This window comes from Verrucomicrobiota bacterium (assembly GCA_038744685.1).
GTDB lineage: Bacteria > Verrucomicrobiota > Verrucomicrobiia > Opitutales > Puniceicoccaceae > Puniceicoccus.
Genome location: JBCDMB010000011.1, coordinates 55,092 through 99,549 on the forward strand (window position 1 = coordinate 55,092; position 44,458 = coordinate 99,549).

The following is a 44,458-nucleotide window of genomic DNA, read 5'->3' on the forward strand; positions in this document are numbered from 1 at the left end:
GGATCGGAAATCCTCGTCAGAAAAACCTGACGCCTCCCCGAGACCGGTTTCAACCAAAACCTCCACTGGAACTTCGAACTCGCGGTATTTCTTTACCGTTTCAGGGGAGACGGCACACCGCCTCTCCCCTGCCCGAGACTCATTTGGAATAAAGACTACCATAGAGTAATACCCATTATAAAAACATATCCGATTGCCCCGCATCAACAGAAGCTTTGAGGGATCAGGGGCGTGAAGTGACCAAACCATCGAAGTCTGCCGGAAAAGCAAATTTTATTCGATATACGGAACACGAACCCCGGAATTGAAAGAACTCTCAAACAACTCTTATACCCATTATCCAGTTTGTGAAAGAAGTGGGATCTACTGAGCCAAAATTCCGAAAAGATCGAACGAATCTTCCTGCTCAATCAGACTAAACCAGCTTTGAAGACCTTCCCTCTCTCGCAGTCCTCAGAAATTTCGAACCACCTCAACAGCCCAGTCGAAAAAAACGCCAATCCATTCCGGGTAACCTAGGGCTTTGAAACTTCCACGACAGCTCCCTCGGTTATCGACATCTTTGCGAAGCGTGGCGAACTTCCATACTCGTCAGCAAAAGAATCCGCTACTCTCCGAGCGTCTTCCTCTGAAAAGTCATTGGACCCTAGAGCCATCACTGCGCCACCAAAGCCACCTCCAGTAAGACGTGCACCGAATACGAGATCTTCCTGACTCAACAAGGACACCAAAGTATCCAATTCCGGAATACTATTCTCGAAAAGTTTGGAAGAACTCCAATGCGATTCCTTCAATAGTCGACCCACACCCTCTAAATCAGAGATCTCTAAAAGCCGCACACACTGTTCGACTCGTCGGTTCTCGCCGATGACGTGACGCGCCCGTTTCACGATCACCTCCGGCATGCGATCTTCTACTTCATCAAGTTGCGCCGGTGTCACATGCGCAAGAAACTGAATTTCCGGAAATACTTCCCGAATCATTTCAAAAGCTTGCACGCACTCGCCGTGGCGCTCCGCATACAGGGAATCGACAAGGCTGTGTTTGATTCCTGACTCAAACACCCACAAACACGAGTCTACCGGACCAGCAACCGTCCGAATCGTCTCGTCCGCACAGTCGATATGAACCAGACGATTTTCTTCTCCGAACCCGGACACTCCCTGATCAAGAATTCCACAGGGGACACCGACTACTTCGTTCTCAGCTCGTCTGCAAAGACGGACCCTTTCAAGACGGTCGATGGTTTGACCAGAGAGCTCTTCAAAAGCCAGCGATGACGCCAATTCGAAAGCCGCACTACTGCTTAACCCTGCTCCTGAGGGGATTGCGCTGGACACCAGGAAAGAGAACCCACCATCAAAACTGACACCCTTCTCCCGCAGTAGCTGTAGGACCCCCAACGGATAGCGAAGCCAACCCTCTCCTCGGGAAAGAGCTGACTCGATGTCAGGAAACACTTCTACTTTCGGATTCCCTTCCGAAGCGAAATGGACCTCACCATCCTCTCTTGGAGCAACGCCAACCCTAAGGAACCGATTCACAGCAGCACCTAGAACCTGCCCTCCGTTGTGATCAGTATGGTTCCCTATAAACTCTACTCGGCCAGGGGCACGGGTTACAAAGACAGGCTTCCTTTGAAAGAGGGTTTCAAAAACTCTGTGAACGTCACTCAAGGCTTACGAGGATCAGTCGGTTAATCACGGTAGCAAGAAAAAAGCCCGCCGGATAAACCAGCGGGCTTTGCGAAAAACATCTAAAATTCTTAGAGGAGGTCCTTCAGTCCAGCCCCTGGCTTGAACTTCACGTTCTTGGCAGCCTTGATCTTGATCGCTTCACCAGTTGCAGGATTGTGACCGGAGCGTGCATCACGGCGGACTACAGAGAAGGTTCCGAAACCAACGAGTTGAACGGCCTCTGCCTTGCTGGCATCACCACTCAGCTTCACTTCTTTTCCAGCTGACGCGATGCTGGTTTTGATAGCGTCAAGGACGGCAGTCAAAGAGCGCTCTGCGGCTGCTTTCGAGGTGTCGTCCCCTAAGTTGGATTGGATTTGTTCGACGAGTTCTGCTTTATTCATAATTCGGTTTTAGTCTGTTGAGGTTATTAGATTCGTTCCTATGGAAGCAGGCTTCCAATTTGCTAGTCAACAGGTAAAACGCGCAATTCCCCCTCTATTAGCTGGTCTGAGAGGAATTTACCCTTCTAAAAATCGGGAAATATAAAACGCTGATCCTCTATTGCCTGTCGTGGTCGATCGGGATGCCGTTTTCTTCCATGATCTTTTCGGCTTGAGCGATCTTACTGAGCAGACGCCCCATAGCCTCAATCGGAGCAATTGACTCTTCGTCTGCCAACTGAGTCGCCTTTTTCATCAGCTGCCTCACTGCGATCTCGGCTTGCTGTCGCGTTCCTCCACGACGTTCCATCCAACCCATTAAACTCTCACGGTCCTCTTGGGAAAACTGCTCCTTTTCCATGAATCCGACCATACTTTGAAGGCGACCCTCCGTCAACGGGCCCAAGGTCGAAGCTATGGACTTTCTGAGGAGGTATCCCGTTCAGGCCATATCTCAGGGTCAAGGCCGGGAACACTTCCACCATCAAAGACTGGCGTTGCACCGGACTTGTCCTGCTTATTGTAGTCTCGGATCGTCGAGATTCCTTTCCTCGAAAGAATAATGAGCGCCGTGATGTTTGTCAGCGCCATCAAGCCCATCGTGACGTCAGCCAAGCCCCAAACGACTGGAAGGTCGAGAAGTGCACCAGTCATGACGACTACCAAAACCACCAACCTGAACGGAAAAAGCCCTTTCGGAGTATTTCCATTCAAGAACAGGAAATTGGTCTCCGCGTAACTGTAATTCGCGATAATCGAACTGAAACAGAAAAACAGTATCGAGAGACCGAGAAAATATTTGATCCAAGCACCTAATTCTTCTGACAAAGCAAACTGCATGAGACTGATGCCCGTCCTGCCATCTGCATGCTCAAGTCCCCCAGTCAACAAAATCATCGCCGCGCTCGCTGTGCAGATGACGAAAGTATCCACAAAGACTCCAAGCATTTGGACATATCCTTGGGAGGCAGGGTGATTCGGCACCGGTGTCGCACTTCCCGCGATATTGGCCGCAGACCCCATCCCCGCCTCGTTGGAAAAGAGGCCGCGCGAGATACCATGTCGCATAGCCTGAGCGATGGTGTAGCCGACTACCCCTGCACCTGCTTCCCGAACGCCAAACGCGTCCTGAAAGACGAGCAAAAAGGCACTCGGCACTTCGCTGATATTTAGCACAACGACGAGAAGGGCGATTAGAAGATAGCTGACTGCCATGATCGGAACCAGGATCCCAGCAGTTGTCGCGATCTTTTTCAGACCACCCATGATCACAAAGGCGGTGAGAACGACTACGACGATGCCGATCACGTAAGCCTTCACATCGAATATACCGCCCATTGAATCGACAATGGTGTTGGACTGCACTGCGTTAAAGGCGAAGCCGAAGGCCAAGATCAGCAGGACCGAAAAAAGCATTCCCATTTTTCGCGAGCCTATGCCTTTCTCCATGTAGTAAGCCGGACCACCCCGAAACTCTCCTTCGGAATCCCTGATCTTATACACCTGTGCGAGGGTCGACTCGACCAGAGAGGTCGCCATTCCAAGAAAGGCACTCAACCACATCCAGAATATGGCTCCGGGTCCTCCCATCGTCATTGCAATCACGACTCCGGCAATATTTCCGGTCCCAACACGGGCGGCAAGCGAAGTGCAAAAGGTCTTGAATGGACTGATACCCGAATCAACGTGGCGGCCCTTGTTCAAGACCTTTACCGAGTGAACCAAACGGCGAGCCTGAATGAAACCGAGGACGGTGGTAAAATACAAACCGGAACCGATGAGCGCGAAAACGAGGACCTTCCCCCAAAGGACATCGTTGATTGAATTGATTACGCCCATTAGCGCTTCGTTGATTCTATCCATTAGGTCACCTCGTAAATTCTCTACCCGAATTAGCCTTCCCTAATTGATTTATTCTTCAAACATGGAGATTCCCATGTTTTTCCGCGTCTCCTTAGGGTCAAAGACACGACCGTGCATGACGATATAAACTCCAGGATCAAGAAATTGTGCGGCAAGCACTGCCGAACCGATGTTGAAGACAGCCTCAGAGTCCCGAAACCGATACGGTATCATCGCACCCGTGAAAACAACCGTTTTGCCAGCGGTGTTTCCTACGCTACGTGCAGCTTCTACCATTCGATCTGTTCCGTAGGTGACAACGATTCTTCGGACAGAAGCATTGGTGATGCCAGTTCTGAGAGCTTCCAAATCGGCCTCATCCACCCGGTTACTGTCCTTTGCAAAAACGGACTCGATTTCGTAGGGAACAGAGAGACGGCTATTCGCTAGGATGACCTTGATCTGTGGATCCCCTACCTGGTCGTTGAGCTCGGTTGCGAAATTGACTTTGTCGATGGTTCCTCCGCAAGTAAGGAACAGGATCGGTTCAGGAGCTTTCGCCATCAATGCTCTAAAAGGAGATGACCGCGCTTATGTTCATCCAAACATTGGTCTCTCGGCCGCCAATGTTACGACTGGCTCCATCGTTGTTGGTCGCTATTTGAGGACCGATAAGCACTCGCAGTTGTTCGTCGTAAAACGTGTGCCCCAGATTCACTCTACCCATCGCCCAAGCCCAGCTATTCTTATCGCCAAAGCTCGTGTCCCCCTGATCCGCGTAACCGAAGTTACCGCCAAGAACTACGAACGCTCCGCTATAACCGAAGTAGGGTTCCAAGTCGATTTCGTGGTTTAGAATGAAATACAATTCATGTCTCTCCCTCTCAAACTTGTATTGATACAGAAACGTTGGACTCGCGAAAATCGAGTCCAGCTCAGCCGCGAAAGATAGACCCCAGACTGTGCGAGGATCCGCAAGCTGGTTAGGATAATACTCCAGAAGACCGCCCACTGTGATGTTCAAACCATCGGTAGCGGAAAAACCATAACTGAGGGTGAAATCGAATTCCTCTACGTCATCGTCATTGATCGATGAATCGAGAGGAAAGTTGCTCCACATCCCAGCAGTCAGTCCAAGATACGAAACAGCGATCGACGTCTGGTACACTTCATAGCCGATCTGCTTACCTCTGGACACATATTGCGACTCATAATTGAGACCGATACCCAGATTCACCGCATCTTCTGCGGCAATATCCGTATCGATACTGGTGGTTAAAGAAGTGTCGTCGACGGATACGACATCGTCTAAAAGGAGATCATCATCCTCCGATGGACCGCCCTGTAAACCATCGCTAGTGTGATCGTGAGGAGCGGGGTCTCCCGATACGCCCTGCCCATTTGCAACCAAGAAAACCAGCGGGGAGAGGACAAAGGATAAGAAACCAATTCTAGAAATATCCCGACAACTCATATTGAACACCTTTCTTCTGTTTAGTTTTGCGGCTCTCAACCGCCTCGCGCGATTCCTCATGCTGAACATAAGAAAGACTGATAGCCAACTGTTTTTTTACCGAACCTAAATTTAATGTCGGGTAGGCGGATTGAGTCGCTTGACTGCCACCAGCAACGGATTTTGTCTCCAAACATGATTGTAGCACCGCAAGCGATCAGAGAGATCACCTCGGATTGGCTGACAGTTGTTTTAAAAAGCGCCGACCTAATCCGCTCAAGCAAAGTGGTCGGCGCAGTGCCTACCGTTTTGAGTGAAAACCGGGGGTTTCTCAGTGTAGTTGCAAAATTCGCTCTTAGTTATGATGAGCCGGAACCAACAGCGCCAAACACTGTGGTCGTCAAAATGGAGACTCCTGATCCTGAACTGCATATGATCGGAGACGAGAAACATGCCTTCGAACGAGAGATCAAATTCTATCAAGAGGTTGGTCAAAGGACGGGTATCCGGCTCCCCTCCGTCTACTTCGCTGTGGATCAGCCGCCTCATTTCTGTCTCGTTATGGAGGACTTTTCTCACTGTGAACCAGGAGATCAAGTGGCGGGGATGCCTTTAGACTTGGTCGGAACCGCTGCTCAAATGATGGGAACTCTGCAGGCCCGCTTTTGGAACAATGAAGCTCTGGAATTATTGAATTGGATGCCAACTTCCAATCGGATTGAGGCCGACTACGAAGAGAACTGGACGTCGTTTAAAAAACACTACGGGCACTTTATCGAGAAAGGTGGAATTGAGTTGGGTGATCATTTGCTTTCTTATATCGACTGGGTGTTCGAGGAGATTGAGCATCGCCCGAAGACCATCACTCATAACGACCTGCGCGAAGATAATCTTCTTTTTGGCAAGGCCGGAACGAATGAAGAAGTGATCATTATCGATTGGCAGCTGGCAACCCGTAGTATGGGCGTTTTTGACATCACCCGATTGATTTCAGGAAGTACCCTTCCGGATCTTCGGCGAGGTCACGAAATTGAAATCCTTCGGATCTGGTACGATTCTCTCATCCGCGGAGGAGTGGAGGGCTACTCTTGGGAAGATGCCCGCTATGACCTTCACCTCGCCTTGCTCGAGTGCATTTGCTACCCGATAAAGTTTCACACGGCATTCATCGATAAACCCCATGAGGGCCGCGGGTACCAACTGACGGAGGCAATCATCCGCCGGCATTTTGCATCCGCTGTCGATCTGAATGCGGCTGAGATCCTTCCTGGCTAGGACTCCCTCGCGGTTCGTCTGATCCGTCCGGTTGGATAAACGAAGGCAGCAAACCTGTCTCGCCGTAGCTCTTCAGCGAAGGCGGAAGGCGGCCTCATCGGGCAGCGTTAGCAGATAGGTCCGAGAGCCTATGTGGCCCGCAAACTTCTCAGCGGCCTCACCCGGATTCCGGCGGTGTCGAAATCACGAGCCAAAGGAGATTAACCGAAGGGCCCTAAAACGAAAATCGATACTTCGCCAAACGGGTGCGAATCTCTTCCACCACCCGCTCTTCATTTTCCTCGCCGTGCGCCTCGAAGGTCACAGAGAACCGCACAAAGGCACCAACGTCGTCCCACGGGACGGTGCTGACGAGCTCTTCTCGAATCAACCACTGGCTGAAGTCTTCCCCTGTATCGAAATTCGTTTTCTCCCCAGAGGAGTCTTCGGCGGCAGACGGTGCCTTCACGTAGAGAAAAAAGCTTCCTTGTGGCTTCTTTGCATCGAAGCCGGCCTCTCGGAGAGCTCCAACAAGGCGGTCCATCCGACGCGAGTATTTAGCAGCGATTTCCTGAGTGATCCAAGGTTGACTGAGCGCCGTCTCCCCCGCCTTTTGGATCGCTAAAAACTGGCCGGAATCCGAGTTGTCTTTCACATGCCCATAGGCAGCGACAATCAGTGGATTACCAACCACGAATCCGATCCGCCAACCTGTCATGTTGAAACCCTTTGACAACGAATGCAGCTCGACAGCGACATCTTTGCCACCTTCGACCTGTAGGATCGAAAGCGGTTCCCCTTCGAAAATGAGAGCGGCATACGCTGCGTCCTGAATCACGACGATCTCGTTCTCCTTTGCAAAACGGACTACTTCTTCGAAAAACTCACGGGTTGCAGAAGCACCGGTTGGGTTATTCGGGTAATTGAGCACCATGACTTTGGCACGTTTGCAAATATCTGCCGGCACTGCCGCCAAATCGGGGAGAAAACCATTTTCTGCATGGAGAGGCATATTGAACACCTCCCCACCGTAATACTGCGCATGAGTGCCGAGAACCGGGTAGCCCGGAGTCGTCATCAAGACGACATCACCAGGGTTCACGAAACAAGCGGGAAGCATGGTCAGAGCCGTCTTCGATCCGATCGAGTGAAGCACCTCGGTTCCCGGATCGATCCCTTTCACTCCAAAGACCTTCTCCATGTAGTGCGCCGCTACTTCAAGAAACGATTCACAACCATTATCGGCGTATCCGCGATTCTCTGGACGAGCCGCCTCGTTTTGAAGGGTTTGAACGACCTCCGGGTATGCCATACGATCGGGCTCGCCTACCCCCATATCGATCAATGCCTTTCCAGGGTGTGTCTTTACCGCTGCCCGCTTTGCACGCTTGATCTTCTCAAATTTGTAGATGGCGGTGTCTTTGCCGAACCCGGCTCCCCCAATTCGCTCTGCAAATTGTGATTGAATGTATGACTCACCCATGGGCTCGTATAATTTTAACAGACTTGTGGTAAAGCAAGGAGCGAATCGCTTTTCCACTGCGGTTCGAAAATCCTGCTTCCCACCTCCACCTCAGTTTTAGTTGAATCAGAGCGGTCTTTGCGTTTTGGTCGCTCGAATGCAGATCATCGAGTCAATCAACGAGATGCAATCCGTCGCGATATCGAATCGCTCCAAAGGACGCCTAATCGCCCTGGTTCCAACCATGGGAGCCCTCCACACCGGACATGGTGGGTTGATCAAGGAGGCGAAAGAAAAAGGCGACCTCACTGTCGTCTCCCTCTTCCTCAACCCAACTCAGTTTGCTCCCAACGAAGACTTTCAGTCCTACCCAAGAGACTTCGCGAAGGATCGCGCCTTTTGCGAAGAGCACCAGGTCGACATCCTCTTTGTCCCAAAAGAAGAAGAAGTCTTCCCTCCAAACTATTCTGTTCATGTCGAAGAGTCTTTTGTAAGTGCGGGTCTTTGTGGGATCTCCCGTCCCCAGCACTTCCGCGGGGTTACGACTATCTGCGCGAAGCTCTTCAACATCGTCCGTCCGGACGCTGCCGTTTTTGGACAGAAAGACGCCCAACAATGCGCGGTGTTGCGGAAAATGATCCAAGACCTTCACCTCCCGATCGAACTGGTGGTTGCACCGACAGTTCGTGAAGACGATGGGCTCGCATTGAGCTCCCGTAACCAATATCTCACTACGGAGCAGCGGAACGATGCTAAATATCTCTTCAAGGCGCTGGAAGAAGGGAAAAGGCTGGTCGAAGAAGGGGTTCGCAGCGTTGACCGAGTCATCGCGGAAGTGACACACGTTCTTTCGGGCAGGCGCCGGATCCGAATCATTTATGCTTCTATTGTCGACTCGGAATACATGCAGCCCATGCGGGAGATCGTTCCCGGTAAGTGCCTGATCGCGGTGGCCTGCTGGCTCGACCAAGTCCGGCTCATCGACAACATCGAATTGTAGACTACACTGCTCCCCTTTCCGTGAGAGCTTTCACGATTTGAAAACCTTCGATTTTGACGCCGTTGTTGTCGGCAGTGGGATCGCCGGCCTCAGCTTCGCCCTTGGACTGGCCGCTCGAGGCCGTTCGGTCTGCCTTGTAACCAAAAAGAACAAGGCTGAATCCAACACGAATTACGCGCAGGGGGGAATTGCGTGTGTCACCTCGGCTACCGACGACTTTGAATCACACGTGCGGGATACTCTCGAAGCGGGAGACGGATTGTGTAATCCCGAAGTTGTCCTCGATGTGGTGAGAGATGGTCCGGCCAGAATCGAAGAAATCGCGAGGATTGGAGTGGAGTTTTCTCAACTCGACGACGGAAGGGTGTCACTCGGCAAGGAAGGCGGGCATTCGAAACGGCGCATTCTTCACGTAAAAGACATCACTGGAAGGGCGATTGAGGAGGCTTTACTTCATTCAGTAGCCGCAAACGAGCGGATCGAGGTACATGAGCACTGTATGGCGATCGATCTCATCACGACCCGCAAACTGAAGAAGTTTGGGTTTCAGGGGTCCGGGACCGACAACCGGGTCGTCGGTCTTTACTGTTACAACGAGCAAACTGGCGAGGTCTTCGCCCTCCGCACTCCGGCCGTCCTACTCGCTACCGGAGGCGTCGGCCAAGCCTACCAGTTCACAACCAATCCCGACATCGCTACTGGAGACGGAATCGCGATGGCCTATCGGGCAGGAGCCGAAATCCAGAACCTTGAATTCGTCCAGTTTCACCCCACCGCATTCTTTTCCAGAGACGGCAATCGGTTTCTCATAAGCGAAGCGGTTCGCGGGGAGGGAGCAATTTTGCGCAACTCGGAAGGGAAATCCTTCATGGAAAACTATCATCCACGCCGGGACCTTGCACCAAGGGATGTTGTCGCCCGAGCGATTGATTCCGAGATGAAACGCTCCGGCTCCGAGCATGTTTACCTCGATATCACCACTAAGTCGAAAGAAGAGCTCGAGGAGCGGTTTCCGACCATTTATGCTCACTGCCGCGAACAGGGGATTCGTATCGAATCAGACTGGATTCCGGTCGTTCCTGCTGCCCACTACCTTTGCGGCGGAGTAGCTACCTCACTCTCGGCGGAGACATCGATCAGAGGATTGTATGCTTGCGGAGAAGTCGCATGCACAGGTCTCCACGGTGCAAATCGACTGGCCAGCAACTCCCTTTTGGAAGCGCTTGTTCTCGCTCACCGAGCCGTCGATTCGGTAGATGGTTTCCTCGCAGCAGGCCCTGGAGTCTCTCCCGATCTCCCTCCATGGGTAGATGGCAATGTGAGTGATTCCGACGAGCGGGTGATCCTTTTCCACAACTGGAGCGAGCTCCGGAAAACCCTTTGGGACTATGTTGGAATCGTCCGCACGACCAAGCGCTTGGAGCGTGCTCGCGCGAGGATCCAACTTCTTTCCAGGGAAATCAACGACTACTACTGGAATTTTCGCGTCGAGCCCAAACTCCTTGAGCTCCGCAATCTCGTTCAAGTTGCCGATCTAATGGTCCGCTGCGCTCTCCAGCGAAAGGAAAGCCGCGGCCTCCACTACATCCTCGACTATCCTTCGTTATCTCCTGAGGCAAGGGACACGAAGATTATGGATTAGAAGAAAGTGGCGAACGTCGAACATCGAACTTCCAACGTTGAAGATCGAATATGAATCACCCTTTCGACGTTGGACGTTTAGCGTTCGACGTTGGATGTTCGCTATCCTTCTTCACCAACGAAGAACCCGCTGGAAGAATCGCTCTGCCTCCGGAGTCTGTGGCGAGTCGATCACTTTAGAAGGAGACCCCTGTTCGAGAATATTTCCGTCGTGCAAAAACAGCACTTCATCCGCTACCTCACGAGCAAACCCAATTTCGTGGGTGACGAGAACCAAATCTCTCTCCTGCTCCCTTACCTCTCTGATCGCCTCAAGCACTTCGAAGGTCATCTCCGGATCAAGAGCTGAAGTCGGTTCATCAAAGAACAGCAGAGACGGTTGAAAGGCCATTGCACGGGCGATGGCCACCCTTTGCCGCTGCCCACCGGACAAAATTCCGGGCTTTTTCCCAGCGTGTTCACCCAACTGAAATCTCCGGAGCTGGTCCATTGCCTTTTCAACAGCCTCCTCCGGAGGGCATCCGTGAACTTTCTCCAAAGGTAAGGAGATATTTTCAACCGCTGACAGATGAGGGAATAGGTTGAATGCCTGGAACACCGTTCCGACTCTTCGCCGATAGGCCAAAAGCTCCTTCTCTTCGAAAGACATCTCTTGACCGTCCCAAACGACCCTCCCCGAGTCCGGCTTCAATAGTCCGGCAAGGATGCGAAGAAGGGTTGATTTCCCACCTCCTGAAGGGCCAACGACGACGAGCACCCGCGCATTGACTACCTTCACACAAACCTCATGTAAGACCGATCTTTCCGAGAAAGAAACCGTCAGATTAGAGACTTCTAGATTCATGCGGGATGCTCTAAACGTTCCTCCATTCTCCTTGCGAAAAGGGAAATGGGAAGGGTAAGGATAAGGTATCCGACAGCCAACGGGAGAAAGCTTTCGAAAGTGCTAAACGTAAAAGAATTCACCTCCTGCGCATTCAAGGTCAGCTCATTGACCGCAATGATTGAAAGGAGGGAGCTGTCTTTAATCAGTGACGCGAACTGGCCGCTAAGCGGGGGAAGCGTTTGCCGAATCGCTTGAGGCAAGATCACGAAGCGCAGCGTTTGTGAGTCAGTAAAACCGACTGCCCGAGCACTTTCCCGCTGAGAAGCCGAAACACTTTCGAGGCCTGCTCGGAAAATCTCGGCAATATACGCTCCAGAAAATAGAGCCAAAACCAAAACGCCGACCACATACCGGTTGCTGATCCCGTACCCGTCAGCGACAATGTAGAAGAAGATCAAAATCTGAACGAGGAAAGGAGTTCCCCGAATCAGTTCGATATAAAGAGTCGCAAGACTTCGCAAAAAAGGGCGATTGGAAGAACGGGCGAGTGCACAACCGAAGCCAATCAAAGTGCTCAAAGAGAGAGCGGCAGCGGAAATCCATAGGGTATTCAACCAACCGTCCAAAAATTTGTCTCGATATTCCCATACACCCTTCCAATCCCAACCGTAATCCAGCTGGAAAAACGCGAAGGCGAAGAAGCCGCCGAGAACAACCAACGCAAACAGCCAGCCAGCGAACACCCGGGCCGGAGAAACTTGATCCTTAGTCAAAACAACTACTGGGGATCACTTGCATTGATAAAAATCGACCGGATTTCCACACTCAACTTATCCCCGGAGGTCGAGGGTTTCGCAAAGATGAATGGTGAATGAACCAATAAACCGCCAGACCCAGTAATCCAAACACGAGACCACAGAGTCCCCAAAAGGTCGGCCCGAAGAAAAACAATCCGCCACTTTGGCGTAGCTTAGCGTCCTGACTGATGCCGATGAACAGAGCCACGTGGAGCGCGATGACCACGCAAGTCCATAGAATACCAATCAAAGTGAAAAGACCGACAAGTCCGCCTTGAGACGAGGAAACTGGATTTGGGAATATCGAAAAGTCCATGACCGAAAGCTAGTGCCCACTCCGCGCCTGCTCAATTCGAAAGGAAGCGGATTCGGGAGTGCGCCAGTTTTGGCGGAATCCAAAAAAGGTTTCTCATTCAGTTTGCTTTTCAAAATTTCTCTCATCCATTCCGAGCTCTTATGAAAAGCACGCCAAAAAATATTGGGCGATAGCTCCCAGGAGAACGTTAATTTTTCATGAAGCCAACCGCCTTAGCCCATTTCTTCAGCCGGACGGTCCTGCCGTCGGAGATGCATTCACTTTCACTCCCTGAGTTGGTCGATTCAATTGCAGCCAACCCTGGAATCCTTCATCTCATTGAGACAGTAGGGTCACAAGACGTATACAGCCAATCGGTCATTGATGAATTCACAGGATCGAGTCACATCCCTTCTCTCCACTCCTACCGTCAAATTCGTTCCGGCCTCAGCCTGAGCCTCGGTAAACTCTTAACAGAGATCTCCTCTTTCGTCCGAATCGAGGACAAGGGGATTGCCGATGAATGGATGATGCTCGCGGATCGGGTGATCAACCACCCTGAGTTCGATATCCAGGTACGGAAGCTCGTAGCGGATGGACCCCTTGCGTCGTCCTACCGGAAATTGGCAGCCGACTTTCTGGAGGAGGACCCACACGTGGTTTTTCCAACCTCGCCTTACCGGATCAGTCAGGGGCATGTAGTGTCCGACGAAGAATACACCGCAATCGATGGGGTAATTACCTCTACGGTCACCACCAGCATTCGTGTGGTTGACGATGTGCTCAACCCTGCTGAACCCCTTTTGCGCAACATTTACGCGCCCCACCGGCGCTGTATCGCGCTCGTCGATAGCAACGTGGACCTTCATTTCGACGACACTATCAAGCGCTACTTCAAGCACCACGACATCGACCTGCTTTACAAGGTGCACCGTGCCATGGAGGTCGATAAAGACATTTCCAGCGTCGAGACCATCCTCGGGCAGCTCAAGGCTCTCGGCGCCTCGAGAAATGAGCCAATCCTCATCGTTGGGGGTGGAGTGTTAGCGGATATCGCTGGCTTTGCCTGCGCTTTATATCACCGCAACACCCCATACGTCATGCTGAACACGAGCGTCGTAAGCGGGATAGACGCAGGGCCGTCACCACGCACGTGCTCAGACGGATACGGATACAAAAACCTTTTTGGGGCTTACCACGCTCCCATTGTCTCGATCACGGACCGGACCTTCTTCCGGACCCTACGCAAAGGATGGATCCGTCATGGCGTTGCAGAGATAATCAAGATGGGCGGAGCAAAAGACGTCGGGCTGATCGATCTCCTCGAACAGGTCGGCCCTCGCCTAGTCGATACCGCTTTTGGAACCATTGACACCCCGAAAGGGTCGGAGGTCGATGTTCTCTCCAAGCGAATTCTTGGAGCCGCCCTCAAAAGCTACGTAGAGAGTGAGTATGACAACCTCTACGAAACCCATCAGTGCAGGCCACATGCTTTCGGCCACACTTGGTCGCCCGGCTTTGAAATTGCCTCGGGTATGCTCCACGGTCACGCAATCTCGGTGGGGATGGGTTTCAATGCCTACCTCAGCCTTCGGCATGGCTGGATTTCTGAAGACGATCTGAACCGCTTGCTGCGTGTAATCTCTCTGTTCGACCTCAGCCTTTGGCACGACATTCTTCTCGACACGGAAATTCTCTGGCAAGCACAGGTGAAAATGGTCGAGAAGCGAGGCGGGAACCTCTGTGCGCCCCTTCCTAAAGGTGGCCTTGGCAAATGTGGATATCTCAACGACCTCTCTCGTGAAGACATGGAAGACGCCGTTAGGTCGTACCAGCGGATCTGCGAAACTTTTCCGAGAAACGGTGTTGGGATAGAGCCTCTCTGCACGGACGTGGGTCTCGAAGATCCAGGAACGGTGGGGACGTCTTCCAGAGATCTAGACACCGCGGGTGCGTAGCCCCTTTCATTTCCGTGCGAGCGGAGTCTAAGCGCGTAAATGAGTCATCGCACGGACATCGCTTCCGATCAATCTTCTGACCAGGTCCCTCACGATGTCTTCATGCCACTCTTCAGCGAGGGTTGGCATACCCGAGCGGTGCTCGAGGGCCTCTGTTTTCATACGAAAGTGCGGTCCATTCACATCGCGGCTCCAGCCGAACCCATTGAGCGATTGAAACCTGTCGTTGAAAGCTGGAATTGCGCTCCGATTACCTTCCATTGGGAAGATACTTTTTTTGGAGTCGACCTTCTGAGTAAGGCAAAACTCTTCGAACGTCTCAATGCGATCCCAGAGCTTTACCAACCGGGCTGGTTCTACCAGCAGCTACTCAAATTTGGAGCACAGGAAATCATAACCAGCCTCAGCGATTGGACTCTTATTTGGGACAGCGATCTAATCATTCTCGGCGGTTGGCCTTTTTTCATCAACGACATTCCCGCATTTGCTCTTTTGCAGGACCGCTCCGCCGGTAACGCAGACATCGTCGCTTCCTGGAGAGGATGGATCAATGACACTCTAGGGGTGGAAGCGATTGAAGATGCACGCGGAACTTTCATTCCTCATCACATGTGGTTTTATCGTCCAGCGATACAAGAGTTGCTCAACCGTTTTCAGGGGGAGGATCGCCACTGGACCCAATCGGTGATCGACTCGGTTGCCACCCATAAGTCTTTCAGCGAGTATTGGGCCGTCGCCAGCTGGATGAAGGCGCATTTTTCTAAAGCGTTAGCCTATCATCCCTACGAGGTGGCTGGAGCTACTACGGAACGGTTTTTCGACGACGGCAGGGGTCTGTTTACCCAGGCATTTTCCCAATGGCATGAGAGGCAAATCGGGAAGAAACCACGCAGGTTTCCATCCTACGATTCAATCTTATCGTTTGTGAAACATGAATACGGCGAAGAAAGGATACCCTCCTCCCTCTCTCTCGAGGGTAGTGAACGCCACATCCGCAAGAACATCGCCAACCGCCACGTGGAAGAGCTTCGTTCCCGATGGCTCGTCACCGAAAAGGAAGCGGCAGAGTTGGGAATCTCTCTAGGGCAGTAATCTATCCCCACTCGGCGTGGGCCAGAGGGTATCAGAACACAAACGGGTAGCCCATCTTGGCAAACGCCTCTTTTTGCTCGGCGAGATAGCGATCCCCCAGCCTCTCGAAGCCCCCGGTTTCTTCATAGTAGGCTAGAAAACGATTTACCTCTTCCAACAAAGCCTTGTTGCCCTTGCGGACGCCAATCGCCCAATACTCTTTCCGAAACGGATCGAGGAGAGCGTTAGTGGTTTCCTGGTGGCGCTGCCAGTTCTTGAAGGTGGACATCTGGTCGTAAATAAACGCGTCGGCCTTCCCCTGAACGACCTCGAGCACAGCGACTGATTCTTTCTCCAATACCAAAAGGCGGACGCCCGGGAGATTTTGCGTCGCGTAGAGATGACCAGTCGTTCCCTGTTTCACGGCGACCACTTTCCCGTCAGAAAGGTCATTGATCGAATCGATCCCGCTATCGTTACCCACCAAAAGGGTCAGCCCCGTTGTTAGGTAAGGATTCGAAAAATCAATCGCCCGTGCTCTCTCCTCAGTCCGGGTCATTGAAGAAAGGACCAGGTCGATCTTGCCGGTCCGAAGCGCAGGGATCAGCCCTTGAAAAGGGATGTTCACGATCCGAACGGGACGGTCGAGGTATTCTCCGAGAGCCTCAGCAATCTCAACACTCACTCCGGCCGGATTTCCTTCCGCATCCGTCATCTCAAAAGGCGGGTAAGATAGTTCCATACCGACTCGAAGCGGCTGCGAAAAAGCAATGAGTGCGGAGAAGACTAGGCCAATAAAGAAAGTAGCGACTCTCATAAGAAAAACTTGATCCAACAGCACCGTGAAATCGAATCGAAAAGAGTAGTTTCAACTCGGGTTCCGAGTTGGAAGTAATACCGAATTCCCTACCGCAAGTCCAAGTCAGGCTGCGCCTTGACCAAACGATCTACAGCCACCACCTGCTCAATAAAGGGCTCGAACGCTGCCAATGGCAACGCGCTCGGGCCGTCGCAGAGTGCTTTATCCGGATCAGGATGCGCTTCGAGAAAGAGTCCTGCGATTTTCTGAGACACTCCCGCCTTAGCCAGCTGAAGTGTGGCTTCTCTTCTTCCACCGGAGGAAGATTCACGCCCTCCCGGAATTTGAAGCGAGTGGGTTACGTCGAAAACGACTGGTGCACCCAGTGATTTCATCACGCCGAACCCAAGCATATCCACCACAAGGTTGTGGTAACCGAAGGATACCCCCCGCTCGCACAGCAAAACGCGCTCGTTGCCTGCTTCGCTGAACTTCGTGAGGATGTGCCTCATGTCCTCAGGAGCGAGAAACTGGCCTTTTTTTACCTGGATGACAGCCTGTGTTTGGGCAAGTGCCGCGACTAGATCAGTCTGCCGGCACAAGAACGCGGGCAGTTGCAAAATATCGCACACCTCGGCGACAGGAGCTGCCTGATGAGGCTCGTGAACATCCGTTAGAACAGGAACTCCAAACCGATCCTTGATTGACTTGAAGATCTCCAACCCTTTCTCCAAGCCCGGACCCCGAAAGGAGCTGATTGAAGACCGATTCGCCTTATCAAACGATGCCTTGAAAACGTAAGGCACTCCCAGGCGTTTAGTAACCTCGACCATCGTCTCCGCCACCTCCATCGCCAAGTCCGAAGATTCCAAAACGTTCACCCCCGCGATCAAGACCAGGGGTTTGTCGTTCGCGAAACGAATCGATTCAGAAAGTTGAATGGTGTTTTCCATGACTCGTTTTTGCGACTAGTGGATGTTTCCAGACTGTGAGCTTTCCTCGGCGACTGAAGTCGCCGTTCCTTGCAATCGCTGATGGCAATCTACCCGACCTTAGAACAACGCACCCGTGACCACTCCGACCGCTGAAATCGGGCCGGCGTCGTTGATACTATCGAGGGTGCGGTTTGCCTTTTGGATCACCGTCTGAACCTCAAAGTAAATTTGGTCGTCGTTCAAAAGCCTCCCGATCGTTGAGTCCGGGTTGTTAAGAGTCGCCGTAAAGGAGCGGACATTCGCGATCGTGTCTTTTAGCTCCTCCGCGATCTGATCCCCGTAAAGAAGCTCACCCAATGAGCCCTGCCCACTTTTTACGTGATTCACGATGTCCTCGACACTGCCCAGCATTCCGTCGGCTTGGGCCGCTGCACCCTGAATCTCCCGCACAGTAGCCATAAGCTCATTGTATCCCTGATCGTCGAAGAGGAGCTTGCCAACCGTTCCCTTCCCTTCCCGGAGCTGGTCCGTGATCAATTCGATGTTTGTGAGAGAAGTGCTGATCTTGGTTCGATTTTCCGAGATGAGACTATTGATTTCCGAGAAAAGTCCGCCTCCGTCGCCCTTGAACATGCCTCCGATGTCGGTGAGCGCTGAATCGATCTTGTTCGCCACCTGGCCGACTTCGTCAAAAATCTTATTCAGATCAACCGAGTCTTTAGTAGTGATCTTGCCGCCTGCCGGTAGAGGATCGCTCAAATTCTTCCCTATCTCAATAGATACAAAATTGGTCCCTAGAAGACCCGCCATCGAAACCGAGGCGATGGAATCATCCGGGATTTTATACTGTCTCTCGATCGTCAGACCAGCCACTGCCTTTCCGTCCTGCAAAGTAGTTGAGATGACCGTTCCAATCTTAACGCCCGACATTCGCACATCGTCACCTACCCGTAGTTGAAGGAGATCGTTAAAAGGGGCCTCGATCGAATAACCACCCGAGTCGACCCCGGCGCGCTCGTTCAACGCCGAATAGACAAAGTAGATGATCACCAGACCAACAATGAAAAACAGTCCCACTCCGCTGTATTGCGCCTTATCGCTCATAGTTCTTTTCCTTTTAGGTTACACTCGGAACCGGGGACTCTCAATATCGATCTCCGGCTTAAAAAACTCCTGAATTTCCTCCGACTCAAGGTTCATTATTTCCTGGGCAGTTCCTTCCGCACGGATAGTGCCGTCCTTGAGAAGGATCATACGGTCTGAGATGTTTGCAGCAAGGTCGCGGTCATGCGATACGACAATACTGGTGACCTGCAGCTCCTCACGCAAAGTAGCGATAATCTCACTAATCGTCGCCGACATCGTCGGATCCAACTCCGAGGTCGGCTCGTCGTAGAGAAGGAGCTGTGGCTCCATCACCAACGATCGGGCGATCGCCACCCTCTTTCTCATCCCCCCGCTCAGCTCGGCAGGGATCTTCTCTGCTGCATCTTGAAGAGAGAGCATTTCCAACGCTTCTTCCACTTTCTTGCGAATTTCGCCCTCTTTGGCCAATCGGTGTTCGCGCGGGTAAAAGGCAAGGTTGTCATACACGGACATGCTATTGAACAAAGCCCCTGCCTGAAAGACCAGCGCGGTCTTTATGGCATGATGAGTTTCGGGGTCACTCGCATCAAGATCGCCGATCAAAACCCGTCCCGTTGTCGGCTTGAGCAAACCGATCACTGTGCGCAGCAGAACCGATTTACCCGATCCGCTCGGTCCCATAATCACAAAGATCTCACCCGAATTGACGGAAAAGCTGACATCCGAAAGCACCGTAGCTTTCCCAAAATCAACACCCACTTTTTCTGCAGTCACGCAAACCGATTCCTGTCCTGAACAAATTGCTGCCATAAGATTAGAGAAGTGCCTGAGTGATAAAGTAGTCCGTGAAGAGGATAAAAATCATGGATAGAACGACAGACCTAGTGACCGAAAAACCAATTTCCCGAGGTCCCCCGCTCGTTCGCAAACCCTGTGCGCAGGCGATCAGGATGACAAAGAAACCAAAAATCTGCCCCTTGATCAGGCCATCGTTCACGTCTTCCCGTGTCATAAAATCAAACATTCCCCGCCAATAGATGGTAGGGGAAAGGTTGATGAAGTCGACAAACTGAGAGGTCAGCATACCTCCAAACCAGCCAACAAAAATCGAGAACATGGTCAGCGGTGGCATGATCAAAAAGGCAGCGACCAATCGCGGCATGACCAGGATACGCTCCGGCGAAATGTTCATCGTCTGCAAGGCATCGATTTCCTGGTAAACCTTCATGGAAGCGAGTTCGGCCGTTGTCGCCGACCCCACTCTCCCCGCGAGAAGAAAGGCAGTCATCACCGGGGCCAGCTCCCGAGCCAGCGAAAGGCCGACAATTGACCCTATAAAAGACTCGGCTCCGACCTGCTGAAGAGCAAAACCCGTTTGAAGGGCGAGCACAGCCCCGATGAACAGGCTGAGGATCGCAACAATAGGGAAGGTTTTATATCCCATCTCGAAGCAGTAGAGTACCACCCGGTTGATCTGCCTCGGAATGGATGGAAGGAACCGGAGCGCAGACCCCAGCAAGACGACATGGTAGCCCATCTCATCGAAAAAACCCTTAGCCTTGCCTAACATCCTCACGTTCGGAGAGTGGTCAGAATTGGATAAAGGTCGAATCTTGATTGGCAATTGGCCATCGAATGATCGGAAATCTGCATGAAACTCATGATCATAGAGTAAACCAGAAGAGTTTCCAGTTCGTCTCATCGGCCACCCGTTTCCTACCAAGGAGACCGTGAAGAATCGAGAAGCCCGCTTCCTCGTCGCCTGTCCGAATGTCGAGAAGAGGACCGAGCGTAAATCGGTGGCCCACTTCCTTCTTTTCCATCGTGACCAAATTGAAAAGAAGACTATGACGCCAGGTATCATCCAGGTCGTCTCCTTCGTAACGATAGAGCGCGAAGAGCGGCGAATACACGTCGCGGACGATCTCATTGTGTTTCAACCACGGCATGAGAGGCGTGAAGAGCTGAAACTGGGATCGACCTTCTCCGTTGTTTCCGTGGCTAAAGAACGGCCATGCAAACGTCTTGGATGCCTCGAATTCCACTTCAGGATTCAAAGCTGTCTGCCGTTGGCTCCAATACAAGACGTAAAGGAAACTCCAGGTCCGGATGTTCAGCTCACGGGTATCCACTTCCGTCCGCTTGAACAACGGCCACATCCACCACTTTTTATCCACTCCTTTGCGAATCGAATGGGTATAAAAAGGGCCCCATCGATTGACGTAGGGTTCTCCCCGACCCTGCACCAGGAACGGCCAAAAGTAGCGATTCTCCCGGTAATAGGGATCTTCCCGGTCGGTGTATCCAAAAAACGGCCACAAGTAAGACTCTGAAACCAAACCGGGACCCTCATCGTAGGTATAGAACGGGAGGAACCCGTAGTTTCGGGTCGGCACCTCCTGGTCCAGATCCTTGACTCGACTATAGATGAGCGGCCAGAGCAGATACTTGAACTCGTAGTGACCGGGTCGCTCGAAGGTCCCGAAAAACGGCCAAAACGCGAATCCACTACTCCCGTTCCCTTCCCGGTAACGAATGAACGGCCACGGTGTGCCGTAGGTGATCTCACCATTGTTCTCCCATTCGGTATAGAAAGGAAACAAGACCCAACTAATCCGGTCAAAGAAGAGTCTCGCCTTCACTTCACCGTAGATCGGCATCAATCCCCAATAGGAAAACTGCGGCGCACGAGGATTATCATGATCAAAATAAAACGGGATGATTTCGAAAGTCTTGCTATCCAACTGCCCATCGGTCTCGTAGTGGGAACCACGGATCAGGTAGAAGAGATTCCAATAGTAGCCCGGATCTGAAGCCCGGTAGCTGAAAAGCGGGTAGAGCACATGGAGGCTGTGAGGATCGAGCGGTCGATGTTCGTCGTAGGTGATCCAGAGCGGCCGGACGGCAGTCCAATCCCTCTCGGGAGTCTCTACCTTCTCGATGAATGGTCCGAGAAACTGGTCTCGCCGCGATTCCGGGTTGTCCGCCTCCTCCAGATCGACCCAAAACGGCCAGTAGTTCTCGTCCAGCTTCCATATTCCGAGCGCCGGGCTGCAAACCATCAGCGTAAGAACAAAAATTCCGCACCATCGGCCGAGGAATCGAGTTGTGCGGCCGATCCGTATCCCCTTTTCAGTAAGGATCACGGCTGAGTATATACCATTCGGATTGGAAACGCGCGCATCACGTCTCAAAAAGCCTAATTCCCCACAACTTGGCAAACTCCGAATCAGTGTCTAAATGGAAGTTGGAACTGAAACCGGATTACGAACGCTTCCACAACTTTCAGACCTCCCTGAACTCGGTACTATCAAACCATGCCAACCTCGGAGCATTTTTCGCCGGATTCCATTGGCCGGATCGATACTCTCCAAGAAGACGATAGGGAGTTTGGTAAGAACTGTTGTCGTAGACAACGATCCGCGGAAGGAGAGGAATCGCCCGCTTCAAATTCGCCAATGTTCGTTGATAGCGGGCAAATAGCTTGTCGGTCGGAACATCGTGACCACCGGCTTTAACGCGTCCAGCGACTCGTCTGCAGGACAGGTCCGGAGATGATAAACCGATAAAAATAAGCACAACATCAAATCCCTGGGCAGAAGCTTTTTCAAGAAAACGAACTTTGTCTCCTACAGGATCCGAGAGAACAGTTTCGGTTATGAAAGATCGAGCATCGCGGACGAAGTTATCGCGGATTTCGGCCGCAATCCTCGCTGCCTCGTAGGAGTCTATGGAAAGATTTTGAGCAAGAATATCCGCATTGATGAACGGTAAATCCAAATTGGCCAAAAAAGCTGATCGAAACGTGCTTTTACCTGCGCCGTTTGGTCCGGCAAGCATGATAAGTAGCGGGCGGTGCTCGCTTCCTTCAATCGGAGCTTTCAATGCTTCCCGCAGTTTCTGAAATGATTCCGTGAACTTCAGCCGTTCCTTCGGCAGTGCCTACTCGGCGCAGACAAGCGTCGAGATCCTCGGTTCCAACGGCCTTTATCTGGCGTTGCGCCGGATACGAAAGTGACGCCTCCATGACTTGTCCGATCTGAGCCCAGTGTTCTATCTGCTGAGGTGGGGAGCGGTGGAAAAGCCGACCTGCTTCGGTCGCTCTCGCTGCCAAGTCGTCACTGATCCGGATCGATTTACTCATGACAGGAACCTGTGGCAAATTGCGACAAACTTCAAGTCTGAAGCCTCAGAGAGACTTTCTCAATGACTCTTCGTGACCTCGATCGCCTAGACTGATGAACCGCGAATGACGACGGAGCCTGATGAAGAAACACGCTCATCCGCCTGCGTCGCGTATGATACGACATCGCCGTTACATAGATTTAGGTTAGCGCCATTTGCGTTTAACTTCTTGTCCGAACGCCCCAGCGGTAGGGAGACCTTTCCGTCTGCGCTGGGCCGCGATCTCGCGGGCGAAGTCGGCCATGCTCTCGACCTGCCGCAGCTTCTTGTCAAAGCTCAATCCTTTAGAGGCGAGTTCTTGCCCTTATCGGTTCGCCCCTGCCGGAGGAGCTTCGTCCCGCTTGACCGTAGTTCAAGGACTATCTAGCTCAGATAAAAACGAGGTCTATTGAGCTTCAATGCGAACACGATAGAACTTGGCCGTCTCTGTAGCGTTCTTATCCAAAACTTGGTAGTCCAAGACTTCGGTTTGCGTGGTAAAACTGGAGAAGCTAGTCCAGGGGTCGCTAATGCCGATATCGATACTTTGCTCGATACCGTATCGCGTGCCAGGAATGATTTTCGATAACTCAATCGTGTTGGTATCGCCCGTTCGATCCACTATGGCGAAGGTGAAAAAATCGTTGGGATCGGTTGGGTCGTAACCGGTCAGGAACTCGGTTTCATTATCATACGGATCATTATCCACGTTGGCGCCCGGAGCAGCGTCCGCGTTCGGCGGCAGCCCAAAGAAGTTAACTTGCCAATCGTCAGCCAATCCATCGCCCGCGTATTCATTGAAATTATCAGTATCTACATTGAGCACCGTGAGCTCGAGTTGTTCAGTAAGGCCAAAGTAGATCGCTTGAGCCATTGCCAACGTATCTGTGAAAACTCGATCCGCCGAGGCGAGGCCGGTTGCATTGACTCCGGTCAGTGGCCCGGAAAAGACCGACCATTGCACATCGTTGGTAGCGACATTCAAGGTGGTTGCATCGTCCAGGAGGGCTTCCGCGGCCAGTTGTCGAGTCTCTCCTTCGTCGATGGTGGCAGGCGACGCGCTTAAGGCCAAATCAGTGATGTCATAGAGCTGACCAATGTAATTTGGTTTGTGCTGAACGCCGCCCGTGGTGACACTTGAAACGGTTCCCACAGTATTGCCGCCAAAACTTATCTGCGCGTTGACTGAAGCACCGTCAGAGACGAAACCACCGTTGCCAACCGCGCTCTCGTTTAAAAGGTCTACAGATTGCGCACCGAGGGACGGGCTCAAGCTGCTCAACAGCGTCACAAAGCCGATGATTCGTGGGGCGATCACTAGAACGAGGCGTTTTCTTCCAAGAGTTGTTCCACCACGCTTTCGAGCTTTTCGAGGCGCTGGTTGAGTGCTTGGTTCTCCGCCTTCAAGCGTTGATTCTCGGCCTCCACCTTCGCATTGAGCCCTTGTATCGCGGCCAACGCGACGCCATCAGCGTCTAGGGTGTTGATACCCTTATCGTCCGACCCGACGCCAAACGCCGCGTAGAAATCCTGGGCAACCGGCCCCACATGCCGCGCCTGCAAGGGATCTTCTTTGTATTGCCAATGGGTGATTTCCAGCGCCGCGACCTTGGCTAACATTTCCTGAGAGTCAATCGGCGTAAACACTTCCTTCGCGTCACGGTCGCTCGTGGGAGTAAACGATTTCGCGCGAACCTCGTCGGAGAATACGAAAGCGTCCAGTGATGAGTCATGTTGGATAATTCCATAGTCACTTAGTGAGATATCTTCGCCGAGAATAATTCGATGCTCTACTTGCAGAGAATCTCCTATGTAGACGTCGTTCCTAGAGTCGACGAAAATATGAGGTTTGGGGGTTCCCCCCACAGAAAGAAAAGATGAAAAATCATAATTTCCGCCACCGACGTTTAAAGCGTCCCACAAGTAGACGTTGTCCGTAATTACAAATCTTTCAGCTGATTCCTGCCACAAGATTCTTTCCGGTGAGGCATCGCTACCGAAATACATCGTGCCGTCTCCTGAGGACGAGCTAAGGAACAGATCACCACTGACTTCGAGATCTTGGGAGATTTCAAAGCGGGCGTCGGTTGCGTCCCACGCGACGCTCTGGGCTGTATCCACGCCGCCAAAGAAGATTGACGTCGTTCCCGATGAACTGCCCAGGTGAACATCACTGGCGATAAAAAGCTCATTGCTGATACTAAAGCGTGAAAGCTCGGGACTCCAACTGATTGATTCAGCTTGCGGGACATCGTTGGTTGAAAAGTAAATAAACTGAGGGTTTAAGCCGATATCCCCCATAAAGATCGCCGATTGGACTTGCAAATAGCGATCCACGTAGAGGTCTCGCCCGGAGGTGATAAATGAGTTCTGGTCCGGAGCCGATACGTAAGCAAAGTAATTGAATCTCTCTTTCCCCCCATAACCGCCAGCGTTCAAGACGCCATTGATGATGAGTGGACTGGTAAATTGAAAGCTCGATTCGCTATCGTCCCATACGAGGCGTTGAACTCGATTAAAATCGAAATAGATCGAATCGTCATTGGCGCCATCCGACGCGCCTATTTGCAGATCTCCTTGAAGCGTCAGTAATCCGCTCGTGATGTCGTCGCCCGTTATCGTATTGGGCGCAATCTTAGCCGAGGTGACAGAATCATTAATCAGCTCATCAGTGCCAACCGCGTTATGGATGATCTCACTGGAACCCACTGCGTTGGAGACGATTTTTGCGGCAGTAATGGAGTTTTCGGCGATCTTGGAATGAATGATGGCTCCGTCCGCAATACTTGAAGTACTGACCGAATCCGCAGCAAGTTTGGTCGAAGTTACGCTACCACTAGCCAACATTTCGCTGGTAATTGCGCCATCACTGACCCCGGCGGCTTCAAAAGCGTAAGCTCCAGTAGTGAAGTGACGGTCGGGCGTCAGTTGCTCAAATGGACCCGTCATTGAAGTGCTGAACCAGATGCGCAGGTAGGCGTCATCAATGCCGGCAAATGTATCCGCTGAAATTGCTCGTCTCATGTTCGTTAGGGAAATATCCCCCAGCCCAAATGAGTAGTGTCCTTGGCTGATGGTAACTGGAACGGCGTCTGTCGGCTCGCCGCCGCTGAGACTGCTATCATCGTTACTCCATAGGGTAACGGTTGGAATCGGCGGATCGGCGATGACGACCGTCGGCGGTGACCTGTAGTTTCTCCCGCCGCCGGTAACGGTGATTGCGGTAACGGATTGCCCGTTCGCACTTGCTCTCGCGGTAGCGCCGCTCCCACCACCGCCTTCTAAGGTTACCGTTGGCACCGAAGTATAACCAGAGCCGCCATCACTAACGATGATGTCAACGACCTCGCCATTCTCGATTTGGGCAATGGCTTGCGCCGGAGTAATCGATTCCGGAGCCTCGCGGACAATAGCTACTTTGAAATAGCCCGTCCCGTCGTAGTTAACGCCGTCGATCGCGATTCGGCCTTGGTGCGCCATGGTCCCCGGAGGAGCAGCAAAGGTTGGATGACTTGCCCCGATCAGACACAACAATTGCAACGTGAGCAGTCGATAGATGATCGGTTTCAATCTAAAATTTTTCATTGCAAACAGTTTGGTTTGAGGGATCGGCTGATGGGAAATCGATCAACCGGTTGGAAAAAATAGGTGATTGACGATACCCGATCCGGTGGAACCAGGTCTGAGAGCCCGACAAAGATTGCTTAACGGAGAAGAAAGCATGCTTGATGAAATGGCAGTTGAGTTGTGTGAGTTCGAAATTAATGTCTAACGAATCGACTCACTTTCAGGATAGCCTATCCGCTATTCTTTGGCCACCCCCACAAGTGTGGGGTTAACGATCAGAAACCTTTCATTTGCTAGAGAAGACCCACCGCTTATGTTTTCGTCAAACGATCCAAAACGGACATTTAGTCGATGAAAAAACGGGTGATCTCGGAAGATGATGCACGCGCCATGGTCAGGCTTCTCGGAGAGGTAGCGGCCGTGGAGGGTAGCCACTCTGATAAGAAGCGCCACCTTATGGATGGTCTGTGTGAGCTCATCCAAGCGGACGCCTGGGCATGGTCGCTCGGCACTCGGTTGGCGCCTCATCAGATGCAGAGCTTTTTCCGGTTCCTTCATGGCGGCTTTGACGAAGAGCGCTTTTCTCGTCTGCTCACCCTCATTGAGCACCCTCAGATTCGTGGCATCGCAGAGGCGTTCTACCGGGAAGTCGGTTCACAAGAATCGATCACCATGTTACGTGATGAGATCGACCTGAAGGGTCTTTGTGATAGCCAGTCTCTTCAACGCTTCTGGGAAGAGGCTAACGTCCGCTCAATGATGTTGAGCGGGCACCCGATCGATGATACCTCGGTCAGCTGTATCGCCGTTTACCGGCAGTTTAGCGATCGCTCTTTTAGTGAGAGAGAGAAGCAAATCGCGCATATTGTCCTGACTGAAGTGCCGTGGCTTCATCTCAGCGGCTGGCCGGAAGATCGCGGCGCAACCGTGCCACACCTCTTCCCCCGCCAGCGTATGGTTCTTAACCTTTTGCTCGACGGCCTCAGCCGCAAGGCCATTGCCAATCGCATAGGAATCAGCGAAAGCACGGTGGCTGGCTACACGAAGGAAATATATCGCCACTTTAGCGTGAACTCCCAAGTCGGGCTCGTGCGAAAATTTTATACCTAGAGTTCGACGGAAGGCCGTTAAACTGAAAACTGATCTAGTGTGGTGTCAGCGAGTTAATCTACAGATTGACATCCCCAACCGTGGAGGGTCGGCGTCTCGACTCGGCTGAGCTCGTGACAGGTCGGCGTCCAAAACGCTTGGCAATTCAGATAACCAAACGGTCCGCGAGACGCGGGCCCTCCAGGGACTCTTTGGTTGGAACAGCAAATTGGCTGCCCAAAGGTCTTTTTGGAAACAAAACCGTTTCATGGGGTCGAAAATCGAATCTGCTACACCTATCCGAATTGACAAATTCCTCATAATGAGACTGGGTCTTACTCCTATGAAACTCCCTTTTGTGTTCCTTCTTTTTGTTGCCGCTGTTCTAAACGCTGCCGAAGTCAATCTCTACACCGCACGACATTATCCGGGAGACCAGGAGTTGTATGACCGATTCGAGGAAAAGACTGGGATCAAGGTCAATGTTGTCGACGGGTCGGGGGACGCGTTGTTGGAACGGATCAAGGCGGAGGGCGATCAGTCTCCCGCAGACGTTTTCATCACGGTAGATGCGGGTCGGCTCTGGGCAGCTGAGGAAGACGGTGTGTTTGTACCGGTGGAGTCCGAGGTGATCCTCGCGGAAGTGCCTGCAGAGTTTCGCCATCCGGACAACCTTTGGTTCGGTCTCACCAAACGCGCGCGGGTCCTGTTTTACGCCAAAGACCGTGTAGACCCCGAAGACCTTTCCACCTACCAGGCGTTAATTACCCCAGAATGGAATGATCGGATTCTGATCCGCAGTTCCTCGAACGTGTACAACCAGTCTCTCCTGGGAATGCTGATCGCCGAGGAAGGGGAAGAAGCTGCAGAGGAATGGGCCGCGGGCATGGTCGAGAACTTCGCCCGGACGCCACAGTCCAACGATACGGGCCAGATTCGTGCGGTTGCTGCCGGTCAGGGAGATGTTGCCGTTGCAAACCACTACTACTTTGTTCGCCTCCTTCTTTCAGACGATCCCGCCGACCAGGAGGTCACCGAGAAGGTTGGCATCTTTTTTCCCAATCAGGGAGAGGGTGGGACACACGTAAATATCAGTGGAGGAGGGCTCGTTAAAGGAGGACCCAACCCCGACGAAGCCGTCCAGTTCCTGGAATTCCTTGCGTCGCCTGAAGCTCAGGAGATCCTCGCTTCCGGCAATGCAGAGTTTCCCGTAAATCCGAACGCCAAATCCCCGGAAATTCTGGAAGCCTATGTCTTCGAAGAGAACAATCAGCCTTCCTCGGTAATCGGCGGGAACAATCCAGAGGCTATCCGTATTTTTGACCGAGTCGGATGGCGTTGATCGGGGGCCTGGTCCCAAGATGGAGTCTTCTGCGGCAGAATCCACGTCAGCACCTCCTCCACCACCGTTCGCCGTAGAAGATAGGCGAAAGTCGATTCTTGGAGAGTCGCTTTCCAAACGGCTTCTCCTCTTCATCGGGATCCTAGTCGCTGGGTTCATCGCAGCGCCGGTCTTGGTGATAGCTGCAAGCCCTCTGCAAGGATCGGATGGAACCTGGGCACACCTGCGGGAAACCGTTCTTTCACGCTACATCATCAATAGCCTCGGTCTCGCTGTTGGATCCGCATTGGGAGCAGGTTTGATCGGTGCCGTCTGTGCTTGGCTGGTCACGCTCTATCAGTTTCCGGGTCGCCGTTGGTTCGAATGGCTTCTCCTCCTGCCCCTCGCGATGCCCACCTACCTCATCGCTTACACCTACACGGATTTTCTCGATTTCAGCGGACCCGTTCAGGATCTCTTTCGATCGTGGACCGGTCTCGGACCAAGGGAATACTGGTTTCCGGATATTCGATCACTTGGCGGTGCAATCATACTCTTTTCCTTCGTTCTCTACCCCTACGTTTACCTGCTTTGTAGAGCCTCCTTTCTCGAACAGTCAACCTCCCTACTGGATGCAGCGAGGACGATGGGGAAGTCCCGACGACAAACCTTTTTTCGGGTTGCTCTTCCCTTATCGAGACCAGCTTTGGCGGCAGGATGTGCCTTGGTGATCATGGAAGCACTCGCAGACTACGGAGCCGTTGAGTATCTCGCCGTCGATACGTTTACCACCGGAATTTATCGGACCTGGTTCAACCTAGGATCCCGAGTCGCCGCTTCTCAACTCGCTGCCGGACTACTTGCGGTCATTCTTTTGGTGGTCCTTCTTGAGAGACTAAGCCGAGGTAGAAGGAAGTTTTTCCAAGCGACAAAAAGCCGTCAGGTGATGCCACGTTGGACTCTCGGAAAAAGTGGAAAAGTCTTCGCGGTTCTTGCCTGCTTTCTCCCGGTTGGAATCGGTTTCCTGATTCCGGTTGCGATCCTGATCGAAGCTGCGATCGGAGCAGGATTTTTCTCTTCACTGAACGAGTCTCTTCAGTGGGCCTGGCACAGTACCATCCTAGCCGCGATCACCTCGCCAATCGCGCTGCTCTTTGCCTTGCTCCTCAGTTACAACACCCGTGTGTGTCCGGGCGTCATCTCCGGTGCCTCTGCGCGGGTTGCCTCTCTGGGTTATGCCATTCCGGGATCGGTGGTTGCGGTCGGCGTTCTCCTTGTCCTTGGCTGGACCGACCAGAGCAGTCGGGCCTTCCTGCCCGATTCGTTTCTTCTGAGCGGAAGTATTGCTGCCCTTATTTTTGCGTATCTAACAAGATTCCTAACCCTCTCTGTCCATACCGTTGATTCCGGACTCACGAGGATACCCAAGTCATTCGATGACGCGGGGAAAACTCTCCGCGCCGGCCCGATCACCCTGTTGGCCCGCATTCACTTCCCTTTAATTCGCGCGAGCACTCTTGCAGCCGTTCTTCTCGTTTTCGTTGAAGTCTTGAAAGAACTACCAGCGACTCTAATCATTCGCCCGTTCAACTTCGATACCCTTGCCGTACGGATTTATCACTTAGCCTCAGACGAACGGTTTGCCGAAACCGCAGCTCCCGCCCTTCTCATCGTTCTTTTTGGGCTCGCACCTGTCATAATCCTCAGCCGCATGATGACCCGCACCCGGCACGCTCCAATGACTGCAGCGGAGTGACGGCAGTCAACTCAACTGGCTGGCAGAAATCGCTCTCGCCATTTTTCCAGCAAGGAGTTTCCATCCGGGGTTTCACTTTGGCATGAAGACGGACGTTACCCGGAAAACCGCCCTTCGCTTCGAGAAGGTCTGCCACCGCTACGGAAAACCACGCAGTGTAAACGAGGTTTCCTTTGAGGTGAAAACCGGTGAGATCATTTGCCTACTCGGTCCATCCGGTTGTGGAAAGACGACCCTTCTTCGCTTGGCCAGCGGATTGGAGGCTCCGGAGTCGGGCGAGATCTATCTCAACGACCTACTCGTTGCCGATAGTGCCCATGTCTCTCCACCGGAAGACCGGTCCATTTCGCTGGTCTTTCAGGACTACGCGCTTTTTCCCCACCTGACTGTCGGAAAGAACGTCGCTTTTGGTCTCTCATCCGCTACACCCTCCGAGAGACAGAAGCGTGTCGAAGAAGTGCTCGGCCTTGTGGGACTGGGCGCTCTCAAAGACCGCTATCCGCATACCCTCAGCGGCGGTCAACAACAGCGAGTAGCGCTTGCCAGAGCCCTTGCGATCAAGCCTTCGGTGATGCTGATGGATGAGCCATTCTCAAACCTCGACACCACCCTTCGCTTCGCTATTCGCGAAGAAACCAGACAGGTATTGAAAAACGAAAACACGGCCACTCTTCTGGTCACCCATGATGGTGAAGAAGCGTCTCACCTCGCAGACCGGATTCTCCTGCTCGACCACGGGGAGATTGTTCAGACCGGCACGCCCGAAGATTTCTTCTTCTCACCCTCGACTGCCTTTTCCGCCCGTTTTTTTGGGGAAACGACTTCAGTAGAAGGTCATTCGAAAAAGGGAACCCTAGTCAGTCCGTTGGGCGAATGGACTGTTTCCCAAGACTTATCCGATGGTCCTGTCGAAATCGTTGTTCGCCATCAGGCGTTCCAATTTCAAGAGCCTGGAGAAGATGCGGCCCTGTTCCATTCTTTTGCGACGACCATCATCGAATCACGGATAGTCGGCGGCAAACGAGTGGTCGAGTTCGCTTCGGACAAAGATCCTTCGGCCTTGCAGACTTACCATGCTTTCCAACCGCCAACGGAAAACTTCGAAAAAGGGATGCAGGGAACCTGCTGGATCGATAAACGGCTGGTCTTCGTCTTTGAGAGGAGTTCGCGCTAGGGACGATCTCACCTCGCGAGGGAATTATCGATCGCATTCTGTTGCCTGGCGACATCGTGCAAAGTGACGATCCCGAGCAGTTTGGTTGGGTTTTTTCGCGACACAACCGGGACCTGCATCACATCCTCGACCACCAAGGTATTCGCTACATCACGGATCGAGTGGTCCGGAAAAACCGAAACGATCCGTTTTTCCTTCAAAAGATCAGAAATAGTGCGTTCTTCCCCATGGTCGAGAGCCTCTCCGATCTCATGATGGGTAATCACCCCGACTAGCTCTTCCGCCTCCCCTAGAACCGGGTAGGCGTGATGCTGATGTTCTCCAGCCTCCTGATAGGCCGACTGCAACGCATCCGCATTCCGCAGAAAAACCGGGTCGTGCGTCATGATCGTCGAAACTGGTAGGTTACGCCAATCCTGCTCCCCTTGGTACGATGGCATGCGTTTCAAGCTCACCTGGTCCTGGATCAGGAGCGCGTCGTATATAGGCACTGCCCTCAGACGGGTAGATATCAGATAAGCGATCAAATTCCCCACCATCAGCGGAAGAATGAGCGAGTAATTCTGCGTCATCTCAAAAACGATCAGAATAGACGTCAGCGGACACCGAATCACCGCCGCAAAAAAAGCTCCCATCCCCAGAAATGCACACCCTGCCGCTACATAGAATTCCAAGTTGAACACCTCAACCGCACCGGTACCAAAAGCACCTCCGAGCATAACTCCGAGAAAGAGTGTCGGCGCAAAAAGGCCACCACTTCCTCCCATCGCATAACAAAGCGCCGTGGCCACCAGCTTACCAAAAAAGAGGAGAAGGAGAATTTCCCACGTAAGGATTCCCTGAAGTGATCCCTCAAGATCCTCATAGCCGATACTGAAAACCCCTAGACGGCCAGTTAGGATCAGGATCGTTGAACCAATAATCCCAACGATCAAACCTCCACAAACTGGACGAAGGATCCTCGGGAATCGCTTCGCATCCCTCATCCTTCCCCGGACCCTTAGCAGTATCTCTAAAAAGGCGTGCCCAAGAAACGCGGCAGCAATACCAAGGGGGATACACATCAACATCCACCAAGAAAGCTGAAAATCATCTAAGCCACCTACGTTAAATATAGGATGCTCTCCCAGTAGGGTGCGAGACACGACAGCCGACACCACAACCGCCACGAGGATTGCTCCCAGAGCCTTGCTACTAAAGTCCCCCAACAACTCCTCAAAAACGAAGGTGATTGCCGATATCGGGGTATTGAATGCGGCGGCTATCCCTGCGCCCATACCGACCGGAACCATCGCCTGAATCCGCCTGCGTGCTAAACCGAAGTAACGCCCAAGGGCCGATGCTACCGCACTACAGATATGAACCGTAGGACCTTCGCGCCCGAGACTGTTGCCTGAGCCGATCGAAATCGTACCTGCGATAAACCGCCAGACTCCATCGCGCAAACGGATCGTGCCAAAGTCATTGTGGTAGGCCTGTTTCACCTGCGGAATACCACTGCCTACCGCCTGCGGGGCGATGTAGGTTACGATGATTCCGGCAAACAGTCCTCCAATGGCCGGCGAAAATAGGAGAACCAAGAAAGCAGTTCCCTCCCCAAAGTTTTCGCGCAGGGCGAGGACGCCGTGAAACACCCACTCTATGGCAAAGTGAAAGCCGACGGCAACCAACCCACAAATCAACCCAGCAATCCCGCAGAGGATCAGGTATCTCTGGGCATCGTTAAAACGGAGACGTAACCAATTGGGAAAAGCCCTCATCTGGCGTTGTCGCAGAGAAAACCGTCCCGACCGTTCCGGTTGCAAGGCCTAGTCTGACTCCAAAACTCTCTTTCCTTTCCCACGTTCCCCTCGGGCATACGCTCCTTCGGACGTTTAGACAAGGGAACAAAGCGCCCTTTGTCTGAAGAGATGGATTTCGATCGGTTTCATTTCTTGGAGGGCTGCTGTCCTCAGGGGGGCGCTATCCCTCCATCTTAATCGTGCTCGTAATCATAATCGAAACCGTTGATCTGCAGGAGCCTACATCAAATCGATTACGATTACGTGTAGGATTACGATTACGAGTTCGAGTGCCTTTCGCCTTAGCCTAGGAGTATCGAGGATAACCCCAGATCTCGTAGAAGCTCTCCTTGGCCAACGGAATCAGCGATCGAGACGCTCAGCGCTTGAGGACAAGCGCCTTCCATCTCTCTTTTTACCGAATCCTGACACCTATTGAGACCCCACCCCCAGCCCGTCACCCCAGAGCAATTTTCCATTGCGGAAGGCGGGAGAAATGCTAGTCTGCTCCCAAGTGATAGAAGTCAGGGAGAAACCAAAACTCGTTGAACGCGCCTTCCTTGTAGGCATCACCTCCCCCTCTCAGACTGACGAGCATACCAATTTACTCCTCGAAGAATTGGACGGGCTGGTCACCACTCTCGGGATAGAAATTGGAGGGAAGGCGATCATCCATCTGACCCGCCCTCACCCAAAACTCCTCATTGGAAGCGGCAAGGCGGAAGAAGTCATTGCCGAGGCTCGCCTTCTCGGCTGTGACGTAATTATCTTTGATCAAGAGCTCTCGCCATCGCAGCAGCGCAACTGGGAAAAAACCGCTGACAAGTTTCTCGTCATTGATCGTCAGGAAATCATCCTCGACATCTTTGGTGAGCGGGCATCTACCAAAGAAGCCCGTCTTCAGATTGAGCTGGCTCGCATGGAATACAGTCTGCCTCGCCTTCGAAGAGCGTGGACTCACCTCGGCCGGCAAAGGGGCGGAGTCATGCAACGGGGCGAAGGGGAAACTCAACTTGAGGTCGACCAAAGATTGGTTCGCAAGCGGATTCAAAAGCTACGCGTCCAGTTGGGTGACGTCCGGCGCCACCGGGAAACTCAGCGAAAACGCCGTCGATCCGTTCCGGTGCCAACCGGGGCTATTGTGGGCTACACGAACGCTGGAAAATCCTCTCTTCTGAACGCCCTCACCGATTCTCACGTCTTGGCTGAAGACAAGCTCTTTGCGACCCTCGATCCGACAAGTCGTAAAATGTCTCTGCCGAATGGGCAGAACCTCGTCCTTACCGATACGGTTGGATTTGTCCGCAACCTGCCGCACCGTCTCGTTGAAGCATTCAAGGCTACTCTGGAAGAGGCCGTGGTGTCGGATTTTCTGCTTCACGTGCTCGACATCCGGAGCGAGGAACTTGACGAGCACCGAGAAACAACCGAAGCCGTCCTGAAGGAGCTTGAGGCGATCGACAAGCCAACAGTGCTTGTCTTCAACAAGGTTGACGGCACCGATGATCCCTCAGTCATTTCGTATTGGAGAAGTCGATACCCCGACGCATTTTTTGTGAGTGCCCGGACAGGAGAGGGACTGCAGGCATTGAAGGAAAAGATGGTCGATCTCGTGCAATCGGGAATCCGCTCGATGAAACTTCTTATCCCGCATAGCCGGTATGACCTCATTCACTTCTTGCACGAGATTGGCGCAGTCAACAAAGAGTCCTACCGCGATGAAGGCGTGCTGATTCGTGGCAATATTCCTGAGAAACAGGTCGCCCGGGTTACGGACTATGCTCTCGTCGGTGCTTAACGCACCATGTGGCCAGCCAACCATCTTGCCGACGAGGAGAAACGCCGAAGTTCGTTTCACAAAAGACCTTTTTTCCGCCTACTCGTTCTGGCACTGGCATCGTCCTTTCTTTGTTCTTGCGACCAAGGATCCTTAGATTCAAGCGAGACCAAACAAATTCTCCGCCGGGGCAATGGTTCCGAACTCCAGAGTCTAGACCCTCATGTCATCACTGGTGTTCCGGAAAGTCGCGTCGTTCGCGCTCTCTTCGAAGGTCTGGTAGCCCTCGATCCCGTCACCCTCGAACCCATTCCGGCCGCGGCAAGAGAATGGGTAGTTTCGGCAGACGGCACTCAATATGAATTCTTTCTCGCACCCGACCGAAAGTGGTCCAACGGGGATCCGGTTGTCGCGGATGATTTCAAAGACAGCATTCAGCGAATTCTCACTGTCGAACTCGGAGCGGGATACGCATCCCAGCTTTTTGTTCTATTGAACGCGAAGGAATATTTTGAGGGAGAAATCTCGGATTTTGATCTTGTTGGAGTTGAAGCTCCCGATGAACACACTTTGAAAATTACCCTCAAAGCACCGACGCCCTTTTTTCTTTCGCTTCTTGTGAATCCGGCATGGTTTCCCGTCCATCGGAAAAGTATTGAAACGTTCGGAGAATGGACCTCGCGAAATGCCGAGTGGGCGAAGCCCGGGAACCTCGTCTCCAATGGGCCTTACCGCTTGGCCAAATGGAAACTCAACGACTACCTTTCGGTGGACCGGAATCCATTTTACCCGGTTGAAGAGAATTTCCCTCTCGATGAGATCGTTTTCTTTCCCATCCCCAATATCTTCACCGAAGAGCGCGCCTTCCTCGACGACCTGATCGACATCACCTCAATCGTTTCTCCCCAGAGAATTCAATACTACCTCGAAAGCGATAGTCCCGAAGTGCTCTCAGTTGAACCGGATCTCGGCGTCTACTACCTACTCCTCAACACGCTTGAGCCGCCACTCAACGATCCCCGCGTGAGAGAAGCACTTAGCCTTACCATCGACCGGACCGCGATCAGTCGGGATATCCGCCGCCGAGGCGAGAGACCGGCACGCCATTTTACACCAGTCGGAATTGGTGCCTACGAGTCACCGTCAGTCATTGAAGAAGATGTGATTCATGCGAAGGCACTTTTGGCAGAAGCGGGTTACGGACCAGACAATCCGTTACCGCCGATCGAGTTCCTCTTCAACACCTCGGAGACCCATCGACCCATCGCTGAGGCGATTCAGTCCTTCTGGAAAGAACGCCTCGGCATCACGATCACCTTGGTCAACAAGGAATGGAAAACCTACCTTGCCGACCGGACCAACCGTGATTTCAAAATCGCTCGTGCTGGATGGTTGGGAGACTATCTCGATCCAGATACCTTTTTAGGCTTATGGACCACTGAATCGACCAACAACTTCAGTGGGTGGAGCAATCCGGAGTTCGATCGACTAATGGCGGAGGCAGGAAAGTTACCTTCCGGGAAAAAGCGATATCAACTCTTGGCAGATGCCGAGGAGATCCTACTTGAGGAACTGCCGCTGATCCCGATCTTCTTTTACAACCGTGCCTACCTGATTTCTCCCAGAGTCAAAAACTGGCCTTCCAACATCCTCGGCTACACCAACTATTCGGGAATCTCGATGGAAGGTCCTCAAAAATGAAATCCCCGATCCACATTCTCTACGCAACGGGAAACGGGAACTCCCGGCGGCTGGCAAAGAAACTGGAACAGGAACTCAACGGAGAAGGATTTGACGCGCAAAAGACCAATCTCTCCGACTTGACAGCCGATCAGCTAGACGAGATGCAATTCACCGTCTGGCTCATCAGCACTTGGGGCGAAGGAGATCCGCCTCCGGATTCTGATCCGTTTTTCCAACAGCTCGCCAGTCGGGAAAAACCGCTGGATCACCTCGTGTATTCCATGGTCGGGCTGGGGGATTCCTGCTTTACCCATTACTGCGGCGCCAGCGTAACCCTTGAGGAGCACCTACTCCGACTCGGTGCCCGCCAAGCAATGCCCAGTGAGAAACTGGATGCTTTCTTCATGCCAGGCTTCCGGGAGTGGAAGGGAAGATTTCTTGCGATGCTCCATAGTAAGCAGACCACTCTTAGTATAAAAGATCAGCATCAAACACTAGGCTGAACCTTCCGAGCACTCTGCATCGGGCGCAATCAAAGGTGAGTGGTATTGTGGGAGCGACGGGCTCCGTTCCATGCGCATCGTTTTGGCCGTACGACCGCTCCGACGCTTAGACCACAGGGCATGTCCGCGACTCGACTTAGCCGGCGGTTCGATACACTCACCGCCCTGAGCAAGTCGAAGGACCGACGCTCGAAGAACGAATGAGGAAGGTGGTCTCTCACTGAGAGTCGGTGCACTTACCCGGTGGATTTTATTGTACCTTAGGACACGACCCAGAAGAGAAAGCCGTGTACATCGGTTTCAATTTCGAGTAGATTGGCGTTCGCGTTAGTTCTTTATGCGAGAAACGGAGAGTCCTGCTCTTATACCGAAATCACTGAATTTTCCGTAGATACGTGTTTGCCCATCTAGAGGCGAGGTCTAAGGGTGCGGGGTTTCAACCAACACCTCACAATCGGATCAAGAGCGATTGAAGATTTATGACAACCGAGTGCTAGTAATCACCGGGCCTGACCGCGGGCCGTAGACACCGCAACACGGACCGACGACCCTCATTTTCGCTAGAGAAACGAACCCATGAAGATCACTCCCAAACTTTACATCTCCGCTCTGGCCCTGCTCGCCGCGGCGGCCATTCCCGCCCACGGCCAGGTCTTCCGTATCGTGACGACGGACAACGCTTACCTGCCCTTCTTCGAGACCAGAGACGACAGCAACCCCTTCATACGAGGCGCAAGGTTCATTTACGGCGAAGACGCGAGTTTCGGCTTTGGAGGGGCAGATCTGGACCCTCCAGGGACGCCCCGCGAGTCGATAGAGTTGGTATTTACCGCCGACCTCAATGTGCAAACCGGCGAGCGGTCAAACTTGGTTATGTCGATCATGCAAGACGGAGATTCGCTGCCATTATTTCAGGTCAGCCCAAACGCCTCCACCGGGGAGACCGAAGTCACTTTTTCGTCTAATACGGGTGGTAGAGTCGTTGATGCATTTAGTTTCGTTACTCTGGGAGGAGTAAGAGTACTCGGAGTCGACGGTGGTTTTTCAGTTTTCATCACCGCCACTGGCTACCTCGGTTTCGAACAACCGATCGATCCGGTCAACGGTGGCCGGGCAAATCTCTTGCCATTTGACACCAGCTTCAATAGCGATTTCGCGACAAATCCCATAGCTAATATTATGGGAACTGCATTGCTGTCGTCGACCGAGACCTCCTCCGGATTCTATATCAACTATACAGGTCGACCTGCCAGCATGAGCTTCACCCAGGGTGACCTCGACCGAATCGCCTTCGGCGGATTTACCACCGAAGACCTGGGGGCACAGCCGGTTAACTTTTCCAATATCGACCCCGGGAGGGTCGGTAACGAGGCCTTCGTTTTCGCCGCAGTGATCGACCCCGGGACGCTCACCGCAGACCCCGACGGGGTGTTTGATCCCGGGACGTCGTCGGCGTCTTTGTTTGATGAAGTGATCCACGTGTCCGACGCCCCCGGGGCCCAGACCTCGATCGGCGCTTCTTTCAGCGACCAACAGAGCAACTTCGGCACGTTCATCCGCAATTCGATCGGCGACGCCACCAGCGACGCGTCAACCACCGTCCAGCTCAACGTCGCCGACGGCGGCACCGTGGCGGCCGACTTCGTCGCGCTGTCCGGCAGCGAGGTGAACATCACGGGAGGCACCGTCGGCAACAACTTCAACGCTTACGCCGGCACCGAGATCAACATCTCCGGCGGCACCGTCGGCAACGACTTCGACGCGTTTAACGGCAGCCTGATCAACATCAGTGGCGGCACCGTCGGCGACAATTTTGATGCCCACCCGCTCAGCGAAGTCAACATCTCTGGAGGCACCGTCGGCAGTAACCTCACCGTCATGGCCGGCAGCCGGGTCAACATCAGCGGCGGCTTCGTTGGCGCAGGTCTCAACGCCCTGGAACGCAGCGAGGTCAACATCTCCGGCGGCACCGTGGGGTCCAATTTCTCCGCCCTTGGCGGCAGCGTCGTGAATATCTTTGGCGGTGAGATCGGCGACGGGTTTTCGGCCCTCGACGACAGTCAGATCAATCTGTTCGGGATTGTCTTCCTGCTCGACGGCGTCCTGCTCGACACAATGGTGCCCAACGAGGCCTTCACCATCACCGACCGCGACGCGACTCTCTCGGGCTTTCTGGCCGACGGGTCTGAGTTCAGCTTCGATCTGAACTCAGACTTCATCTTCGGAGAGGACTTCTTCGGTCCCGCCGCCACGCTGACCGCCACGCTTATCCCCGAGCCGTCGATCTACGCTGCGATCCTAGGATGCCTGGGGTTTGGGATGGCACTGATGCGTCGCCGTAGGCGAGACTAGTCCCCCCAAGGCATTTGAAATCGCAGATTTGAAATTTGAAATCGAAGCGAGGTTCGGAGAGGTTTCTATTTGATCCAACCTGAGCGGAGGGCGATCCCAACCGCACCCTGAACATTTGCGACGCGGAGTTTAACGAAGATTTGGCGCATCGAGTAATCAACTTGGTGGTATGAAATACCAAGGGAACCGGAGATTTCCTTTTTGAGCATGCCACTAGCCAAAAGGCGCAGAATCTGAAGCTCGACCGGAGTAAGACTGTGCGGAACCGGAGACTCTCTTGTTGAGAGAGATTCTTTTTGACAGGATCCGAGGATATGGCGAGCCACCTGAGGAGAAAGGGGCGAGTCCCCGCGGGCGGTTTCCCGCACGTGCGAGAGCATTTTTTCTATCCCGATATCCTTGAGTAGATAGCCGTCTGCTCCGGCCTCGATCGCCCGCTTTACGGCATGGTTTTCGCCGCTGACGGTGTAGACGAGGATGCGAACGGAGGGAAATTCCTCTTTGAGGACGGGTATAGCTTCAAGGCCATGAACCGTGGGAAGTGCGAGATCCAAAATAAGCACGTGAGGAGACGGATAGGTTTCCCGGTTAAGAGCCGAAAGTAGCTCTTCAACCGTAGAAAAAAGGCCTGGACAAGTCATGTCGGCCGCTTGGGAGAAAATGCTCTGAAGTGTCTGGCGCAGCTCGGTGTTGTCTTCCAGTATCCAGATACAAAGTTTCTCTTCGCCAATCGGAAAGCTGTAGGGAGTGGAGGTCATCACGAAAAACTAGGTGGGAAGAGTCAGGATGGCCTCGCAACCAGCGGGCGATCCCTTTGCGTCGCAGATCGTTTCGATGGTGAACGTGCCTCGGTTCTTCTTCGCGCGTTTGCGAAGCGAGTCGAGACCGTGTCCGTTCAGGCCATTCGATTCGCTCATTTCGACCGGGAAGCCTTTGCCGTTGTCCTCTACGGAGAGCTGAATCTGTAGCCTGCTCGCTTTTAGGCGAACCACCACTTGAGTGGCAGAGGTGTGGGTCGTGATGTTTGTGAGGAGTTCTTTAAAGGTGAGGAGGATCGCCCTCACATTCTTGCCCGAGATTCTCACTGATGTGTCGAGAGAGGTTTGTTCACTTTGCTGATAGTCGATGTGCAGTGGAGTTAAGCGGCGGTGGGCGATTTCCTCAAGGACTTGTGCGACTTTCGCAAACTCATAACTAGAGTGCTGGGTTCGAAAGATGAGTTCACGAATGGTCGTCGACGAGAGCTGGGCACCACTGCGCAGGCGATCCAGTTGTTCGTGGCCGAGTTGATCCTGCGGGTTGGCCTTGAGTTGAGAGGAGGCCAGCTCACTCAGAAGTGCAATGTTAGCCAGCTCGCTTGCGAGTTCATCATGCAAATCCTGGGCAAGTTCTTCGTGGAGAGATTCTTTTCTGCGCTTGTAGGATGCTCGAAAAGTCAACCCCGAGAGTAAAAGCAACAGAGCTCCCAGACTCGCGGAGAGGACGACCTGGTGACTCTGGGATTGGCTCTGTGCCTTCAGCAAAACCTGGCGCTGGTCGGCCAACCATTCGATTTGCGCTTGAAGCTCTGCACCTTCTTGTAAGTCGCGATACCATTCAATCGGTGAAATCATGGCGTGCCGGCTTCCAAAACCATCGACGAGTGCCTGGTCGATCCAGTAGGCCACGATCCCGTCCTCGAATTTTTGATCAATGTCCGCCCGTACCAAAGCGTGGATCTCTTCATCAGTGGGAGAGTCCACGCCTTGTCTTTGGAGGGTTTCTTCGGCATCCGTCCAAGCTTTCTGATAAAGATGTTGGGAGAGTGTATTGGCGGCGCGAACGGGTTGGTCCTTTGCGAGATTACGTCCATTGCTGATGACCTCTATTTCGGCGATACAAAAGAAGGTCGCACCCCACCGGTTCTCGCGGAGGGTTTCCGCAACAAAGCGGATGTAGCGCGCTGATTGCGAATCGCCACTTATGGAGATCGTTTGGCGGGTCGGGCGGACAAACCCTTTCCCGAAAGGACCAGGCAATATTACCGGATTCTCAAAATCGGCTGTGTCGGAAAGCTCTACACGGTAGTCATGGGGCAAGCCATAGCCTTCTTCTTCGTTAAAAGCTCTGGGCAAAACGGGATAGATGCGAATCTCATCAATCGGTTCCACTCGGCCGAGATCGATCTGCACCCAGTAGTCCCCTGGCCGTTTTTTTTCGACTGGAGTGTGAAGAGAATGATAGCCTTCCGTCAGGCTAGCTATGCTCTCATCCACCCACGGACCCAACGGAGTCCACCCATCCGTAAGGTGTTTTGCAGGAAAGGGATCATGTTTCAGTTGTCGGAGTGATGAACTCACAGGTGCGAGCAAAGCCAAGTTTTGCTCCCCGAAAAAGACTTGGATCTCCGATAAGCTACAGCGGATATTGATGAGTTCATTGTAGCCTAGATCGGGGACCTGAATCGATGGATCAAGAGGTAGAATCGTCAGGCGCAGATACCTGCATGAGGCTTGTTGAGGATTATCGAAAACCGGAATACTGCGAGGGTCCGGGCGATACAATTCCTCAGATGAATCAAAAAGGATCGTCTCATTCTCAAAATGGGCGTCCATGGATAGTGAAAGCCGAAATCGCTGTGGAAAGTCTTCCGGCTGGCCGAGAGAATTGTATCTGGGCACAAGGGCAATCAACTCGGGGGTACATTCCCGGTTCAGTTCCAATTGGATCCAGTATTCTCCTTCGATAAGATTCTCGGCCCGTGGCTCCATGAGATAAGGCCTTGCTCCGGCAGGTAGAGCAAGCGAACCCAGATTTGGCGCTTTCAACAAGGCAGTCTGGGCGGTTTGTTGCTGCTCTTCGTTCTCCCGCAATGCCTTTTCATGATCTCGTTGCCAAGACACTAGAAATACGACCAGCAGCGCCAGGATGTTCAAAAGGAGCAACCCTTTCAGGAACAAATCATGACGAAAAAAACGGGCTTTCACTTTCATCCACACCTCTTCGATGGCGAAGATAGTATTCTTATAACGAGTAAATAGGAACTTTTGACGATTTGAAGAAGAATTTGTCCAACAAAAGTCCAGATATCGATGGTCGAAATCGAAATCCAAATCGCTATCGAAATCGAAGGCTTCATCTGCCCACTTGTCATTTCATTTAGGGCACGAAACCCGATTTCGACCTCGATCTTCAGTTCATCCTAGAAAAATCAATTCAACCACTGATGAACACCGATGGACACTGATAATCGGAAGGTTGAGAATTTTTGCCCTACCCCCAATGGGTGAAGCGCGGATTTTTCATAACTGCTTCATCATCAATTTTTATCAGTGTCAATCAGTGGTTCAACTGCGGAATATAGGTTCATACGGACAACCTCTATACACAGTGCCTGCTGAGCATCGAAGTGCCCTAAAAAGACCATTGAGCAGCCAATTCGCTGTTTCAACTAAAGAGTCGCTGGAGGGTCCGCGTCTCGCGGACCGTTCGGCTGTCTGAATTGCCAGGCATTGCGGACACCGACCTATCCCTAGCTCAGGCAGGTTGAGACGGCGTCCCTGTATGGTTGGGGATGTTAAGCGGAAGGCTTATTCCCTGCCTCGCCATAGATGCAGCGCCTGGATCCTTGCGACATCTTGGACCCCCATCGCCTAATTCGGATGAGAGTCGCTTACGACTTCCTTCGGCGGCGCATAACTGCCAGTCCAAAAGCAATCACACCAATTACGGAAAAGTAGATGGCTTCCGGTTCAGGAACCGCTACAACGCTGATCGGGTCATACCCTGTGCCAAAACCTGGTGTCAGAGGAATGTCGATACCTATCGTGCTCTCAAAAATTTCCTTCTCGACGGACGAGAAACCGGCATAGGACCGTTCCGCACCTAATGTAGTAATCGTAACGGGATTTCTGTTCGGAATGGTAAAGACTCCTTCAGCGTAAAAGCTTACAATTACCCGAGCTACGCCTCCACTGTTAGTCACATTTATGGCCGCATCTCTACCGTCAGGAAAATTCGATCCCGGGGTCGTTCCGACAGGAGAAGTCGTAAAGGTAAGGTCGTCATTATATATGAGAATAGTAGAGTCCTGAGTGGGAGGACTTGGAAGACCATCAATCCGAAACTGGACGACCGCACCATTCCCACCGCCACTGAAGGAGAAAGGTATCATATTCCCCTCGTCGGAGCCAAAAAAAGCGAAGGTCTCTTCGTTTGGATTGATCCGCAGCTCAATAACAGCAAATGAAGTCGAGGCAAACAAGAGCCCGAGGCCTGTTGTTATTGCGGTGATTTTCATGAAAAAAAATTCTTTAAGAGTCTGTAATGGTCAGTCGCCGAAACATGCTGCTATACTCTAGAACACAAAAAAATGTTTGCCCTCGCTTTGCCAAGTCCGCATTTACGGAAAAATTCCGCTCCATCATCTCTGGGAAGCGGTAGCGAGCGACCACACAAGACAAGATACCTACCAACAACCTCCAAAAATTCGGGTACAATTCATTCCATTGGGTAATCCCTACTCAAACAGAGCCGTCTGGTAGCCATCCTTGTTTCACTCATGTTAGAAATTGAAGGCTTTGAGCTATCCTTACCAATCGGCCTCTAGCTCTGGTCTCACTGGAGGCCGTGTCTAGGCCATGTGGACAAATTCACTCCCGTGGCTGGATTCGAGCTGATTTGGCGCAAAATCCGTTTTCTCACCTCAACGAATCTCGATTCGCCTTGGATCGAAAGCCGAATTTTGCCCTGGAACATCTCTTTTTCAGCTCGA

Annotated in this window: 37 protein-coding genes (1 of these 37 running past the window's edge); 13 read left to right on the forward strand and 24 right to left on the reverse strand. The window is 52.6% G+C overall.

All coding sequences use genetic code 11. The annotated features are described in order from the left end of the window. The 7 genes from AAGJ81_08435 to AAGJ81_08465 all read right to left on the reverse strand — a co-directional run. A protein-coding gene (locus AAGJ81_08435; protein MEM0966157.1) for an NAD(P) transhydrogenase subunit alpha crosses the window boundary here: on the reverse strand, positions 1-162 show its 5' end (the start). The gene continues 975 nt to the left of window position 1, outside the view; the window shows 162 of its 1,137 coding nt (coding positions 1-162); its start codon is at positions 160-162; the stop codon falls past the left edge of the window. Positions 163-515: 353 nt separating this feature from the next. Further along, positions 516-1,676 (reverse strand): galactokinase, encoded by a 1,161-nt coding sequence (gene galK, locus AAGJ81_08440; GenBank protein ID MEM0966158.1) that lies wholly within the window; start codon positions 1,674-1,676, stop codon positions 516-518. Between the two features lie 89 nt (positions 1,677-1,765). Further along, positions 1,766-2,080: an HU family DNA-binding protein gene (locus tag AAGJ81_08445; GenBank protein MEM0966159.1), complete on the reverse strand. Its 315-nt coding sequence runs from the start codon at positions 2,078-2,080 to the stop codon at positions 1,766-1,768. A 157-nt stretch (positions 2,081-2,237) separates the two neighbouring features. After that, complete coding sequence (locus AAGJ81_08450) at positions 2,238-2,480, reverse strand: hypothetical protein (protein MEM0966160.1); 243 nt, start codon at positions 2,478-2,480, stop codon at positions 2,238-2,240. A gap of 53 nt (positions 2,481-2,533) precedes the next feature. Beyond that, positions 2,534-3,982: a sodium:alanine symporter family protein gene (locus AAGJ81_08455; GenBank protein MEM0966161.1), complete on the reverse strand. Its 1,449-nt coding sequence runs from the start codon at positions 3,980-3,982 to the stop codon at positions 2,534-2,536. Between the two features lie 48 nt (positions 3,983-4,030). Then, positions 4,031-4,525: an asparaginase domain-containing protein gene (locus AAGJ81_08460; GenBank protein ID MEM0966162.1), complete on the reverse strand. Its 495-nt coding sequence runs from the start codon at positions 4,523-4,525 to the stop codon at positions 4,031-4,033. 7 nt (positions 4,526-4,532) lie between these two features. Next, a complete protein-coding gene (locus tag AAGJ81_08465; GenBank protein MEM0966163.1) occupies positions 4,533-5,435 on the reverse strand; it encodes a hypothetical protein in 903 nt (300 codons plus the stop codon). A gap of 174 nt (positions 5,436-5,609) precedes the next feature. Between AAGJ81_08465 and AAGJ81_08470 the strand changes: the two genes are divergently transcribed. Next, the gene (locus AAGJ81_08470; GenBank protein MEM0966164.1) at positions 5,610-6,689 is read left to right on the forward strand and encodes an oxidoreductase family protein; all 1,080 of its coding nucleotides are present in this window, start codon (positions 5,610-5,612) and stop codon (positions 6,687-6,689) included. A 214-nt stretch (positions 6,690-6,903) separates the two neighbouring features. Here AAGJ81_08470 and AAGJ81_08475 read toward each other — a convergent pair whose 3' ends face one another. Further along, positions 6,904-8,151 carry an LL-diaminopimelate aminotransferase gene (locus tag AAGJ81_08475; GenBank protein MEM0966165.1) on the reverse strand — a complete coding sequence of 416 codons (1,248 nt, stop codon included), beginning with the start codon at positions 8,149-8,151 and terminating at the stop codon, positions 6,904-6,906. 136 nt (positions 8,152-8,287) lie between these two features. On the opposite strand from AAGJ81_08475, the gene panC reads away from it, so the two are divergent. Together panC and nadB are read left to right on the forward strand one after the other, a co-directional pair. Beyond that, a complete protein-coding gene (gene panC, locus AAGJ81_08480) occupies positions 8,288-9,130 on the forward strand; it encodes a pantoate--beta-alanine ligase (protein ID MEM0966166.1) in 843 nt (280 codons plus the stop codon). A 37-nt stretch (positions 9,131-9,167) separates the two neighbouring features. Then, positions 9,168-10,772, forward strand: coding sequence for an L-aspartate oxidase (gene nadB, locus AAGJ81_08485; GenBank protein MEM0966167.1), 1,605 nt, complete (start codon positions 9,168-9,170; stop codon positions 10,770-10,772). A gap of 111 nt (positions 10,773-10,883) precedes the next feature. On the opposite strand, the gene AAGJ81_08490 is transcribed toward nadB, so the two are convergent. Then, on the reverse strand, positions 10,884-11,615 hold the full coding sequence (locus AAGJ81_08490; GenBank protein MEM0966168.1) for an amino acid ABC transporter ATP-binding protein: 732 nt from the start codon (positions 11,613-11,615) through the stop codon (positions 10,884-10,886). After that, the gene (locus AAGJ81_08495) at positions 11,612-12,370 is read right to left on the reverse strand and encodes an amino acid ABC transporter permease (GenBank protein ID MEM0966169.1); all 759 of its coding nucleotides are present in this window, start codon (positions 12,368-12,370) and stop codon (positions 11,612-11,614) included. Before AAGJ81_08495 ends, AAGJ81_08490 begins: the two co-directional genes overlap by 4 nt. A 537-nt stretch (positions 12,371-12,907) precedes the next feature. Here AAGJ81_08495 and AAGJ81_08500 point away from each other — a divergent pair. Both AAGJ81_08500 and AAGJ81_08505 read left to right on the forward strand, forming a co-directional pair. Beyond that, the gene (locus AAGJ81_08500; protein MEM0966170.1) at positions 12,908-14,647 is read left to right on the forward strand and encodes a sedoheptulose 7-phosphate cyclase; all 1,740 of its coding nucleotides are present in this window, start codon (positions 12,908-12,910) and stop codon (positions 14,645-14,647) included. Positions 14,648-14,686: 39 nt separating this feature from the next. Next, a complete protein-coding gene (locus tag AAGJ81_08505; GenBank protein ID MEM0966171.1) occupies positions 14,687-15,739 on the forward strand; it encodes a hypothetical protein in 1,053 nt (350 codons plus the stop codon). Between the two features lie 31 nt (positions 15,740-15,770). Here AAGJ81_08505 and AAGJ81_08510 read toward each other — a convergent pair whose 3' ends face one another. The 10 genes from AAGJ81_08510 to AAGJ81_08555 form a co-directional block, all read right to left on the reverse strand. Further along, positions 15,771-16,535, reverse strand: coding sequence for a transporter substrate-binding domain-containing protein (locus tag AAGJ81_08510; GenBank protein MEM0966172.1), 765 nt, complete (start codon positions 16,533-16,535; stop codon positions 15,771-15,773). An 89-nt stretch (positions 16,536-16,624) separates the two neighbouring features. Then, entirely contained in the window at positions 16,625-17,470 is an 846-nt protein-coding gene (gene kdsA, locus AAGJ81_08515; GenBank protein MEM0966173.1) for a 3-deoxy-8-phosphooctulonate synthase, read from the reverse strand. Between the two features lie 99 nt (positions 17,471-17,569). Beyond that, a complete protein-coding gene (locus tag AAGJ81_08520; GenBank protein ID MEM0966174.1) occupies positions 17,570-18,556 on the reverse strand; it encodes an MlaD family protein in 987 nt (328 codons plus the stop codon). 18 nt (positions 18,557-18,574) lie between these two features. Then, the gene (locus AAGJ81_08525) at positions 18,575-19,348 is read right to left on the reverse strand and encodes an ATP-binding cassette domain-containing protein (GenBank protein MEM0966175.1); all 774 of its coding nucleotides are present in this window, start codon (positions 19,346-19,348) and stop codon (positions 18,575-18,577) included. A 4-nt stretch (positions 19,349-19,352) separates the two neighbouring features. Continuing rightward, the gene (locus AAGJ81_08530) at positions 19,353-20,108 is read right to left on the reverse strand and encodes an ABC transporter permease (protein ID MEM0966176.1); all 756 of its coding nucleotides are present in this window, start codon (positions 20,106-20,108) and stop codon (positions 19,353-19,355) included. A 94-nt stretch (positions 20,109-20,202) separates the two neighbouring features. Next, positions 20,203-21,732 (reverse strand): hypothetical protein, encoded by a 1,530-nt coding sequence (locus AAGJ81_08535; protein ID MEM0966177.1) that lies wholly within the window; start codon positions 21,730-21,732, stop codon positions 20,203-20,205. 91 nt (positions 21,733-21,823) lie between these two features. Further along, the gene (locus AAGJ81_08540; protein ID MEM0966178.1) at positions 21,824-22,423 is read right to left on the reverse strand and encodes a zeta toxin family protein; all 600 of its coding nucleotides are present in this window, start codon (positions 22,421-22,423) and stop codon (positions 21,824-21,826) included. After that, positions 22,407-22,682 (reverse strand): hypothetical protein, encoded by a 276-nt coding sequence (locus AAGJ81_08545; GenBank protein ID MEM0966179.1) that lies wholly within the window; start codon positions 22,680-22,682, stop codon positions 22,407-22,409. The genes AAGJ81_08540 and AAGJ81_08545 overlap by 17 nt, the downstream gene beginning before the upstream one ends. A gap of 426 nt (positions 22,683-23,108) precedes the next feature. Continuing rightward, positions 23,109-24,020 carry a hypothetical protein gene (locus tag AAGJ81_08550; protein ID MEM0966180.1) on the reverse strand — a complete coding sequence of 304 codons (912 nt, stop codon included), beginning with the start codon at positions 24,018-24,020 and terminating at the stop codon, positions 23,109-23,111. Continuing rightward, the gene (locus AAGJ81_08555) at positions 24,020-26,287 is read right to left on the reverse strand and encodes a tail fiber domain-containing protein (GenBank protein MEM0966181.1); all 2,268 of its coding nucleotides are present in this window, start codon (positions 26,285-26,287) and stop codon (positions 24,020-24,022) included. The genes AAGJ81_08550 and AAGJ81_08555 overlap by 1 nt, the downstream gene beginning before the upstream one ends. A 333-nt stretch (positions 26,288-26,620) precedes the next feature. Between AAGJ81_08555 and AAGJ81_08560 the strand changes: the two genes are divergently transcribed. The 4 genes from AAGJ81_08560 (at position 26,621) to AAGJ81_08575 (ending at position 31,609) form a co-directional block, all read left to right on the forward strand. Further along, the gene (locus tag AAGJ81_08560) at positions 26,621-27,379 is read left to right on the forward strand and encodes a helix-turn-helix transcriptional regulator (GenBank protein ID MEM0966182.1); all 759 of its coding nucleotides are present in this window, start codon (positions 26,621-26,623) and stop codon (positions 27,377-27,379) included. Between the two features lie 322 nt (positions 27,380-27,701). Further along, positions 27,702-28,700, forward strand: coding sequence for a Fe(3+) ABC transporter substrate-binding protein (locus tag AAGJ81_08565; protein ID MEM0966183.1), 999 nt, complete (start codon positions 27,702-27,704; stop codon positions 28,698-28,700). A 19-nt stretch (positions 28,701-28,719) separates the two neighbouring features. Continuing rightward, positions 28,720-30,435 (forward strand): iron ABC transporter permease, encoded by a 1,716-nt coding sequence (locus AAGJ81_08570; GenBank protein MEM0966184.1) that lies wholly within the window; start codon positions 28,720-28,722, stop codon positions 30,433-30,435. A gap of 82 nt (positions 30,436-30,517) precedes the next feature. Beyond that, positions 30,518-31,609, forward strand: coding sequence for an ABC transporter ATP-binding protein (locus AAGJ81_08575; GenBank protein MEM0966185.1), 1,092 nt, complete (start codon positions 30,518-30,520; stop codon positions 31,607-31,609). A gap of 8 nt (positions 31,610-31,617) precedes the next feature. Here the strand turns inward: AAGJ81_08575 and AAGJ81_08580 are convergent, their stop codons facing one another. Beyond that, on the reverse strand, positions 31,618-33,369 hold the full coding sequence (locus AAGJ81_08580; GenBank protein ID MEM0966186.1) for a chloride channel protein: 1,752 nt from the start codon (positions 33,367-33,369) through the stop codon (positions 31,618-31,620). A 517-nt stretch (positions 33,370-33,886) separates the two neighbouring features. Between AAGJ81_08580 and hflX the strand changes: the two genes are divergently transcribed. The 4 genes from hflX to AAGJ81_08600 all read left to right on the forward strand — a co-directional run bounded on the left by hflX (position 33,887) and on the right by AAGJ81_08600 (position 39,705). Further along, positions 33,887-35,188 carry a GTPase HflX gene (hflX, locus tag AAGJ81_08585; GenBank protein MEM0966187.1) on the forward strand — a complete coding sequence of 434 codons (1,302 nt, stop codon included), beginning with the start codon at positions 33,887-33,889 and terminating at the stop codon, positions 35,186-35,188. A gap of 6 nt (positions 35,189-35,194) precedes the next feature. Then, the gene (locus AAGJ81_08590; GenBank protein ID MEM0966188.1) at positions 35,195-36,868 is read left to right on the forward strand and encodes a peptide ABC transporter substrate-binding protein; all 1,674 of its coding nucleotides are present in this window, start codon (positions 35,195-35,197) and stop codon (positions 36,866-36,868) included. Then, entirely contained in the window at positions 36,865-37,353 is a 489-nt protein-coding gene (locus tag AAGJ81_08595; GenBank protein ID MEM0966189.1) for a flavodoxin family protein, read from the forward strand. The genes AAGJ81_08590 and AAGJ81_08595 overlap by 4 nt, the downstream gene beginning before the upstream one ends. A gap of 576 nt (positions 37,354-37,929) precedes the next feature. Continuing rightward, positions 37,930-39,705 carry a PEP-CTERM sorting domain-containing protein gene (locus tag AAGJ81_08600; protein MEM0966190.1) on the forward strand — a complete coding sequence of 592 codons (1,776 nt, stop codon included), beginning with the start codon at positions 37,930-37,932 and terminating at the stop codon, positions 39,703-39,705. Positions 39,706-39,770: 65 nt separating this feature from the next. On the opposite strand, the gene AAGJ81_08605 is transcribed toward AAGJ81_08600, so the two are convergent. From AAGJ81_08605 to AAGJ81_08615, 3 genes are all read right to left on the reverse strand, one after another. Next, complete coding sequence (locus AAGJ81_08605) at positions 39,771-40,463, reverse strand: response regulator transcription factor (protein ID MEM0966191.1); 693 nt, start codon at positions 40,461-40,463, stop codon at positions 39,771-39,773. Between the two features lie 9 nt (positions 40,464-40,472). Beyond that, entirely contained in the window at positions 40,473-42,677 is a 2,205-nt protein-coding gene (locus AAGJ81_08610) for an ATP-binding protein (protein ID MEM0966192.1), read from the reverse strand. Positions 42,678-43,357: 680 nt separating this feature from the next. Then, positions 43,358-43,984 (reverse strand): hypothetical protein, encoded by a 627-nt coding sequence (locus AAGJ81_08615; protein ID MEM0966193.1) that lies wholly within the window; start codon positions 43,982-43,984, stop codon positions 43,358-43,360. Between the last annotated feature and the right edge of the window lie 474 nt (positions 43,985-44,458).

Bases quoted from the DNA above. Each gene is read 5' to 3' on its own strand.
- AAGJ81_08530 (MEM0966176.1), bottom strand. From the start codon at position 20,108: ATGTTAGGCAAGGCTAAGGGTTTTTTCGATGAGATGGGCTACCATGTC.
- AAGJ81_08525 (MEM0966175.1), bottom strand. From the start codon at position 19,348: ATGGCAGCAATTTGTTCAGGACAGGAATCGGTTTGCGTGACTGCAGAA.
- hflX (MEM0966187.1), top strand. From the start codon at position 33,887: ATGCTAGTCTGCTCCCAAGTGATAGAAGTCAGGGAGAAACCAAAACTC.
- AAGJ81_08570 (MEM0966184.1), top strand. From the start codon at position 28,720: ATGGAGTCTTCTGCGGCAGAATCCACGTCAGCACCTCCTCCACCACCG.
- AAGJ81_08450 (MEM0966160.1), bottom strand. From the start codon at position 2,480: ATGGAAAAGGAGCAGTTTTCCCAAGAGGACCGTGAGAGTTTAATGGGT.
- AAGJ81_08565 (MEM0966183.1), top strand. From the start codon at position 27,702: ATGAAACTCCCTTTTGTGTTCCTTCTTTTTGTTGCCGCTGTTCTAAAC.
- AAGJ81_08575 (MEM0966185.1), top strand. From the start codon at position 30,518: ATGAAGACGGACGTTACCCGGAAAACCGCCCTTCGCTTCGAGAAGGTC.
- panC (MEM0966166.1), top strand. From the start codon at position 8,288: ATGCAGATCATCGAGTCAATCAACGAGATGCAATCCGTCGCGATATCG.
- AAGJ81_08560 (MEM0966182.1), top strand. From the start codon at position 26,621: ATGAAAAAACGGGTGATCTCGGAAGATGATGCACGCGCCATGGTCAGG.
- AAGJ81_08555 (MEM0966181.1), bottom strand. From the start codon at position 26,287: ATGAAAAATTTTAGATTGAAACCGATCATCTATCGACTGCTCACGTTG.
- AAGJ81_08460 (MEM0966162.1), bottom strand. From the start codon at position 4,525: ATGGCGAAAGCTCCTGAACCGATCCTGTTCCTTACTTGCGGAGGAACC.
- AAGJ81_08605 (MEM0966191.1), bottom strand. From the start codon at position 40,463: ATGACCTCCACTCCCTACAGCTTTCCGATTGGCGAAGAGAAACTTTGT.
- AAGJ81_08590 (MEM0966188.1), top strand. From the start codon at position 35,195: ATGTGGCCAGCCAACCATCTTGCCGACGAGGAGAAACGCCGAAGTTCG.
- AAGJ81_08475 (MEM0966165.1), bottom strand. From the start codon at position 8,151: ATGGGTGAGTCATACATTCAATCACAATTTGCAGAGCGAATTGGGGGA.
- AAGJ81_08615 (MEM0966193.1), bottom strand. From the start codon at position 43,984: ATGAAAATCACCGCAATAACAACAGGCCTCGGGCTCTTGTTTGCCTCG.
- AAGJ81_08520 (MEM0966174.1), bottom strand. From the start codon at position 18,556: ATGAGCGATAAGGCGCAATACAGCGGAGTGGGACTGTTTTTCATTGTT.
- AAGJ81_08510 (MEM0966172.1), bottom strand. From the start codon at position 16,535: ATGAGAGTCGCTACTTTCTTTATTGGCCTAGTCTTCTCCGCACTCATT.
- AAGJ81_08500 (MEM0966170.1), top strand. From the start codon at position 12,908: ATGAAGCCAACCGCCTTAGCCCATTTCTTCAGCCGGACGGTCCTGCCG.
- AAGJ81_08545 (MEM0966179.1), bottom strand. From the start codon at position 22,682: ATGAGTAAATCGATCCGGATCAGTGACGACTTGGCAGCGAGAGCGACC.
- kdsA (MEM0966173.1), bottom strand. From the start codon at position 17,470: ATGGAAAACACCATTCAACTTTCTGAATCGATTCGTTTCGCGAACGAC.
- AAGJ81_08470 (MEM0966164.1), top strand. From the start codon at position 5,610: ATGATTGTAGCACCGCAAGCGATCAGAGAGATCACCTCGGATTGGCTG.
- AAGJ81_08610 (MEM0966192.1), bottom strand. From the start codon at position 42,677: ATGAAAGTGAAAGCCCGTTTTTTTCGTCATGATTTGTTCCTGAAAGGG.
- AAGJ81_08600 (MEM0966190.1), top strand. From the start codon at position 37,930: ATGAAGATCACTCCCAAACTTTACATCTCCGCTCTGGCCCTGCTCGCC.
- AAGJ81_08595 (MEM0966189.1), top strand. From the start codon at position 36,865: ATGAAATCCCCGATCCACATTCTCTACGCAACGGGAAACGGGAACTCC.
- AAGJ81_08580 (MEM0966186.1), bottom strand. From the start codon at position 33,369: ATGAGGGCTTTTCCCAATTGGTTACGTCTCCGTTTTAACGATGCCCAG.
- AAGJ81_08465 (MEM0966163.1), bottom strand. From the start codon at position 5,435: ATGAGTTGTCGGGATATTTCTAGAATTGGTTTCTTATCCTTTGTCCTC.
- AAGJ81_08445 (MEM0966159.1), bottom strand. From the start codon at position 2,080: ATGAATAAAGCAGAACTCGTCGAACAAATCCAATCCAACTTAGGGGAC.
- AAGJ81_08505 (MEM0966171.1), top strand. From the start codon at position 14,687: ATGAGTCATCGCACGGACATCGCTTCCGATCAATCTTCTGACCAGGTC.
- AAGJ81_08455 (MEM0966161.1), bottom strand. From the start codon at position 3,982: ATGGATAGAATCAACGAAGCGCTAATGGGCGTAATCAATTCAATCAAC.
- AAGJ81_08490 (MEM0966168.1), bottom strand. From the start codon at position 11,615: ATGAATCTAGAAGTCTCTAATCTGACGGTTTCTTTCTCGGAAAGATCG.